Origin of the sequence: Spirosoma oryzae, from assembly GCF_003002825.1 — a bacterium.
Classification (GTDB): domain Bacteria; phylum Bacteroidota; class Bacteroidia; order Cytophagales; family Spirosomataceae; genus Spirosoma; species Spirosoma oryzae.
In genome coordinates this window covers 1-57671 of the sequence record NZ_PVTE01000028.1, presented here as the reverse complement: position 1 = coordinate 57671, position 57671 = coordinate 1, and the positions used below count along the sequence as shown (strand labels likewise).

General features: G+C 55.5%; 47 protein-coding genes and 2 tRNA genes. 31 read left to right on the top strand and 18 right to left on the bottom strand.

Going from position 1 to position 57671, the window contains the following annotated elements; translation table 11 throughout:
- The first annotated feature begins 391 nt into the window (after window positions 1-391).
- The 6 genes from CLV58_RS23445 to CLV58_RS23420 all read left to right on the top strand — a co-directional run bounded on the left by CLV58_RS23445 (window position 392) and on the right by CLV58_RS23420 (window position 7998).
- Complete coding sequence (locus CLV58_RS23445) at window positions 392-715, top strand: hypothetical protein (protein WP_106140270.1); 324 nt, start codon at window positions 392-394, stop codon at window positions 713-715.
- Window positions 716-806: 91 nt separating this feature from the next.
- Entirely contained in the window at window positions 807-1889 is a 1083-nt protein-coding gene (locus tag CLV58_RS23440; protein ID WP_106140269.1) for an efflux RND transporter periplasmic adaptor subunit, read from the top strand.
- A gap of 24 nt (window positions 1890-1913) precedes the next feature.
- On the top strand, window positions 1914-5078 hold the full coding sequence (locus tag CLV58_RS23435; protein ID WP_106140268.1) for an efflux RND transporter permease subunit: 3165 nt from the start codon (window positions 1914-1916) through the stop codon (window positions 5076-5078).
- Window positions 5071-6507 (top strand): TolC family protein, encoded by a 1437-nt coding sequence (locus CLV58_RS23430; RefSeq protein ID WP_106140267.1) that lies wholly within the window; start codon window positions 5071-5073, stop codon window positions 6505-6507. The genes CLV58_RS23435 and CLV58_RS23430 overlap by 8 nt, the downstream gene beginning before the upstream one ends.
- A gap of 109 nt (window positions 6508-6616) precedes the next feature.
- Complete coding sequence (locus tag CLV58_RS23425) at window positions 6617-7063, top strand: DUF6934 family protein (RefSeq protein ID WP_106140282.1); 447 nt, start codon at window positions 6617-6619, stop codon at window positions 7061-7063.
- Between the two features lie 401 nt (window positions 7064-7464).
- Window positions 7465-7998 carry a hypothetical protein gene (locus tag CLV58_RS23420; RefSeq protein ID WP_106140266.1) on the top strand — a complete coding sequence of 178 codons (534 nt, stop codon included), beginning with the start codon at window positions 7465-7467 and terminating at the stop codon, window positions 7996-7998.
- Window positions 7999-8120: 122 nt separating this feature from the next.
- Here the strand turns inward: CLV58_RS23420 and CLV58_RS23415 are convergent, their stop codons facing one another.
- From CLV58_RS23415 to CLV58_RS23405, 3 genes are read right to left on the bottom strand one after another with little or no spacing between them, the layout of a single operon-like run.
- Complete coding sequence (locus tag CLV58_RS23415) at window positions 8121-8306, bottom strand: hypothetical protein (protein ID WP_106140265.1); 186 nt, start codon at window positions 8304-8306, stop codon at window positions 8121-8123.
- A 42-nt stretch (window positions 8307-8348) separates the two neighbouring features.
- Entirely contained in the window at window positions 8349-8909 is a 561-nt protein-coding gene (locus CLV58_RS23410; RefSeq protein WP_106140264.1) for a GNAT family N-acetyltransferase, read from the bottom strand.
- 25 nt (window positions 8910-8934) lie between these two features.
- Window positions 8935-9303, bottom strand: a complete 369-nt coding sequence (locus CLV58_RS23405) for a DUF7674 family protein (RefSeq protein ID WP_106140263.1) — start codon at window positions 9301-9303, stop codon at window positions 8935-8937.
- 349 nt (window positions 9304-9652) lie between these two features.
- On the opposite strand from CLV58_RS23405, the gene CLV58_RS23400 reads away from it, so the two are divergent.
- A complete protein-coding gene (locus tag CLV58_RS23400) occupies window positions 9653-10699 on the top strand; it encodes a methyltransferase (RefSeq protein ID WP_106140281.1) in 1047 nt (348 codons plus the stop codon).
- Window positions 10700-10833: 134 nt separating this feature from the next.
- Here the strand turns inward: CLV58_RS23400 and CLV58_RS23395 are convergent, their stop codons facing one another.
- Window positions 10834-11241, bottom strand: coding sequence for a hypothetical protein (locus tag CLV58_RS23395; RefSeq protein ID WP_106140262.1), 408 nt, complete (start codon window positions 11239-11241; stop codon window positions 10834-10836).
- Window positions 11242-11802: 561 nt separating this feature from the next.
- Here CLV58_RS23395 and CLV58_RS23390 point away from each other — a divergent pair.
- Entirely contained in the window at window positions 11803-12204 is a 402-nt protein-coding gene (locus tag CLV58_RS23390; protein ID WP_106140261.1) for a hypothetical protein, read from the top strand.
- A gap of 108 nt (window positions 12205-12312) precedes the next feature.
- Window positions 12313-13077, top strand: coding sequence for a hypothetical protein (locus tag CLV58_RS23385; protein WP_106140260.1), 765 nt, complete (start codon window positions 12313-12315; stop codon window positions 13075-13077).
- Between the two features lie 242 nt (window positions 13078-13319).
- On the opposite strand, the gene CLV58_RS23380 is transcribed toward CLV58_RS23385, so the two are convergent.
- Window positions 13320-14171 carry a hypothetical protein gene (locus tag CLV58_RS23380; protein ID WP_106140259.1) on the bottom strand — a complete coding sequence of 284 codons (852 nt, stop codon included), beginning with the start codon at window positions 14169-14171 and terminating at the stop codon, window positions 13320-13322.
- Between the two features lie 248 nt (window positions 14172-14419).
- Between CLV58_RS23380 and CLV58_RS23375 the strand changes: the two genes are divergently transcribed.
- The 4 genes from CLV58_RS23375 (at window position 14420) to CLV58_RS23360 (ending at window position 20911) form a co-directional block, all read left to right on the top strand.
- Window positions 14420-14986: a Crp/Fnr family transcriptional regulator gene (locus tag CLV58_RS23375; protein ID WP_106140258.1), complete on the top strand. Its 567-nt coding sequence runs from the start codon at window positions 14420-14422 to the stop codon at window positions 14984-14986.
- 438 nt (window positions 14987-15424) lie between these two features.
- Window positions 15425-16486 carry an efflux RND transporter periplasmic adaptor subunit gene (locus tag CLV58_RS23370; RefSeq protein ID WP_106140257.1) on the top strand — a complete coding sequence of 354 codons (1062 nt, stop codon included), beginning with the start codon at window positions 15425-15427 and terminating at the stop codon, window positions 16484-16486.
- A complete protein-coding gene (locus CLV58_RS23365; protein WP_106140256.1) occupies window positions 16483-19578 on the top strand; it encodes an efflux RND transporter permease subunit in 3096 nt (1031 codons plus the stop codon). The genes CLV58_RS23370 and CLV58_RS23365 overlap by 4 nt, the downstream gene beginning before the upstream one ends.
- Before the next feature lie 10 nt (window positions 19579-19588).
- On the top strand, window positions 19589-20911 hold the full coding sequence (locus CLV58_RS23360) for a TolC family protein (protein WP_106140255.1): 1323 nt from the start codon (window positions 19589-19591) through the stop codon (window positions 20909-20911).
- 452 nt (window positions 20912-21363) lie between these two features.
- Here the strand turns inward: CLV58_RS23360 and CLV58_RS23355 are convergent, their stop codons facing one another.
- The 3 genes from CLV58_RS23355 to CLV58_RS23345 form a co-directional block, all read right to left on the bottom strand.
- Entirely contained in the window at window positions 21364-25224 is a 3861-nt protein-coding gene (locus CLV58_RS23355) for a hybrid sensor histidine kinase/response regulator transcription factor (protein WP_170108776.1), read from the bottom strand.
- A gap of 512 nt (window positions 25225-25736) precedes the next feature.
- Window positions 25737-26741: an alpha/beta hydrolase family protein gene (locus tag CLV58_RS23350; RefSeq protein ID WP_170108775.1), complete on the bottom strand. Its 1005-nt coding sequence runs from the start codon at window positions 26739-26741 to the stop codon at window positions 25737-25739.
- A gap of 536 nt (window positions 26742-27277) precedes the next feature.
- Window positions 27278-27359: transfer RNA gene (locus CLV58_RS23345), tRNA-Leu, on the bottom strand.
- 150 nt (window positions 27360-27509) lie between these two features.
- Here CLV58_RS23345 and CLV58_RS23340 point away from each other — a divergent pair.
- Window positions 27510-27935 (top strand): DUF3127 domain-containing protein, encoded by a 426-nt coding sequence (locus tag CLV58_RS23340; RefSeq protein WP_106140252.1) that lies wholly within the window; start codon window positions 27510-27512, stop codon window positions 27933-27935.
- Between the two features lie 45 nt (window positions 27936-27980).
- Here CLV58_RS23340 and CLV58_RS23335 read toward each other — a convergent pair.
- Window positions 27981-28053 (bottom strand) — tRNA-Lys (locus CLV58_RS23335).
- Between the two features lie 73 nt (window positions 28054-28126).
- Between CLV58_RS23335 and CLV58_RS23330 the strand changes: the two genes are divergently transcribed.
- A complete protein-coding gene (locus tag CLV58_RS23330) occupies window positions 28127-28852 on the top strand; it encodes a hypothetical protein (RefSeq protein ID WP_245882436.1) in 726 nt (241 codons plus the stop codon).
- Window positions 28853-28942: 90 nt separating this feature from the next.
- Here the strand turns inward: CLV58_RS23330 and CLV58_RS23325 are convergent, their stop codons facing one another.
- Entirely contained in the window at window positions 28943-29752 is an 810-nt protein-coding gene (locus CLV58_RS23325) for an SDR family oxidoreductase (protein WP_106140250.1), read from the bottom strand.
- A gap of 22 nt (window positions 29753-29774) precedes the next feature.
- Window positions 29775-32006, bottom strand: coding sequence for a T9SS type B sorting domain-containing protein (locus CLV58_RS23320; protein ID WP_106140280.1), 2232 nt, complete (start codon window positions 32004-32006; stop codon window positions 29775-29777).
- Between the two features lie 209 nt (window positions 32007-32215).
- Between CLV58_RS23320 and rlmD the strand changes: the two genes are divergently transcribed.
- Window positions 32216-33673, top strand: coding sequence for a 23S rRNA (uracil(1939)-C(5))-methyltransferase RlmD (gene rlmD, locus CLV58_RS23315; protein ID WP_106140249.1), 1458 nt, complete (start codon window positions 32216-32218; stop codon window positions 33671-33673).
- A gap of 85 nt (window positions 33674-33758) precedes the next feature.
- On the opposite strand, the gene CLV58_RS23310 is transcribed toward rlmD, so the two are convergent.
- The 3 genes from CLV58_RS23310 to dnaB form a co-directional block, all read right to left on the bottom strand.
- The gene (locus tag CLV58_RS23310; protein ID WP_106140248.1) at window positions 33759-34148 is read right to left on the bottom strand and encodes a type II toxin-antitoxin system VapC family toxin; all 390 of its coding nucleotides are present in this window, start codon (window positions 34146-34148) and stop codon (window positions 33759-33761) included.
- On the bottom strand, window positions 34133-34360 hold the full coding sequence (locus CLV58_RS28165; protein ID WP_146141518.1) for a hypothetical protein: 228 nt from the start codon (window positions 34358-34360) through the stop codon (window positions 34133-34135). The genes CLV58_RS23310 and CLV58_RS28165 overlap by 16 nt, the downstream gene beginning before the upstream one ends.
- Before the next feature lie 82 nt (window positions 34361-34442).
- Window positions 34443-36029, bottom strand: a complete 1587-nt coding sequence (dnaB, locus tag CLV58_RS23305; RefSeq protein WP_106140247.1) for a replicative DNA helicase — start codon at window positions 36027-36029, stop codon at window positions 34443-34445.
- Window positions 36030-36386: 357 nt separating this feature from the next.
- On the opposite strand from dnaB, the gene CLV58_RS23300 reads away from it, so the two are divergent.
- From CLV58_RS23300 to CLV58_RS23285, 4 genes are all read left to right on the top strand, one after another.
- Window positions 36387-37346, top strand: coding sequence for a PhoH family protein (locus CLV58_RS23300; protein WP_106140279.1), 960 nt, complete (start codon window positions 36387-36389; stop codon window positions 37344-37346).
- A complete protein-coding gene (locus CLV58_RS23295) occupies window positions 37327-38682 on the top strand; it encodes a M43 family zinc metalloprotease (protein ID WP_106140246.1) in 1356 nt (451 codons plus the stop codon). The genes CLV58_RS23300 and CLV58_RS23295 overlap by 20 nt, the downstream gene beginning before the upstream one ends.
- Before the next feature lie 155 nt (window positions 38683-38837).
- Window positions 38838-39290, top strand: coding sequence for a GNAT family N-acetyltransferase (locus CLV58_RS23290; RefSeq protein ID WP_106140245.1), 453 nt, complete (start codon window positions 38838-38840; stop codon window positions 39288-39290).
- On the top strand, window positions 39287-41389 hold the full coding sequence (locus CLV58_RS23285) for a ComEC/Rec2 family competence protein (RefSeq protein WP_106140244.1): 2103 nt from the start codon (window positions 39287-39289) through the stop codon (window positions 41387-41389). Before CLV58_RS23290 ends, CLV58_RS23285 begins: the two co-directional genes overlap by 4 nt.
- Window positions 41390-41502: 113 nt before the next feature.
- Here the strand turns inward: CLV58_RS23285 and CLV58_RS23280 are convergent, their stop codons facing one another.
- Window positions 41503-42051 (bottom strand): hypothetical protein, encoded by a 549-nt coding sequence (locus tag CLV58_RS23280; RefSeq protein ID WP_245882435.1) that lies wholly within the window; start codon window positions 42049-42051, stop codon window positions 41503-41505.
- Window positions 42052-42144: 93 nt separating this feature from the next.
- Window positions 42145-42708, bottom strand: a complete 564-nt coding sequence (locus CLV58_RS23275; protein WP_106140242.1) for a hypothetical protein — start codon at window positions 42706-42708, stop codon at window positions 42145-42147.
- Between the two features lie 144 nt (window positions 42709-42852).
- Between CLV58_RS23275 and CLV58_RS23270 the strand changes: the two genes are divergently transcribed.
- The 10 genes from CLV58_RS23270 to CLV58_RS23225 all read left to right on the top strand — a co-directional run bounded on the left by CLV58_RS23270 (window position 42853) and on the right by CLV58_RS23225 (window position 51537).
- Window positions 42853-43527, top strand: a complete 675-nt coding sequence (locus tag CLV58_RS23270) for a TetR family transcriptional regulator C-terminal domain-containing protein (protein WP_106140241.1) — start codon at window positions 42853-42855, stop codon at window positions 43525-43527.
- A gap of 77 nt (window positions 43528-43604) precedes the next feature.
- Window positions 43605-44942 (top strand): ABC1 kinase family protein, encoded by a 1338-nt coding sequence (locus tag CLV58_RS23265; protein ID WP_106140240.1) that lies wholly within the window; start codon window positions 43605-43607, stop codon window positions 44940-44942.
- Window positions 44943-45385: 443 nt separating this feature from the next.
- Window positions 45386-45907 carry a deoxycytidylate deaminase gene (locus tag CLV58_RS23260; protein ID WP_245882434.1) on the top strand — a complete coding sequence of 174 codons (522 nt, stop codon included), beginning with the start codon at window positions 45386-45388 and terminating at the stop codon, window positions 45905-45907.
- On the top strand, window positions 45904-46491 hold the full coding sequence (locus CLV58_RS23255; RefSeq protein ID WP_106140239.1) for an acyl carrier protein phosphodiesterase: 588 nt from the start codon (window positions 45904-45906) through the stop codon (window positions 46489-46491). Before CLV58_RS23260 ends, CLV58_RS23255 begins: the two co-directional genes overlap by 4 nt.
- A 34-nt stretch (window positions 46492-46525) precedes the next feature.
- Window positions 46526-47560, top strand: coding sequence for a DNA polymerase III subunit delta (holA, locus tag CLV58_RS23250; RefSeq protein WP_106140238.1), 1035 nt, complete (start codon window positions 46526-46528; stop codon window positions 47558-47560).
- A 178-nt stretch (window positions 47561-47738) separates the two neighbouring features.
- On the top strand, window positions 47739-48194 hold the full coding sequence (locus CLV58_RS23245; protein ID WP_106140237.1) for a hypothetical protein: 456 nt from the start codon (window positions 47739-47741) through the stop codon (window positions 48192-48194).
- A gap of 39 nt (window positions 48195-48233) precedes the next feature.
- A complete protein-coding gene (bla, locus tag CLV58_RS23240; RefSeq protein ID WP_106140236.1) occupies window positions 48234-48989 on the top strand; it encodes a subclass B1 metallo-beta-lactamase in 756 nt (251 codons plus the stop codon).
- A 33-nt stretch (window positions 48990-49022) separates the two neighbouring features.
- Window positions 49023-49421: an NUDIX hydrolase gene (locus tag CLV58_RS23235; protein ID WP_106140235.1), complete on the top strand. Its 399-nt coding sequence runs from the start codon at window positions 49023-49025 to the stop codon at window positions 49419-49421.
- 105 nt (window positions 49422-49526) lie between these two features.
- The gene (locus tag CLV58_RS23230; RefSeq protein WP_106140234.1) at window positions 49527-50384 is read left to right on the top strand and encodes an Rpn family recombination-promoting nuclease/putative transposase; all 858 of its coding nucleotides are present in this window, start codon (window positions 49527-49529) and stop codon (window positions 50382-50384) included.
- Between the two features lie 724 nt (window positions 50385-51108).
- On the top strand, window positions 51109-51537 hold the full coding sequence (locus tag CLV58_RS23225) for a hypothetical protein (protein WP_106140233.1): 429 nt from the start codon (window positions 51109-51111) through the stop codon (window positions 51535-51537).
- Window positions 51538-51570: 33 nt separating this feature from the next.
- On the opposite strand, the gene CLV58_RS23220 is transcribed toward CLV58_RS23225, so the two are convergent.
- Window positions 51571-54681, bottom strand: a complete 3111-nt coding sequence (locus tag CLV58_RS23220) for an ATP-binding response regulator (protein WP_245882433.1) — start codon at window positions 54679-54681, stop codon at window positions 51571-51573.
- A gap of 168 nt (window positions 54682-54849) precedes the next feature.
- The gene (locus tag CLV58_RS23215) at window positions 54850-56040 is read right to left on the bottom strand and encodes a hypothetical protein (RefSeq protein ID WP_106140232.1); all 1191 of its coding nucleotides are present in this window, start codon (window positions 56038-56040) and stop codon (window positions 54850-54852) included.
- Between the two features lie 162 nt (window positions 56041-56202).
- Between CLV58_RS23215 and CLV58_RS23210 the strand changes: the two genes are divergently transcribed.
- Window positions 56203-57237, top strand: a complete 1035-nt coding sequence (locus tag CLV58_RS23210; RefSeq protein ID WP_106140231.1) for a LacI family DNA-binding transcriptional regulator — start codon at window positions 56203-56205, stop codon at window positions 57235-57237.
- Window positions 57238-57671: the final 434 nt, after the last annotated feature.

Sequence of the window (57671 nt, the reverse complement as noted above, 5' to 3'; positions counted from 1 at the left end):
AAAACGGAACCACCAAAAGTAGCCATAGCGAGTGAGACAGCAGGCATCAATTTTGTTCCGTAGCTGATGACCAGCAGTACTGATTAACACCTTCATTAAAAAGGGCTTAATAGATCAGGGGCCGGGATTAACGCGTAACCCACAGAGAATAAGTTGGCTGCTGGGCATTAGTAGTTTTATAAAACTATAAAGTAGGATTTTAATCGGAAGACTGCTCAGGCGCTGGTCTGGTTCTGGCAACAAAGCCTGATCGTACGTCATCTGTGGGTCAAAAACGCGCAAAACGGCCAATCAGCGGCCGGGGCTCGTTCTAATATCTTCTAATTTCCTTCTCAAACCGTTTTAATATCCTGTTTATTCCTTTGTGTCAACTCAGCACCGATACAAGGTTATGCAACTCCGGAATGTCCCTGCCAAACGGCCCGACTCGATTTTGCTTTACGGCTTTGGACTGGCACTGGCCCTCTCGCTGGTGTTCAACGGATTTCTGCTGTATCAACAAAGCCACCTGCAACGTATGCGCGCATCGGAGTTAAGCAGCACCTACCAGCCGATCGATAGTCTGGTCTGGCAACAGGAACTCTCGGAATGCCGACGGTCCAATGAGCAGAAAGACAGTCTGATTCTGCGCATGGCACAGGCTCCCAACGCGCCACCGGGGCAGGTTTCATCCGGACGGACCATCGCTGTTCAGCAGCCACCGCCCAGCCGGTAGTAGTCAGCAAATCCTCAGTACCAATCCAGTCAGTCAACCAATATAATACCCTACAACCGTGGTAACGTCCACCTTTCAACATACAACCATTATGAAACGAAGTCTTGTGCTCATGAGCCTTGGCGCGGTGTTGTGCCTGGCCAGCTGCGCGAAGAAAGAAGAAGAAAAAGAGGAAGCCGTCGAATACCAGGTGAGCAGCCCGCTGTTGAAAGACACGACGATCACGAAAGAATACGTCGGTCAGGTGCGGGCAATTCGCCATATCGAGATGCGCGCCCAGCAACGGGGGTACATTCAGAACATCTACGTCGACGAAGGGCAGTACGTCAATCAGGGACAGGCGATGTTTCAGATCATGCCTAAACTCTACGAAGCGGAGCTGCAAAAAGCACAGGCTGAAGCCAACTACGCCGACATCGAGCGCCAGAACACCCAAAAACTCGCCGACAGCAAGATCGTAGCGCCGACGGAACTGGCCATGGCCAACGCCAAATTCAACAAGGCGAAAGCCGACGTGTCGCTGGCGGAAGTTCACCTGGGGTTCACCAAAATCAAAGCGCCGTTCAGCGGCATGATGGACCGGTTTCAGGTGCGGCTGGGTAGCCTGGTCGATGAAGGCGACCTGCTCACCACCCTGTCCGACAACAGTCAGATGTGGGTGTACTTCAACGTGCCGGAAGCGGAATATCTGAACTTGAAAGAAAAAACCAGCGAGGCTAACCTGAGCAATGTCGGCCTGAAGATGGCTAACAACAAACTGTTCCCGTATCCGGGTAAAGTGCAGACCATCGAAGCCGATTTCGATAATACGACGGGTAACATTCAGTTCCGGGCCACCTTCCCCAACCCGAAAGGGCTGTTGCGCCACGGCGAAACGGGTAACATCGAAATGAAAGTGCCGATTCGCAATGCCCTGCTGATTCCGCAGAAAGCCACCTTCGAGGTACTGGAGAAAAAATACGTCTACGTCATCGACAAAGACAATAAAGTACGGTCGCGGGAAATCAAGATAGCTGCCGAAATGCCCCACATTTTCGTGGTTAGCTCCGGGCTGAACAAAGACGACAAGATCCTGCTGGAAGGGCTGCGTCAGGTGAAAGAGAATGAGCCGATCAAATACAAATTCGAGAAGCCACAAAGCGTGATCTCGAACCTGGGTCTGTACGCCGAATAATCAGTCCGTCTAAAACCAGAAGACATGTTCACAAAATTCATCAAGAGACCCGTATTCGCGATTGTGATTTCGATCATGATTGTCTTTGTCGGGATACTGGCGATCAAGAAACTGCCCATTTCGCAGTTTCCGGACATCGCACCTACCACGGTCAATATCTTTATCGACTACCCCGGGTCGAGTGCTGACGTACTGGTCAAATCGACGCTGATTACGCTCGAACAGGCTCTCAACGGGGTGCAGGACATGCGCTACATCGCAACCGATGCGACGAGTGCTGGCGAAGCAACCCTCCGTATCATCTTCGAACCCGGTACCGACCCGAACGATGCGGTCGTTCGGGTAAAAACGCGTGTCGACCAGGTCATGCCGCTGCTGCCCGAACTGGTACAGCGGGAAGGGGTTATCATCACGCCGATTCAGCCCAGTATGCTGATGTACGTCAACCTCTATTCGACCGCGAAAGGGATTGACGAGAAGTTCCTCTTCAACTACGCGACGGTAAAGATGATCCCCGAAATCCAGCGGACGAAGGGTATCGCCCGGGCGCAGATTCTGGGTAGCCGCCGGTACGCCATGCGGGTGTGGCTGAACCCCGACCGCATGCGGGCCTACAACATTTCAGTAGAGGAAGTGATGAAGGCGATGGGTGAGCAGAGTATCATCGGTCGGCCGGGCCGACTCGGGCAAAGCTCCGGTATCGCTGCGCAGTCGCTTGAATACGTACTGACCTACAAGGGCCGCTACAGCGATCCGAAAGAATACGAAGGCATCATTATCCGGGCCAATTCGGCCGGGGAAAGCATCCACCTGCGCGACATTGCCCGCGTCGAACTGGGTAGCGAGTTCGTCAACATTTACTCGAACCTCGACGGCCATCCGTCGGCGGCTATCGTCCTGCGCCAGAACTACGGTAGTAACGCCAGCGACGTAATCGACGAGGTAAAGGAGAAGCTGGAAGTGATGAAGCAGTCGTTCCCGCCGGGTGTCGACTACAAAATCAGCTATGACGTATCAAAATTCCTCGACGCGTCGATCGAGCAGGTTATCGACACGCTGCGCGACGCCTTTATCCTGGTGGCCCTGGTGGTGTTCCTGTTCCTGGGCGACTGGCGGTCGACATTGATTCCGATTCTGGCGGTGCCGGTGTCGCTGATCGGGGCCTTCTTCGTGATTCAGGCATTCGGCTTGTCGATCAACCTGATTACGCTCTTCGCCCTTGTATTGGCTATCGGTATCGTGGTCGATGATGCCATTGTGGTGGTCGAGGCCGTGCACGCCAAGATGGAGGAAAAGCCGTACCTAACGCCGTTTGGGGCCGTCAAGCAGGTACTGGCCGAAATCAGCGGGGCCATCATCGCCATTACGCTCGTCATGGTGTCGGTATTCCTGCCGATCTCGTTCATGACCGGTCCGGTCGGTACGTTCTACCGACAGTTCTCAATCACGATGGCCAGTTCGATCGTCATCTCGGCGCTGATCGCCCTGACGCTGACGCCGGTACTCTGCGCCATGCTGCTGAAAAATCACCATGGTCACCCACCGAAGAAAAACGTGCTGACCCGCGCCATCGACAGCTTCAACCGGGGCTTCGACAAGATGACCGGTTGGTACGTAGGTATCCTGCGACTGATCGTCAACCGGCGCGTGCTGACGTTCCTGATTCTGGGTGCATTCTGCGCGGGTATCTTCTTTGAAAACCAGGTGCTGCCAGCGGGTTTCATCCCGAACGAAGACCAGAGCACGATCTACGCCATTATTCAGACCCCGCCGGGCTCGACGTTGGAACAAACCAACCAGGTATCACGGCGACTGCAGAAGATTTGTGAAGAAGTGCCGGGTATCGAATCGGTATCGTCACTGGCGGGTTACGAGATCATGACCGAAGGCCGGGGGTCGAACGCCGGTACCTGTCTGATTAACCTCAAGACGTGGTCGGAGCGGGACAAAAACGTGAAAGAGATCATGGAAGAGCTGGAAGGCAAAACCCGTAATCTCGGCGCGACCATCGAGTTCTTCGAGCCACCAGCGATTCCGGGCTTCGGTACATCGGGCGGTTTCTCGATGCGTCTGCTCGATAAAAACACCGACACCGACTACCGCGAGTTCGACAAGATCAACAAGGAGTTCATGGCGAACCTGGCCAAACGGCCTGAACTGACGGGTCTGTTCACCTTCTTCGCGGCCAACTATCCGCAATACGAACTGGAGATCGACAACCAGCTGGCCATGCAGAAAGGCGTGTCGATCGGTAAGGCGATGGACAACCTCAACATCCTGATCGGTAGTACGTACGAACAAGGGTTTATCAAGTACAACCAGTTCTTCAAGGTGTACGTCCAGTCGGACCCCAGCTTCCGCCGGTTGCCGTCTGACCTGCTGAACCTGTTCGTGAAAAACGACGAGGGTGAAATGGTACCGTATTCGGCCTTCATGAAACTGAAGAAAGGGCAGGGACCGAACGAGATTACCCGCTTCAACCTGTACAACTCGTCGGCTATTCAGGGGCTGCCCGCCAAAGGCTACACCACCGCCGATGCCATCGCGGCCATCCGGGAAGTAGCGGCCAAGACACTGCCGAAAGGCTATGACGTGGCGTTCGAAGGGCTTTCCTACGACGAATCGATCCGGGGTAACGAATCGCTGGTCGTGTTCCTGATCGTCATCGCCTTCGTATACATGGTGTTGGCGGCCCAGTACGAAAGCTTCATCATTCCGCTGGCGGTACTGTTCTCGCTGCCAGTCGGTATCTTCGGCTCGTTCTTTATGCTGAAGCTGATGGGGCTGGAAAACAACATCTATGCCCAGATCGGTCTGATCATGCTCATCGGTCTGCTCGGTAAAAACGCCGTACTGATTGTGGAGTTCGCCGTGCAGAAACGAGCGGAAGGCGCTACCATCCTGAATGCCGCCATCGAAGGCGCGAAAGTCCGGTTCCGACCGATTCTGATGACCTCGTTCGCCTTCGTCGCTGGTCTGATTCCGCTGATCATTGCCACGGGTGCCGGTGCTATCGGTAACCGGACCATCGGTGCATCAGCCCTGGGCGGTATGCTGTTCGGGACCATTTTCGGGGTCGTTATCATCCCCGGTCTGTACTACATCTTCGCGCATCTGGCCGATGGCCGGAAGCTGATCCGGGGTGAAGAGGAAATGCCATTAACTGAAGAAGTCGAGCACCATGTTTAAACGAATAGCCACGCTGAGTCTGGGGGTTGTTGGTCTGTCGGTTGCCTTCACGGCCTGCAAGACCCCGGCTTTAGTCGTCAAGAATGAAAACCGCGCCGTTCCGGTCAATTACAATACCCGTCAGGGCGAGGATACGCTGAATACCGGGCTGACGCAGTGGCAGCAGTTCTTCACCGATCCGAACCTCGACTCGCTGATTGCGCAGGCGCTGCGGAACAACCAGGAACTGAACATCACCACGCAGGAGATTTCGATTGCCCAGAACGAAGCCAACGCACGACGGGGGGAATACATGCCCTTCGTCGGGCTCCGTGGGGAAGCGGGTGTCGACCGGCCGGGTCGTTACACGCTACAGGGGGCAACCGAAGAAGCCCTGACTATCCGGGATCGCAAGATTCCCGATCCGCTGTCGAACTTCGTCATCGGTGGTTTTGCCAGCTGGGAAGTCGATATCTGGCGGAAGCTGCGCAACGCGCGGCAGTCGGCCATCCTGCGGTATCAGTCGAGCACCGAAGGCCGGAACTTCATGGTCACCAACCTAGTCGCTGAAATCGCGTCGTCGTACTATGAACTGCTGGCCTACGACAATCAGCTGGCGATTCTGAAGGACAACATCGACATTCAGACCAACGCGCTGCGGATCGTGCGGATTCAGAAAGATGCTGCCCGCGTCACCGAACTGGCTGTTCGCCGGTTTGAAGCGCAGGTGCTGAACACCCGCGAACGGCAGTACGCGGTGCAGCAGCGGATCGTGGAAGTCGAAAACCGGATCAACTTCCTGGTCGGGCGCTACCCGCAGCCGGTTGCCCGCACGACGCAGTCAATTGCCACGATGATGCCCGCTATCATGCACGCTGGTATCCCCTCGCAGCTGTTGGGCAACCGCCCTGACATCCGGCGGGCTGAGCTGGAACTGGCCGCTGCCAAACTCGACGTGCAGGTAGCCCGCGCCAACTTCTACCCCCGGCTCGACATTTCGGCGGGTGTCGGTTTCGAAGCGTTCAACCCGATGTTCCTGCTGTCGACACCCCAGTCGCTGCTGTATTCGCTGGCGGGTGGCCTGACGGCTCCGCTGGTCAACCGGATCGGTATCAAGTCGGCGTACCAGAGCGCCAATGCCCGGCAGACGCAGGCGGTTTACAACTACGAACGGACCATCCTGAACGCATACGTTGAAGTGGCTAACCAACTGGCTAACATCAGCAACCTGCAAAGCAGCTACGACCTGAAGACACAGGAAGTACAGGCCCTGACCCAATCGACCGACATTGCCAACACCCTGTTTGGTAACGCCCGCGCTGACTACATGGAGGTGCTGCTCACCCAGCGCGATGCCCTGGACGCCCGTTTCGATCTGGTCGAGACTAAGCAACAGCAGATGATGGCTGTCATCAACATCTACCGTGCCCTCGGTGGTGGCTGGCGATAAGCCTAGTGTAGCGTAAGTAAACAAACCGCCCCCTGCTCGTCGAGCAGGGGGCGGTTTTCGTTTGGGGCAGAATTATCATATGTCAGACCTACTTCTATATTTGCACGGTATGAATTTGGAGAGGTACCCATTAAAGGCAGAAGATAGTTTAACCGTTTTTGAGTTTATCAGTGAAGGTCCTAACGGTTTGGTCCACAAGCTCATTCAATTCCAGCCGGCTAGCTATTTCAAGGTTTATAATCTCGCTTTCGGTGATAAAAACGAGGCAACCGGCGAGATCGATGATTTGGCAGTGTCCAACAACCGTGATACAGAAAAAGTGTTGGCCACGGTGGTAACGGCCCTGTATGCCTTTTTTGATAAGCACCCCGATGCGTATGTATACGCTACTGGTAGCACCAGTGCCCGGACTCGCTTATATCGAATGGGGATTACCCGGTTCTACGAGGAGATTACCCGAGACTTCGAACTTTACGGACAAATTGGAGATGAATTTGTTGATTTTAGAGTTGGTGTAGAGTACGCAGGTTTCTTAGCCCTACGGAAGTTGAACTAATCTCAATGATAGCGATGCGAACTATTCAGAAACCCAACAGCCGCAACCGTTCAGATGTGCAGATCGACCCTACTCTGGAAGAATACCGCGATAAGATACTTTTTCCAGAAAAGTTGAAGAAAGCCAACGAGCTGCTTAAGAATACGAAACTGCCAAGCCGCAAACGTTCGAATTGACGTGTTTGACGTAATAGGTGAGCTAAGCACACTTGATGCTCACTGACTGGGGCTAAGGTTAGTCAGGAAAATAACATACGTAACCGCCCCCTGCTCGATGAGTAGGGGGCGGTTGGCGTTTAAAGACTAACAGACGAAGAATTCAGCAATAATCTGCGTTGATACCAAGCCACCTATGGCTACTTTTAGCCGGTAAGCGAAACGCTACACGAAACGATGTTGACCATGACTGTCGAACATGCCTTAAACGAATTCTATGACGAGTACGGCTATGGTGAGGAGGGCGGTATTTATAAAAAATGGGACATGATTAAGTTTGGCCCCATCGCACTGCCGCTGCCGAATCTGGAATCCCGCCGTACCAATATCTACCTGCACGATATCAGCCACCTGGTTACGGGCTATGACGTGTCGTGGCTGGGTGAAAGTTCGGTGTCGAGCTGGGAAGTCGCGACGGGTGGTTGGGGCCGCCTGTATTTCCCCTGGCTGTTGACCCTGTGGGCCATGGCCGTCGGCGTAATGCTGTATCCGCGTCAGAGCTACCGGGCTTTCCAATTGGGTTTGCGCATGAAAAACGCATTCATCGGCGGGTTAAGCAAACCGGCTATGTACCGCTTGAGCCTGGCCGAACTGCGACTCCGGTTGCAACGAATGGACAGCGAGTGGATACACCGTAGCTATGTTGTCTGGGCCGGATTGAGTCTGTTGGTCTGGTGGAGCCCGTTCATAATCGGTTTTCTCCTGTACCAGCTTCTATAACTCCACGCTCTAGACTGGTGACAGAACTTGACTAACATAGCGACAAGGCCCCCTGCTCATCGAACAGGGGGCCTTGTCGCTATAAACGCTTGAAAGAGGGAGAGTTACCGAATGGTCGACGGTTAGTCGGTATATCGTTTGACGAGCTTGAAGAACAGGCCAACGATCAGAATACCAATAAGTTTGCCCAATAGATTCCAGCCCGCCGGCCAGCCCGGTTTGGGGAGCCTGGCAAAGCCGGTAAAGAACACATACAGTACAGCGAGCAAGCAAACCATGCCCACCAACAATACCAGAAACCTGATCATGATCGTATCGACAGTTGGGTCCGGATGATTTTTAGAATGGTCTCAGGTACATTCCTCAGTAGGCAGTACCGCGCTCGCGAACAGCATGCCGGTGCAGAGACAGTATTTTCCCTCGGTGCGGGCCAGAATGTCGCAGTTTCGGCAGGTGGCGCACTGCTGCCAGAACTGTGGGTCGTGGGGGAGTTCGGAGAAAGCGACCGGTCGAAAGCCAAGCTCCCGGTTCAAATCCATGACGACCTGGCCGGTGGTGATGCTGAATAGCTTCGCATTCGGAAACAGTTGCCGACTCAACGTAAACAGGGCGTGCTTCAACCGACGGGCTACGCCCTGATGCCGGTAGGCGGGATCGACGATCAGCCCCGACTGGGATACGAACAAACCATTCTCCCATACGTCGAGGTAGGTAAATCCCACCCACTGGCCGTTGGGTAGCGTCGCGATGATGGCCGTGCCTGTCCGTATCTTCTGCCGGATATACTCGGGCGAGCGGCCCGCGATACCGGTGCCCCGATTTGCGGCACTGAGCTTCATCTGCTGACAGATGGCGTCGGCCTGGGCCAGGTGTTGGCCGGAAGCAATGTCAATGCGATAATCAGTACGCATGGTGATGCACTCGTTCGGTTGATGATTACGGAAGGCAGGTCGTTAGCTGACGACAGTATTCGGTCTTGATGGCCCTGGGCAGCATATAGCGAATCACGTCCGACCGGGAATCCCGTTTGTCGAGTAGCCGGCTCAACTGAACGATGTATACCGTACAAAGGGCGTTGCTGATCCGTGGTTCGGCATGCAACAGAATGTCCTCGGCTGCCAGTAAACAGTGTTTAACGGCCCGGAACCGATTCTGATGCGCCAGCACCGATGTCACTTCGTAGAGTTTGTGCAGCGTCGCGAAAACACTGGTACCACCTGGCAACGCGTTGAATGTGTTACCCGCTTCCGGAATCTGATCGGCTAGTACCTGCCGTAAATTGGTTTGATCAATCGTCGTATCCATGACCTATGTGGTTTGTGAAGCATGGTGTGCCAACGACAGACCAGTTTTAGGGCATCCGACTAATGTGCTGGCTGCTAATTGAATACGTGAGCCAGCTTTTCCGGTCGTCCGTGCAACGCTGCCATATTGGTGGAGTCCGTTTTCCATTTTGGTAGGGTGGGCGATGCTGACGGGGCAGAAAGTAAAGGTGGAAATCGCGCCTGTCCGGCAGGGTATAGGGCTTCAGTCGATTGCTTTGTTCGTCAAGACCCCGGTTCCGTCAGGGCTGTTTTTTACGCAACCAGCCAACTGCTTTATAGTACCTGAGTCATCGGTCAGGGAGCGCGCCGGCTACACAATCACGAAATCAATGACTACTCATCCTGATCTTGCTCCCATCACCCGCCAGTTACGGGCGATGTATGGGTCGCGGCTGCTGGTGGCTGCTGTACACCATATCCCCGTCTTCGATACCTTAAGCAACGGCCCGCTGTCGATTCGGCAGCTACAAGACCAGTTGCAGCTTGGCGAACGGCCGGCCAGCGTACTGTTTCCGGCTTTGTGCGCGATGAATCTGCTGGCGTATGCGCCTGACGGGAAATTGTATATCACGGAACTTGGCCAATATCTGACGCAGCATCGGGCAACGAATCTGAGGGGGTACGTTGGTCTGGAAAAAGACGATGCGGGTGTGGTCGAAATGGCCGCTCGCCTGCGCAACGACGGACCGCTGGACACGCCGGATGGCATTTCGTTCGTCAAAGAGGGCGATGAGCCGTCGCCAATGGATGATCCGCTGTTATCCCGGCAGTTCACAATGGGGCTGGCCGGACGCGCCCGACAACTGGCTCCGTTGGTAGCGGCCCGGCTTCCCCGGCGGGCGGGGCATCTACTGGACGTAGCGGCCGGTACAGGTCTCTACGCATACGAGTGGCTGCTGGTCAATCCAGCTGCAACGGCGACCATACTGGACCGTCCGGCCGTGCTAGCCGTTGCGGAAGAACTGCTCGATGAATTTAGCCGGAGTGATCGGCCGGGGGCGGAGCAGATTCGGGAGCGCGTAACCTTCCGGGCGGGCGATATGCTGACCGATGCGTTGCCCGAAGCAGATATCCTGCTGGCCGCCAGCCTGTTCCACGACTGGCCAACGCCGACCTGTCAATGTCTGGCGAACCGATTTGCTACGGCCCTGCGCCCCGGTGGCGAACTCTGGGTGCATGATGCGTTTCTAAACGACACGCTGGACGGGCCGCTGGCGGTTACTGACTATTCCGCTGCGCTGTTCTGGGGAACCAAGGGGCGCTGTTACAGCCGGGCCGAGTACCGAAGCTGGCTGGTGCAGGCCGGTCTGGAGCCGGTGGCCGAAACGTGGCCTACCCAACTGGACTACAGCCTGATCTATGCCCGAAAACGCTAGGGAACAGATTGCCTGTCTTGATAGAAAACGCCGAAGGCCCGGTTACTCGCGCGAGTAACCGGGCCTTCGGCGTTTTCTACAATTGGCTGATTAACAAACCTAAAAGGTTTTTTGGAGACCTTTTAGGTTTAACGCTAGTTCAGCGCGATCTGTCGGCTTGTCGTTGCATCGGCTGGCATCGCCGATGCGCTGTGAAGTGACACCTGGTGGGTCGTCGTTTTTTCACCGTTGGATACTTCGATGGTGTAGTCACCGTCCGGCAACTGGCTCAGGTCGAAGCGAACCTGCGCGCTGGTTTGGCGCTTGGCGACCTGTTGCGTCAGCAGGGTCGTGCCATTGGCTTTGTTGACGCGAACCGTCAGGTAGTTGCCCGCCTGTTTTTCCATCGACAGCACAAGACGACCGTCGGTAGCGGTGTACAGGCTGGTTGCGTACGTTACGGCCTGCTTGCCGGGGCGGGTGATGGGATTCGCCTGCGACAGGGTAGACAGCGATGAAACAAGCGTAAAAGCGATCAGCAGTGCGTTGAAGGTAGTTTTCATGGTATTGATTTGATTCGAGTAAGAAGACAGATTCAGGGGGCGTTGTTGCCGTTTGTTGAATCAAAACTAGTGGGGCAAACTGGCCGCAAACAGGGATTTCGGATGAACTGGGGGAAAAACGCGACAAAAGCCCGGTTTTGCGGGATGAAAGGTGGTTGCCTTATATTATTTCGAAAATTGGCTTTGTGGTATGTTTATTTAGAATAATATTTTGCTAGAGATGTTTGTTGTCCCGCTTTTATAAGGTCCAGTCAGGATTGTCGACCGCTCATCCTGCCTTGTATACCGTTTACTCAATTGTTGATTCGGTTTGACCACGTAATTCGACAAATAGAAGGCTACTGCCAATTAATTGCCGGTAGAAACACGATTGGTATCGGTCGAAAGCTATCGATACAGGCCCGATTTGTACGGGAACGGACTCCGCGCTGTACGGGAGTGGACAATCAAGTACATGCTTATAATTATAGGTTGCTGGTAGTCAGTAGGTTATCTGTGGTGGTATGGTAGTTGGCATAAAGTGGTCGAACCAATCGATCACACAGTACACCCAATTTCGCTATGACTACCCTGCTTGCTACCGTCTTTGCCAAACCCATCATCATCCTGCACTTACTGATGGCGTCGCCCGTGCCAGCGCTTGTTGAGCAACCTGCCAGTGAAGCTACGTTTGCTGCCAGCGCCTATGTAACCAGATCCAACAAAATCCGCGTGTCCATCGATAAACCGAATCGCGAACCGATGACGATCAGTCTGCGGCCGGTGGGGCAGCAGCACGTCGTTTTCACCGAACACGTCCACCGGAAAACAACGAAAACAACGCTGCTGCTGGACGTCGATCAACTCGCCGACGGCGTGTACGAACTGGAACTGAAAACCAGCAGTGGTCAGCTAATTAAACAGATCGACCTGCGTACACCCGCCAAAGTCGATACGGTTCAACGTCAACTAACGCTCGAATAAATTACCCCGTCAGGCATGCGGCAGTTTGTCTTGCCGAGTAATTCCAGCACCTGTTTTTTTCCACCCGTCGCAGATGGGTACTACAACAAAACCCAGTAAACAAGCACCATGAAAACGCATATGCAATACATCTCGGCCGGTAGTCAGGCTGCAACTGGTCGACTGATACACCCACTGACTGGGCTAAACCAGAAACGAACTATGCCCGCATGGCTGTGGTGGAGCCTGCTTGCTATCTGCCTGTTGCAGGCGCAGTTGGGCCTGGCTCAGGTCGGTGAGTCAGCTGGTAATCAGCTACAGCGCGTATCGGTAGACCGGGGCTATTGGCGGCTGAATACGCTGGCCAGTACCCAGACAACGCAGGTGCAGTTCTTTAGTCCTGCCCATCAACTGCTTTACGAAGAACGGATGCCTGGCCGTTGGGTTAACCTGACGCGGAAGAACCAGAAGCAGTTCGATCAGTTGCTCGACCAACTGGTTAGCAATCAGTTACTGGCGACGCGCATCAAAACCACGCCACTTCCCGAGTCGACTGATGAGCTGATACCGGCCGATCCGGTGCCGGTGGCTACCGCACAGTCCATTCGCGCGACCACTAATTCCAGGGGTGAACTGTTCCTGGCCATCGACAATCCAGCGTACGCGGCCATCAACGTATCGGTAATGGACCGTGACCAGGCCTTGTACGAGGAATCGGCCAGTAAAGGGCAATACCGGCGGAAGCTGGATGTGTCGGCGGTCGACGGTGACGCCTGCCGGCTGCTCGTACGCCTGAATAACCAGCTGGTTGTTTACCGGATAAGTCGCCCCGCTACGCCATCGGCTTATCGGCTGTTGACGCCTGTCGGCCAAACGGGCAGTGCCAACCTGTGATAAGTTGGTGAGGAAGGTTGCCGGTCTCATCAACTTTTTCTGCAATCGACGCTGTTGCTCGACACGTAGAATCGCTGGTATGGCTTCCTCGACAACTGACAGGCTAACTATCAGGTAGAAGGCACCCGCCGTTATTCCGCCGGGGGGCATCTCCCGCGCCCTGTGGATCTTGCCCGGCTCTGAAACGGACAAAGCCCCAGCTGATAGGCCGGGGCTTTGTCCGTTCTGTATTACGAATCGGCTTAGAACGACTCGTAGTCGTAGCTGAGGACGGCCCCCTTGGCTACGTCTTTTTTGGTGCGCGGCAACCCCTGTTCGGTATAGGTGTATTCGGTTTTGTACACCGTTCCCTGGTCGACCTGGGCGCTGACGATGTTGTTACGGCTGCTGTACAGGACCGGGTCGAACGTATAACTCCATTTGTTGAACGGGTTGACCTTGTCGTCGTACTGGTAGTTTATGGTGAATTCAGTCCGGTCGTTGGCGTTCAGATAGGCCGCCTTGACGATGTTGCCATTCTCATACGTGTAGACGTAGCGTGCGCGGGTAGGAAACCCGTACCGGATGATATTTTCCTGCTGCCACTCCGTAACCTGACCCTGTGTATTCAGGCGGTAAATATTTCGCTCATTTAGTTGATCGGGCAGCGGTTGCCCATTGGCCTGAAAGCGCGTGGTCGTCTGCTCGATAAAGCCGTCGCCGAATGTATACGTAGTCAATTCGCCCACACTGCCGTCGCTGTTGGCCTGACCATACCGCACGCGGTAGCTGGTGAGTCGACCCTGTTCGTCGTAGGTACACTCATTCGTTAGCTCGGTCGCGTTCGGCGCGGTTGGAGGAACGATGACCTGCGAAAGAAGACGCCCCTGTTTGTAGGAGAAGCGGGTGTTTATAAAATAAGGACCTAGCCCTCCGTTGTCGCCCTGTACCGTCATTTGCTTCAGCCGCAAGTTAGCCGTAGTCGCAGGGGTAGTCGCCGTTGATGAATTAATCGATGTCGTTGCGGTAACAGCCGGGGCAATGGCATCTGTGCCTTGCTGGCAACCCATCGCAAATAAGGATAGCAGACCTAGAATAACTTGATAGCAGTTCATAGATAGGCGAATTTTTAGTGAATAACCTGTTTTTAATCAGAAAGTTACGCTTTTTTGTTCGGTTTCGGTACCGGTGCTCCGGACGACCGGTCCGAGTCCTGTTAACGCGCCAGTCAGGCCTATAGACACGAATAAAACGGCTGGCGATTGCCGGTGTATTGCCTGCGGTTAATGCATATCCGCGCATTCATCCCATATCTTAGCGCGCTCATGGCTTTCATAACGCAGTCGTAACTGGTACAGATTATATGGAGTTGATTACGTTCCTGAAACAGCGGATTACCCTCACCGGCGACATGGAACAGATACTGGAAAACGCCATTGTCCGGGAAACGTTCGGCAAACACCATAAATTACTGCCGATCAACAATCGGTCGCAGACGATCTTCTTCTTCGAAAGTGGTCTGGCCCGGACCTTTTACCTGCGGGAGGATGGCAAAGACGTTACGCACAGCTTTCACAAGGAAAACGCATTTACGGCCCCGATCGAGAATATCTTTTACAAAGGTCCGTCGCCGTTTGGGATCGAACTGATTCAGCCCAGCGTCGTCCGGTCGATTGATTACCGGGAGATGGAGCGCTTTATCGATCAGTACAGCGAGCTGGAACGGCTCATCCGGTTTCTGCTGATCGACATCATCAAAGGGTTTTCGGACCGGCTGTACGCGCTGCAATTTCAGTCGGCACAGGAACGCTATCGCTCGCTGATGGAGGAGCACCCCGACATTCTGCAACAGGCTCCGTTGGGCCAGATTGCTTCTTACCTGGGTATTACGCAACAGACACTCAGCGTGATCCGCTCGCAGCGTATGTAGGGGATTTGTAAGGTTGTTTTTACCCCTAAATCTCCTGAAGAGCAGGGCTGTTAAGTTCTAGCCTGTTTACCCCCCAGCCCCCTAAAGGGGGAGTAATTTCTTCGCGGAACGCTCCCCCTTTAGGGGGCTGGGGGGTAGATGAACCGAAGGAAATTTAGCTTCTAGTAGTATCAAATCAAGAACTTAACAGCACTGCCCTTCAGCAGATTCAGAGGTATTTGTACTATTCCCGTTTACCGGACTAATCCCCTCGATTGGCCCGGTAAACGGGAATTTTTCATGTCCCGCCGTATCACCGAAAGGCGGGGATGAGCCTGAAAAGTGCCCCGTGTCGCCCGCTGGCCGCTAGCCGGGTGCATTGTCGCATTTTTTAAGATAGATGAAAAGAAAGCCGCAGCCGGCCGGTGAATTTTGCCCCGTCATATTCTCACCACAATCATGGTACGTAAACCAATACTCCTCCCCGTCCTGATTAGCCTGCTGGCAAGCTGTCAGTCGGGGGCAGACAAAAACCAAAATCCGACGTCGGCGCAGCCCTCACCCCCGGCCGCTATTCCGGTGGTGGTCAGCCGTGTCAGCGACGTGCAGACCGGCGGGCAGCTGACTCTGAGCGGCTCGACCGAAGCCGAAACGACCGTTAACCTCGGCTTTATGGTCGGCGGTAAACTGAACCGGGTTACCATTCAGGAAGGGCAGACCGTGCGGGCGGGGCAGCTGATTGCCGCTATCGAACCGACCGATTACCAGATCGGCGTCACCATTGCCGATGCCAACGTGGCTCGCGTGCAGGACGAATACAACCGGCTGACTATCCTGAAAGAGCGCGGTAGTCTGACGCCCAGCGACTACGAAAAAGCCGTGACGGGCCTGGCCGAAGTGAAAGCCCGGCGACAACTGGCGGTCAAGAACCTGAACGAAACGAAACTGATTGCCCCCATCAGCGGTATCGTGGCCCGCAAAGGCGCTAACGTCGGCGAGATCGTTCCCCAGGGGCAACCGCTGTTTCAGATCGCTGACATCCAGCCCATCAAAGTGCGGGTGTCGGTACCCGAATCGGAAGTGGGGCAACTCCGGCTGGGGCAGTCGGCGCAGGTGTCGATTCCGGCACTGGGCCAGACGCTGACGGGTAAGATCTCGCTTATCGGGGCCGTGGCCGACCCGGCTTCACGGGCTTACTCGGTCAAGATCGACCTGCCTAACCCAGCCCTCAAGATTCGACCCGGCATGATTGCCGACGCGCAACTGGCGTCGGCCCGCAAAACGGCCATGCTGACGCTGCCGGGCAGTGCCGTCCTGCACGACAACGACGGCTCGACCTATGTCTACGTAGTCGACAATGCGAAAAAGCTGGCGTTCCGGCGCAAAGTGACGCTGGGACAGATCATCGCCAACGACATTCAGATTACCTCGGGCCTGACCGCCGGTGAGCAGGTCGTGACCGGTGGGGCGCAGAAACTCCAGGACGGTAGCCCGGTTCAACTTAACGCATCGGCCCAATGAACCCTATCAAATCATCGCTTAAATACCCCCAGATCACGCTGAGTCTGGTGTTTCTGGCCGTGGCGGTGGGTGTCTACTCGCTGCTGACCATGCCCCGCCGGGAAGACCCCAAGATCACCATTCGTACGGGGCTGGTGGTGGCGCTTTTTCCCGGTGCCAACTCCGCGCAGGTCGAAGATCAGGTAACCCGTAAAGTAGAGCAGTACCTCTTCGGCTACGCGGAAGTCAACAAGGAAAAAACGTACTCGACCAGCCGCGACGGGGCGGTAGTGGTCAACGTCGAGCTGAACGAAAACGTCAAAAACCCGGATGTGTTCTGGTCGAAACTACGGCACGATCTCAACCAGGCAAAGGCGCTGGACTTGCCGCAGGGCGTGCAGGGGCCGATTGTCAACACCAACTTCGGCGACACGGTTGCCATGCTGATCGGGGTCGAGTCGGATTCGCTGTCGTACGCAGAACTGAGCGATTATCTCAAGCGAATCGAGGATGGGCTGCGCACCATCAAGGCGGTGTCCAAGATTCAGCGGTACGGTGAACAGAAAGAACAGCTTACCATCACGGCCCGCTCCGAGCAACTGGCGCAGTACGGTATCCGGTGGGATCAGGCGGTGCGGGTATTGCAGGCGCAGAACGCGATCAAAGCCACCGGGGCCGTCAAAACCGACGCCAGTCAGGTACCGCTCTACGCGCAGGGCTACTACAACACCGAAGGCGAAGTCGCCAACCAGGTTATCGGCTCGACACCGACCGGGGCGGTGATTCGCCTGGGCGACGTGGCGACGATCAAACGCGAGCAGACCGAGCCCACGTCGCTCATCAGCGTCAACGGACATCGGGCGCTGATGCTGTCGGTCGAGATGCAGGAAGGCAACAACATCGTTCGGTTTGGGGAGCAGGTCGCCACCAAACTGGCTGAGCTACAGCAGCACCTGCCCAGTTCGGTCAAGCTGACGACCATTGTCGACCAGCCGAAAGTAGTGCAGCACAGCGTCAGCGATTTCATCCGCGAATTTTTCCTGGCCATTATTTCGGTCGTCGTCGTTACCATCGTGCTGTTGCCGTTCCGGATAGCCGCCGTGGCCGCAATGGCCATTCCCGTCACGGTGGCGGTCACCTTCGCCGTGCTGCACACCTTCGGCATCGAACTGCACCAGGTGTCGCTGGCCGCGCTGATCGTGGTGCTGGGCATGGTCGTCGATGATGCCATTGTCATTGCCGACAACTACGTAGAATTGCTCGATGAGGGCGTCGACCGGTGGACGGCGGCCTGGCGCAGCGCCAGCGACCTGGTCGTGCCGGTACTGACGGCTACAGCCACGATTATCGCGTCGTTCATGCCAATGGTGATTCTGACGGGGTCGGTGGGCGAGTTCATCGTATCGCTGCCCATTACCGTGTCCATCGCGCTGGCGTCGTCGTTTGTGGTGGCCATGCTACTGACGCCCTATCTGTGCTACGTCTTCATCAAGAAAGGGCTGCACCAGGTAGTCGGTACGGAAACCGCCGAACGTCGTCCCCGCAAAAAATCACTGCTCGATTACATGCAGGATGGCTACGATCGGGCCATCGGCTGGTGCGTCGACCACCGGGGCGCGACCATCGTGCTGGCTGTGGTGTCGATTGCCGCGTCGGGCCTGCTGTTTAAAGCTATCCGGCAGAAGTTTTTCCCGGCTGCCGAGCGTAACCAGTTCGTCGTGGAAGTGTGGATGCCCACAGCGACCAAGCTGGAAAAGACCAACGAGGCCGTAGCGAAACTGGCCGGGCTGATCAAAAACGACGAACGGGTGGCGAGTTACGCGTCGTTCGTCGGGGCCAGCGCCCCCCGATTCTATTACAACTTCTCGCCCGAACCGCCCGTCAGCAACTTTGGTCAAATCCTGATAAACACGCATACCGCCGAAGAAGCCGAAACGATGGCGGAGGAACTGACGGATCGGGTGGCGGCTACTGTGCCGGAAGGGACACCCCGCGTGCGGCTGATGCAGCAAGGCGCGCTGGCTATCGCGCCCGTCGAAGTGCGCATCATCGGCGACGACCTGACCGAACTCCGGCGCATCGGTGAGCAGGTGACGGCTATCGTGAAGAAGACGCCGGGCAGCACACTCGTCCGCCCTGATTTCCGGGAAGATTACTACGGTGTCGGCATTCAGCTGAAAGAAGAAGCCAACCGGCTCGGCTTTACCACCACGGGTGTGGCCACGTCGATCTACACCGGTTTTTCGGGGGCACCCGTATCGGTGCTGTACGAAGGCGACCAGCCTATCAACCTGGTGCTGCGGCTCGACGAAGCCAGCCGCCGGAATTTCACCAACCTGGAAAACACGTACCTCAGTTCACCCGCCACGGGCAGTAACGTGCCCCTTCGTCAGATCGCCGACCTGAAACCCGAATGGCAGATTGGTCGGATCATGCACCGCAACGGGGTTCGTACGCTGACGATCCTGAGTGAAACCGCCGGCAACACGCTGCCGTCCGAAGTGCTGAAAGCTATCCAGCCGCAGATTGCCAACATCAAATTGCCGGTTGGGTACCGCATCGAGTACGGTGGCGAAGACGAAAACCGGAAAGCAACGTTCAGCCAGATGGTCGGGGCACTGGGTATCAGCCTGGTTCTGATCTTCCTGATCCTGCTGTTCCAGTTCCGCAACCTCAAAGAGTCGATGGTCGTGATGGCGTCCATTCCGCTTAGCCTGTTCGGGGCGCTGCTGGGGCTGGTGCTCACCCACAACCCGTTCGGCTTCACCGCCTTCATGGGCCTTATCAGCCTGTCGGGGATTGTGGTGCGGAACGCGATTATTCTGGTCGACTATGCCAACGAGCTGATTCGCAAGGGTATGGACGTACGCACGGCCGCTATCGAATCGGGCAAGCGACGACTCCGACCCATCTTCCTGACTACGATGGCGGCCGCCATTGGCGTCGTGCCGATGATCGTGTCCGGTTCTCCGCTCTGGAGTCCGCTGGCGTCGGTGCTGGCTGTCGGAGTGGTGGTGTCGATGGTGATGACACTGCTGGTTATACCGGTGCTGTTTGTGCTGGCTGTCAAACCCGAAGAAAAAAAGGAACTGGCTGCCGAAGCCACCTACTAACATTCAAGTCATGAAACGTATCCTTCTATGCCTCGCCCTGTTGCTGGCGGGGAGCCACGTCGGAATGGCGCAGGAGCTAACCCTGGCGCAGGCGCAGCAGCAGGCCGTCGCGCAGAATCGACGCCTGAAAATTGCCCGCCACAAAGTCGACGAATCCACCTATAAAATTACCGATGCCAAGAGCCGGCTGTACCCGCTGGTGCAGGCCAGCGCCCTCTATGCCTACAACGGCGTGGCCAACGACCTGACGCTGCCCGCCGGGGCGCTGGGGGTTATTCCGGGAAACACACCAGTCCTGCTGCCCCAGAAAGAACTAACGCTGTTCGACGCCAAACACAACCTGTTTACGGGGGGCGTACTGGCGTTCCAGCCGATCTCACAGTTAGGTAAAATCAAGGACGGCGTCCGGGCGGCACAGGCTGACGTGGAACTGGCGCAAACCGACGTCAGTCAGGCTGAGCAGGCGATCCGGCACGGGGTCGAGCAGGTTTATTTCGGGTTGCTGATCGCTCAGAAACAGCAGGAGCAGGCCCAGACAGCCATCGAACTGACGCGGGCGAAACTCTATGATCTGGAAAGCGCCCTGCTGGCGGGCAAAACCGACCCGGTCAACAAAGTGGGCTTGCAGGCCGATCTGGCCAATCAGCAGCAGCAGCTTCGCCAGCTACAGAATCAGGTCGAGGATTACACCGCCGATCTGAACGAACTGCTCGGCCAGCCCGCCGAAACGCCCCTGACGGTTAGCGCCCCCGCCGATGCCCCGCTGGCGTTGCAGCCGGTCGACACGTACCTGACGGCTGCTCAGTCGGGCAACCTCGACGTACGCAAGGCCGATCAGCTCAGTCGGAAAGCAAGCATTGGCGTGCAGGCGGCCCGCAAAGACTACCTGCCCATGGTGGGTGCGCTGGGCGGCTACAACTACCAGAATGTGATCTCGGAGTTACCTGCCAACAACTTTTTCCTAGGTCTGCAACTCAGCTACAACCTGTTCGATTTTGGCCGTCGCCGGTCGGCAGTAAACCAGCGACTATCGCAGCAGCAGCAGGCCGATGAGAACCGGCAGTATACACTGGAACACCTACAAACCGAGGTCGGCAAAGCCCACCGAAAAGCCCGGCAGGCCCAGTCACTGATCCCCATCGCGACCCAGGCTGTGCAGTACCGGCGCGACGAGCTGAAGTTGAAACAGGACCGGCTGGCGGCAGGCCTGACGCTCAAACGCGACGTGCTGGAAACGCAGCAGGCTCTCCAGAAAGCGGAAGTCGACTTGTATTCGGCGCAGATAGGTTACCGCCTGGCCTTATCCGAACTTCAGCGACTCGGCGGGCAGTAGGCTGGTGGCTTCACCCACCCGGCTGCATTGAGTAGCGGAGGTTGTGTGGCCTGAGCGGTTGTTTGGGAGAATACGACACAAAAAAGCCGAGCCGCTTTGCCAGACACGAACGGAAGCGTCAGGTGGCTTCGGCGTCAAGGTAAGCGGCTCGTCAAAGGGGGGATGGTACAACCTGCGTCAACGTTAACCGCTAAGTAGCAGGTGCCTGTACCGAGTACAGAAAGGGTGGTAGTAGAAGCGAAAAGCGGTCGATGTGCACAACAGGGCACGCTGTTTTCTATCAACAAAAATCGGCTGATTCGCTGAGTAGGGCTATAACAGATGGTGCGAAAGCTATAACTGTGGTTGCATACCCAACAGATAGTCACTGCTTTATCGTTTAGCAAGTTATTCCGCCCAACTGGTGTCAGCGTACGATGAGTGTAGTCCGGACAGGGTATCAGGCTGTCGGCTCAGTTGTTCCAGTTCGAAGGCTGAGTCTGCTGCCGGGCGTAGTCAAGGGGCGTCATGCCGTATTGTTCCCTGAAGACTTTGGAGAAATAAGCCGGACTGTCGAAGCCCACGGCATAAGCCGCCTGCGAACTGGTCGAGCCCTGTGCCAGCCATTGGGTAGCCCGTCGTAACCGGTAACTGCGAATCAGTTCGGTGACGGACAGGCCGGTGAGTGCCTTGACGCGCCGATGCACGCTCGACCGGCTCAGGTGCAACTGCTCTGCTACCTGATCGACTGTCAGCGTCGTATCGTCCAGGCGGGTCTCGATCAGTTCGTACAAGCGTTGTAATAACGGGTCGCTGACGGGGGCGACCGGATCGGCTGACGAACCATCCGCAATAAGTTCGTTTCGCAGGCGCTCCCGGAGCAGCGCCTGACGCTGGAGCAGATTCCGGACGCGCAACAGCAGTTCCTCCGGGTTAAACGGTTTGGTGAGGTAGTCGTCAGCCCCCGTCGACAAGCCTGCGATGCGACTGTCGACCGATGCCTTCGCCGTAAGCATGATAACCGGAATGTGGCTTGTCCGCTCGTCGGTTTTGAGTCGGTCGACCAGGGTCAGACCATCCATCACAGGCATCATTACGTCGGTGATGATCAAATCGGGCAAGTCGTCAATGGCTAGCTGAAGGCCAGCCGCGCCATTAGCCGCGCGCTGGAACTGGTAATGGGGCTGGAGGAGAAGGCCGACAAAGTCCGCTACTTCGTCGTTGTCTTCGACCAGCAGTAGCGTTGCCGACTCGGTTCCGGTTTGGTTATCGGTCAGCGTCATTGGCTGAGTAATGTCCTCATCGTCGACGTTACTTGGTGGCGCTACCTCGTAGGGCAGTGCTACGCGAAAGGTCGTCCCGGTACCGACCTCACTTTGCACAGTGATCTGGCCGCCGTGGAGCAGAACCAGTTCATGCACAAGCGACAAACCCAACCCGCTGCCCGCTGGGCCGGTCGAGTCTGAATCAGCAACCGGTACCTGGTAGAAGCGGTCAAAAATAAACGCGAGCTGGTCGGCCGCGATACCCGCGCCGGTGTCCGCAACGATTAGTTCGATGCCGACTGTCGCGGGCAGGAGTTCTACCCTGATCTGACCCGTCGGTGGGGTGTACCGGATTGCATTGGCCAACAGGTTGGTCAGAATTCGCTCAAGCTTCTCGGCATCGTACCAGTAGTTGGCTGTCAGCGCCGTCTGATACCGAATGATCGCCTGGTTGGGGAGCGCTGACGCCGTAAACGCGTTCACGATGTCGGCAACGAATCGATCTGGCCTGCCCTGACGTAGCCGAAGCGGAAGTTGCTGGGCTTCCAGTCGGGCAAAGTCCAGCAACTGATTGATCAAGTTAAGGAGCTGTTGCGCGTTCCGCTGTATGGTGCCTAGTAATTTCGCGTGGGGCGTCGCGGATAAGTCGTTGAGCAGCATACTGACGGGGGCCAGTATCAGCGTCAGGGGTGTCCGTAGCTCGTGCGTGATGTTGGTGAAAAAGCGCGTTTTCAACTGCTCAACCTCCTGCATTTGTTCCAGTTTCTGCCGGTCCAGTTCCTGCTGCTGCTGCCGGTGCAGCCGATGGCTATACAGCCGAACGCCAAGCCAGACCAGCCCTGCCAGTGCGATGACGTACACCATATACGCCCAGCCCGTTGCCCACCAGGGAGCCTGGATGACAAAGCGATAACTAGCCGGCTCAGTACTCCAGACGCCGTCGCTGTTAACGGCTTTTACGTCGAAGCGGTACGTGCCGGGGGGCAGGTTGGTATAGTTGGCAAATCGGCGATTGCCCACTATAACCCAGTCGTCGTCAAGGTCGGATAGCCGATACGCGTAGCGGTCGCCATCGGGTGAGCGCTGCGTAAGGGCGACGAAGTCAAACGAGATCGTATTCTGGTCGTGCGAAAGCTGTAATAACTCCTTCTGTAACGGATACGGTTTGTTGTTGACCGAAACGCCGGTGATGTATACCGGAAACGCATTGCTTTTTCGCGTAAGCAAGTTGGGGTCGACCGTTACGATTCCGTTTACCGTACCGAAAATGAGTTTGTCGTGATGGCGGATAACCGCAGTCGGCAGAAACTCGTTGCTGGGCAGTCCGTCCCGCGTATCGAACAGGCAGGTCCCCTTCGTTGCCGGTTCAAAGCGACACAAACCCCGGTCGGTACCCAGCCACAACCGGCCCCTTGTATCGGCGGCAATGCTGACAATGCGATTGGTGGGCAGGCCTTCGCGGGTCGTAAACGATTGAAACTGGTTTGTCTTTGGGTCGTACCGTTGCAGGCCACTTTGGTTTGTACCGGCCCACAGCAGCCCCTGCTCATCTTCGTAGAGGGCCAGCACGTCATCGGCCAGCTGCCCACGGAAGGTTTGGTATTGCCCTGTCGCTGGCGTAAAGTGGATCAGACCGTATCCCAGCAAGGCCAGCCAGATGTCGCCCGTCCGGCTGGCCAGCAGCGTTTGTACCGGGTGTTGCGCCAGTCCATTCTTTTGGCTCAGAAGCCAGTTATAATCGGTATACCGGTGGGTGCGGGGATCGAACGACGCGAATCCGTCTTCACCGCCCAGCCATATCAGGCCGGACGGCCCCAAGCTGGTGTGGTCCAGAATGATCGGGCACGGATAAAATGTGTACCGATCAGACGGCTGGTCGTAGTGGTACAGGCCCTGACTTGAGTTGATCCATAGGCCACTGGCCTTGTCATCCAGTAACGCGCTGATGTAATTGACTTGCTGATCGGTTGACCCGAGCGTTTTGGCCGGGATCGTTGTCAGCCGGTTTGTCTTTCGGTTGAGCCGATACAGCACAATGGAGTTTGTAAACCAGAGGTTATCCTGCTCATCGGTCAGCAGCGCGGGGGCCTTATTCTCAAAAAAATTGGTGAACTGGCTGGCCGGCGTAACCTGGTAGGTGCTGAAGAGGGCGGTCGTTGCTGTCTGTCTGTCAAGGCCGTTATTCGTACCCAGCCACAGCGCCCCACTGCGATCAATGAAAATTACCTGTACGTATACGCTACTCAGCCCATCCCGTTGATTGGGATTGGGCCGGTAGGTGACCAACTGACGGCTCGCCAGGTCGATCTGTTGCAACCCGTCCGATGACCCAACCAGAAGCTGCCCCTGCTGATTTCGTAGCAGGGCATACATAAACAGAAAGGGGTTGAGCGGCCCCTGCCGGGTAATGTACGGCTGAAGTACCAGCGAAGGCGCATCCAGTCGAAGCTGAAACAAGCCCCTGCCCACGCTGCTAATCCATAGCTGGTTCGGGTCCTGCGGATCTATGTAAAGATAGTCCAGGTTGGGATGTGGCTTATCGTTTTCCTGCTCGGGTACCCGGGAATAGTGGCAGGTCGCAGGGTCGAACTGGTAAAGTCCGTCGTTGGTCACCAGCCACATTCGGTGTTGTCGGTCTTCGACAATTTGTTTGACGACGAAGCGCGGTATCGGTGATGCGTACAGCGTAAAATGCCGCTGGTCGGGCTCATAGCGAACCAGCCCCCCCCACGTGCCCACCCAGAGATGCCCCCGCTCGTCCTGGTAGGTCGAGAGTTGGTTGTTACGCTGCCCCGCGTCCGCCCCCGGAATATAATGCGCAGTGACCTGCCCCGTCATGGGATCGATCTGGTGCAGGCCACCGCCTGCCGTTGTAGCCCAGAGTACGCCCTGCCGATCTTCGTAGACCGACATGACGCGGTTGTCGCGAAAGCTGGTTGTGGGATGAGCGGGGTCTGGCCGGAAAATAGTGAAGGTGTGGCCGTCGTAGCGATTTAAGCCATCGTTGGTAGCAAACCACATGAACCCCCGCTTGTCCTGAATGATGCAGTTGATGGTTGCGTTGGACAACCCGTTCTCAACGGACAGATGGGTAAGGGACAGCTTTGGGGACTGGGCATTGACTAGCGCAGGTAACAGTAATAGTACTGCGAACCACCGGTTTGCACCGGATAGGGCATATCGTCGTATGCTATACCTGACCCAAAACGTCACCTCATTGACAATACTCATTCGCAGATATGGGCTAGCGGCCTGTCTTATCTGGTCGTATTGCTCCAGTAAGGCAATAGTGCTACTTAGTATCGGCGAAGATAAAGCCTGCCTCTTGATTTATACCAAACCAGCGATACTGGTTGTGCACAGCAACCAGGCATGGCCCGAGTGATTACCTCATTCGTATGGTAGCCGGAACTGTCTCTCAGTACCTTACGGAAATAAGTTGCGAACGGGAAGGCTGGTAAAAACGAAAAGCGATTGAGTCGGAGTGATTCAATCGCTTTTCTAGATTGTTGATAGCTACTCAGCTCCCCAGCTCTAGCTAGGTAGATTGAGCTTGTACAACACAGCTTCCAATGAGCGGGTTACTTGATTTGATACGGTGTCGACACGACTGCCCCTTGAGCGTCAGTTGCGTTGATGAACCAAATCGTCGCATTGGTCGGTACGGTTGCCGTGATCGTTTCACCGCTCAGTACCGCGTTAACCGTCTGCCAACTCCGGGACGAATAGGGCAGGGTCGTGTCGGTGGTGTAGGAGATCGTCGCTTTCTGAATGGCCGCTGGACCTTTGACGGTTGCTTTCGCCGTTTGACCAGACATGCTCAGATCACTAATCTGAGCCAGGCCCTTGCCGCCTTGGAAGATTTTATCCAAAAACAGTCGTATCTCATTGGGGTTGGCCCCGTCCGCCTGCGAATGGCTCATCACCATGCGCAGACTGTACTGTGATTGGCCCGCTACGATCTGATGAGTTGGCCGCTGGGTTGCGGGGGTGAAGTACGGATCGGTGGCACCGCTTATCCACAGCATCTGAGCCTTGGCATTGCCGAGGTAATTAGCCGGATCGTATTTGGCAACCCACTGGCTTTTCTGGGCCGCGCTCATCTGGGCAAAATACTTGTCGAATATGCCGCCCTGTTCCTGAAGGTAGGCACTGCCGTAGGTTACAGATGCGGCATCGATGCGTGGGTCAAGCCCTGCTGCCATCGTAGCCAGAAAGCCGCCCCAGCTCACACCGACGACGGCCGTCTTTGTGGAATCGACACCGGGTAGTGAGCGAATCAGCGCGTGAGCAGCTAGTACGTTCGATACGGCGTGGTAAATCCACTGTTTGTCCTGCGTGTCGCTAATGCTGGTGAACTTACGGGTGTCTCCCTGCTCGGGCCCGGCTTTGGCTAATCGGGCTCCATCGGCACCGGCACCGCCTAAGTCCATAGCGATGGCGTGATAGCCACGCGAAGCCCACATCTGCACCCATTCTTTGTAAGCTTGCCCGCCACCGCCGTGAATCAGCACGATAGCGGGGTTGTTACCTGTTGCTCCGTTTGTCGGTTTGCTATAATAAGCAAATACTTCTGTACTAGACAAAGAGCCGTAGGCAGGCCCGTCATAAACGAGTTGACGTAACGTCTCAGTATTCGCGTTTAGCCAGCGGTAACTTGGGGCGGTAGCCAGTTGCTTGGGATTCCATGGTCCTACTTGGCTGGAAAGTGTTGGTTCTGATACAGTGGTTGAGGGCGACTCGTCAGGGTTGAGGAGGTCGACCCTTGGCTTGGAACAAGCATTCAATAAGAGTGTAAGCCCAAGAAGGGCGACTTGAATTCGCATGGAGTAGGAGAGAAAGTGTCTTTAACTCCCTCTACAAAAATTAGCCCAAACGGTCTAGTCGACAGACAGATCAGGTGTACGTTGTAGAGCGTGGAACGCAGAAGTTGATTTGCTGAAACCACTTTATTCTCCTTAAGCAATGGATTGTTGGAATGTAACACTTATTTCGTGTGAGCTGCTGCGTCGCATTGAAGTCGAGACATAGCATAAAAAGAAGAACTCACTGCTTCTTCTTTTTCTTGCACAGAAAAGCCCTGTAATAGCTTGTATTACAGGGCTTTGTTACTTGTAATCTGTGACCACGAGTGGACTCGAACCACCATGCCTTGCAGCACCACCCCCTCAAGATGGCGTGTCTACCAATTTCACCACGTGGCCAGTTGGTTATTGTGGTGCAAACATAGTGAATTGTGGCTCTGTTGTCAAATAAAGGCCGTTTTCTTTTTTGATTTTTGCCAAAAGACGGCCGAAATGCGGGCAAAAATTCGTACTTTTATCTTCTTAATTACCTATTTAACACACAGTCAGATGGCACTGGAATTAGTCGGAAAACTCATCAAAGTATTGCCCGAAGTGTCGGGTCAAAGCCAGAAAGGACCCTGGATGAAGCAGGAGTTCGTGCTCGAAACGCTGGATAGCCAATACCCCAAAAAGGTGTGCATGACGGCCTGGGGCGAGAAGGTGAATGATCTGAAACAGTTTGCGACCGGCGATACGCTGAAGGCTACTTTTAGTGCCGAATCACGGGAATACAACGAGCGCTGGTACACCGAGCTGCGGGCGTTCCGGATCGAAATTGCCGAAGGAGAAGAAACGGCTGCGTCGGCACCCGCTGCCGGTGGTTATGCGTCGCGTCCGGCTCAGTCTGCGCCAGCGTCGGCACCAAGCAAGCCGGCTGCGGCATCGTTCAACAGCGCGTTTGATGACGACGAAAGCAACGATCTGCCATTCTAAGCAGAACCAAACAAAAAAGCCGCTTTTGAAGCGGCTTTTTTCGTGTGATCCGGCTGGGATTCGAACCCAGGACCCATACATTAAAAGTGTATTGCTCTACCAGCTGAGCTACCAGATCAGAAGGTCGGCGACTTATATGATGAAAGGCGTCTCCCTGATTGTGGTGCAAAAGTATGCCCTTATTTGGTTCAATGCAAGCCTTTGCTCTTAAAATAAGCCTATTTTTTTGGTTTCTGACCGCGTCAGCTACCTGGGCCGCCGACCGGGCCGATACCTTACGGCGGGCCGATTCGCTCTTTGCCGCTGACGCTCAGCCGGATGCGGCCCGACTGTACGAAGCCGTGCTGGCGCGGGGCTTTACACCGACGGATGCGATGTTGTTGAAATTAGCCAGTGCCTACGAACGACAAAATGACGTTCCACACTTGCTGTACTACTTACAGGTGTATTTCGAGCGTCATCCCAGCGATGCCGTGTTGCGTCGAATGAACGATATTGCCCGGACAAACAACCTGAGCGGCTACGAAACCGACGACCTCAATTACTTCTATCTGTTCTACAAACGGTTCGGCGTCTACTTTCTGCTGTTCCTGCTGGTGCTGGCGCTGTATGCCTTCGGGGTGCTGCTGACTAAAGCGCTGCGGCAGCAGCCCATTCCCGCCCGACAGAAATGGGTGGTGCTCGTTTACCTGATCGGCTTACTGCTGTTCGTAAACCTACCGCGCGGAGTTCGGTCGGGTATCACTAACCACGATCGCGTGCTGCTCCGCACCGACCCGTCTGCAGCCGCACCCGTCGCGGAAGTCATCAGCCGGGGTAACAAACTCAATATTCTCGGTAGCCGCGACATCTACCTGCGCGTTCGCTGGCACAACCAATGGTACTACGTCCGCCAGGATCAGGTGTGGGTAATTTGACTGGTTGACGGGGCCGCCCGCGCGGTGATAGAATGATTGAATAAGCTGGTGCACGAACCCATTCAATCATTCTATCACTCAACCAGTCAATCACTTCTTCAACGGTGAGTCCTTTTCCTTGGCCAGCGTGTTGTAGACCATCTTGTCCATGAAGCTGGGAAGGAGTTTGTTGAGGAAGACGGTGAGCTTTCCCTGACCAGTCAGAATTAGTTCGCGTTTGCGGGATTTGACGGCGCGGAGAATATGGTCGGCGCATTCTTCGGCACTCATCATACTTTCTTCGTCGCGCATGGTTTCACCTTTGGCCTGCCCGTGTGCATCGAGGGCGGCCACGCGAATGTTCGATGCCGTAAAGCCGGGACAGGCAGTCAGGACGTGGACGCCGGTGTGAAGCAGTTCCGTGCGCACGGCTTCCAGAAAGCCGTTCATGGCGAATTTGGACGCTGAATAGCCGGCCCGGACGGGGAGGCCCCGGAACCCGGCGATGGACGAAATACCAACGATCGATCCTTTGCTTTGGGTGATGTAGGGCAGAGCGTAGCGTGTAGCGTACACCGTCCCCATGAAGTTAATGTCCATCACTTTCTGAATCACGGCCGGGTCGGTGTCGATCAGCATGGAGCGCATCGAAATACCGGCGTTATTGATCAAAATGTCGAGTCGGCCGAAATGGGCAATGGTTTGGTCGATTAGTTGCTTTACGTCGGCTTCGACGCTGACGTCGGCGGTGAGAGCTAGGACGGTGATGCCTGCCTGTTCGAGTTCGGCCCGGACAGCGTCGAGGGCGGCTGCCTTACGGGCACAGATGACAATGCGGGCACCCGCGCGGCCAAAGGCAAAAGCGAGTGCTTTCCCGATGCCCGACGATGCGCCGGTAATGAGTACAATCTTATCGTTCATGTTGGGCGAAGATACGCGATGGTCAGCGAATGAGCGTGACCGGACCTTTAAAGGTGCGTTTTGTCGTTTGCAGCAGATAATAGTAGGTGCCAGTCGGCATATCGGCCCCGTCCCAGGCAAATTTGGGATCTTTCGAGGTAAACACCACCCGGCCGTAGCGGTTGCTGATTTCGATGGCTTTGAACTGCTCGGCACAGGCGTTCGCCGGTAGATTCTTAACCGTGAAGACATCGTTCATGCCGTCGCCATTTGGCGTGAAGACGTTTGGAACGGTAATCTCAGCGTCGACGGATTCATCTTTGAGGACGAACGTAACGGTCGTAGCCGCCGTGTGCTGCGGCTGACAGGAGCGGTCGTCAACGGCGAAATCAACGACGAATGTGGCTTCCGACTTGCCCGCCAGCAGCTCGCAGGTGGGTTTCCAGTCGAAGGGGGATGTTAACGCAGCCCGGCCGGTCTTGCCTGTAAAGCTCATGCCAATGGCTTTCATGTCGAACCCCCGGCCGGTGCCTGTCATCCGCAGTGTGTCGCGGTCGGGGTCATCGCCCGTCACCACGAATGAGCTGCTACCGGCCTGCGGGTCGGTACTGACAACCAGGGTGACCGTCGACTGGGCCAGTGAGGTCAGGATGCTGGGGGGCTGGCTGGGTAAGCCCACGGCCCCCAGGTTGACCGTGACGGTATCGCGCAGATTACCGTTGCAGCGATTATCGATCACGATAAAATCAACGAGGTATTCCGACCGGGTTGCGTCGGTGCAGGTAGGTTTCCAGACAAACGGGCTCGATACTTTTCCCACGCCCGATGCGGAGCCGAACGACATGCCCGCCTGCGTCAGCGTAAAGCCCCGGCCAACGGCCTGAATGCTGATGTTATCGTTGTCGAGGTCGGTACCGAAAGCGGTGAAGCTGAGCGACGTACCGACCGTTGTCCGCCCACGGTTATCGGGCAGGTTAGTCGTCGCTTTCGGCTTGTTGTTGGCGGAGCCGGTGAGTTGCAGGCGGACCGTCAGCGTGTCGCTCAGCCCCTGTGGACACCCTTCGTCGGTAGCCCGAATCATCAGAGTGATCGGGCCCCCGTTACCCACGCAGCGCCCGAAGCAGAACGTTGTGTGCAGCGTGTCGGTCGTGGTTCGGGTCTGGAGAACGCCGGGTGTCAGCGTCAATCCCGGTAAAGAGCCGCTCATGTTCGTAATCGTAATGCGCTGGTTGGCCTGCGCATCGGTTACATACAGATTTAGACAGTTAGTATCTTTTTCCGCCAACGTTATCACCGTGCCTTCTTTATAAAAACCGGATTGGCCATTCGCTTTGAGCAGTAACTGAGGTGGGTCGTTTTTGGGGCAGTCGATCACTTTCAGCTGAAAATCGCGCCGAACCCGCCCGATGCGGACACCCCGGCGGTACTCATCGACTTCCACCGAAAAGACGAATAGCCCGACCCGGTCGGCGGTGACGCTGAGCAGGCCCGTCCGGGGGTTGACCTGCAGCGGAGCTGTGCCAGGAATTTCGTTGGCGGTCGAAATGCCATTTACCCAGCGGATTTCGGGGTAGGGGGCTGGATGAGTAATGGGCGCGTCGGGCTGTCCTGTTAGGGTCTTTGTGCTGTAGCCATTATAAGGCGTGACGAGTTTATAGGTCAGGCTGTCACCGTCGGGGTCTTTCGCGCCAAAATCAAACGTGAATGGCCGGCCGACGCAGCTATAGTCGCCTTTTGCTACACCAAATACGGGCGACGAATTGACATAAGGCGTGGTGCCGACGTATGGCGCTGGAAATTCCAGGTAAAAGGCCATGCCCGCGCCACCGGGGTCGACGATGTTACTAATCGCTCCGTTACGACAGCATCGTTCCCAACTCATATAGTAGCCGCCTGGGTCGTTAAGCGTCTGCGAAAACGTGACGTCGGTACTGTAGCGGATCAGTAGCGTTTGCAGATCAGCGCGGGCGCAGGTCGAATTGGTATACACGACGTTCTGCGTAGTAAGCCGAGGTACGGTAACGTTGCCCATTAACACATTATCACGCTTTCGGTAGACGAAAATCATAACGAATGAGTCATTGGCATCCCGGTTGCCGTTGACAGCGTCGAAATACAGGTTGAGACTGATGCGGTGCGTGGCTGAACTGCCCGTCAGTCGCTGTAGTTCCAGTTCACCGCCCACAATATGCGTCGCTCGTGCCGCCCCACTACCAACCAGCCACAGGCCGATCAGCATACTTATCCACCCTACGAACCGGTACATGTTGTGCATAGAAAAGGGTTTGGTTGTTATCGTATTCGGTTTACGGTATACTGTTTCCGGTTTATTGCTGACGGTGATCACACGTCTACTGGCTGCGTAGAACCAGCCTGTTAAATACCCATCACACGATGATCGCTATCCGCTGATAACCGTAAACCGAAAACTGTATACGGACAACCGTAAAAGGCTATGTAAATTAGCGGTTTTTTGAGACAAGTATGCGGAGAAAAAATCATAAAGCCCCCGAACGACTATACGCGGTAACGGTCGCTGATGTGGCGGCCGAAGGCAAGTGTATCGTGCGGACCGAGGAGGGCGTCATTTTTGTGGAAAATCCCACGGGCGGGCCGGGTGTTGCCCCCGGCGACGTGGTCGACCTGCGGGTTACGAACAGGAAAAAACAGTACCGCGAAGCCGTAGCGGAGCGGGTAATCGAGCGGTCGGCGTTACGGACCGATCCGTTCTGCGAGCACTTCGGTACCTGCGGGGGCTGTAAGTGGCAGCACATTCAATACGACGAGCAACTGCGCTTCAAGCAGCAGCAGGTCGTCGATCACCTGACCCGGATTGGGAAGGTTGCGTTGCCGACGATTCGTCCGATTCTGGCGGCTCATCCAACAGAGTACTATCGCAATAAGCTGGAGTTTACCTGCGCGGATGGCCGGTGGCTGACGCAGGCCGAAGCCGCCACCGATTTACCGATGGACCCGCGTGCCGTGGGCTTTCACGTGCCGGGCCGGTTCGACAAGGTGCTGCCGATTCACCACTGCTACCTGCAGCCCGATCCGTCGAACGCCATCCGGCAGGCGGTTACGGACTATGTGTTTGCCAACGACATGAGTCTGTACAACCTGAAACAGCACGTGGGTTTTCTGCGGACGCTGATTATCCGTACGGCGGGTGGGCTCAACGGCGCACCGGGACAGGTGATGGTCACAGTGCAGGTAGCGCAGGACAATCCCGAACTACTGGATGGACTGATGAGTTTTCTACAATGTGAATTCCCCCAGATTACGTCGCTCAACTACATCTTGAATACCAAGAAGAACGACAGCTATCAGGATCAGACGGTAATCAACTGGGCGGGTAAGGCGTACATCGAAGAGTTTATGGACGACGGTAGCGGGACACCCCTGACGTTTCGGGTTGGGCCTAAATCGTTTTACCAGACCAACGCGCAGCAGGCCTATAATCTGTACAAGGTCGCCCGCGACTGGGCCGGCCTGACTGGTAACGAGCGCGTCTACGACCTCTACACCGGCACCGGTACGATTGCCCTGTTCGTTGCCCGGCGAGTGCGCGAAGTCGTTGGGGTCGAGTATGTCGAAGCGTCCGTTGCTGATGCCCGCATCAACGCGCAGGTCAATGGAATCAGCAACGCCAGCTTCTACGCGGGCGATATGCGTGACGTACTGACCGACGCGTTCTTCGATCAGCACGGCCGTCCTGACGTCGTGATTACTGACCCGCCCCGCGCCGGTATGGATGAAGCTGTAACGCGCCAGTTGCTCAAAGCCGCGCCCGAACGTATCGTGTACGTGAGCTGCAACACGGCTACACAGGCCCGCGATCTGGGTATTCTGGACGAAGCCTACGCCGTTACCGACGTCCAGCCCGTCGATATGTTTCCGCACACGCACCATGTCGAAAACGTGGTATTGCTGACAAAGCGGTAACCGTAAAAATAGAAAAGGGGCCAGTGTCAAAACTGGCCCCTTTTTACTGAATGATAGATGAATAGACTACTGGCATCCATCAAGACTAATCGATAAGTGCCAGTTCTTTAATCCGCTCAAAATGCTTCTTGTTGAGTGTAGCACAAGACAGATTGTTCGCAATGGCAGTGGCCGCGATGAAAAGATCGGCGATATCAATGAGATTTCGACTCTTCTTCAACGAACGGGTAAGATCAACGGCAACTTTAGCTGTCGCTTTGTCGAATGGTAAAACTGTCGTTCGGTCAAGAAAACTATTCCAAAAATCAATCTGATCCGGAGTAGCACCTGTATAAATCTCGTACTCTGTAACGGCAGATATACAATAAGTGTACCCTCTTCTCACGAGCGAAATCAGTACGGAGTTCGATTTATCAGTCTTTCGAAAGAAGTCAATCAATATAGACGTGTCAATGAGTATCAGGTTGTTCGCCATTGGTTGATATGCCTTCTGGTTTGATCAATCTCCTGAATTTGTTCGTCGGTAAACGTGGGAGCTGTCAATAAAAAAGCTTCAAGGTCTGACGGCTGATTTGGCGCCGTATAAGTTGTATCGACGGCTGATTTCAGCCTTACCCATTGCGTCGGTGTTAATCCTTTCGCTAGTTGCACCAACTGATCGAAGCTTATGTCTACCTGTATCTGCATAGCTGTGCTGAGAAGAAACACAATGTAAGTAATAAAGACTAAACGCGTGTCGGAAAACGATCAGTTCGGCGATCCATCCTGATCAGAACGGTGTCTCCTTGCTGGGATCGGCGTTGCCGAAGTTGGAGAGGTCGTTGGCTTTGCTGCGGAAGACGTTGCCACCGGCTGGGGGGGCGTCGAAGCTGCTTAGTCCATTCACCTCGGGGCTGAACCCTTGTGTCGCAACTGGCTCGAAGTATGAATCGAGGTCGCAGAACTTGGTGAACTTACCGACGAAGCGAAGCTGTACCGTATCCAGTGATCCACTCCGGTTTTTGGCAATGATGACTTCGCCGACGCCTACGGTCGAGTTGCCGTTTTCATCCTGCGTAATGTTGTAGTATTCAGGACGATACAGGAAGCAAACCATGTCGGCGTCCTGCTCGATCGATCCCGATTCGCGAAGGTCAGAGAGCTGTGGTTTCTTGTCACCTCCGCGCGTTTCAACGGCCCGACTCAACTGCGACAGGGCAATGACCGGTACGTTCAGTTCTTTGGCAAGGTTTTTCAAGGCCCGCGAAATCGACGCGATTTCCTGTTCGCGGTTTCCACCGGCCCGACCGCTTGAATCGCCTGACATCAGCTGAAGGTAGTCGATAACGACCATCTGAATGTCGTGCTGCGCTTTCAGACGGCGGCACTTGGCCCGCAGTTCCAGAATGGAAAGGGCAGGGGTATCATCGATAAAAATGGGCGCTTCGGTCAGCCGTTGAATCTTGTGGTGAAGCTGCGTCCACTCGTGTGGGGCCAGCGTTCCTTTCCGGATTTTCTCCGAATCGATCTCCGCTTCGGCCGAAATCAACCGGTTGACCAACTGCACCGACGACATCTCCAAGGAGAAAATAGCGACGGGTTTGCCGTGGTCGACAGCCGCATTCCGCAGGGCTGACACGACGAACGCCGTCTTTCCCATGGCTGGTCTAGCGGCTAAGATGATTAATTCGGTTGGTTGCCAGCCGGAGGTAACGCGGTCGAGGTTGGTGAAGCCGGAAGGTACCCCGGTCAGGCCTTCCTGATTTTTTTTGGTTTCGAGCTCGTTCAGCGCCTGCCGCACAATCGTACTCATGTCGGCATAGTTCTTCTTGATGTTCGATTCCGAAATCTTGAAGAGCGACTGTTCCGTACGGTCGAGTAGTTCGAACACGTCGGTCGTATCCTCGTAGGCGTCGCGCAGGATGGTCGACGACATGGCGATCAGCGCCCGTTTCAGCGCCTGCTCCGACACGACGCGGGCGTGGTACTCGATATTAGCCGCCGAGTTGACCCGGAACGTCAGTTCCGACACGAAGCCACCTCCGCCGACCAGTTCGATCTCGCCCGTTTTGCGCAGTTGCTGCGTCACGGTCAGCAAATCGATCGGATCGGAGTTGCCGAACAGCGTTAGGATGGCATTGTAAATGCGCTGGTGCGCGTCTTTGTAGAAGGTGTCCGGTTTGAGAATGTCGACTACGGACGAGAGCGCATCCTTTTCGATCATGAGGGCACCCAGTACGGCCTCTTCCAGATCGAGCGCCTGCGGGGGTAATTTTCCTAGCCCGGTATCGAGCCATTGATTACCAGCCTGTTGGCGATTGCCAGCAAAGCCTTGCTGCTTGCGAAAGTGCTGATTGGGGCGTGGGTTGTTCTCCATGATCTACTGCAAGTTTACAAAATTCAGGCCCGCAGGACAAGCCTTATTCCGCAAACACAGGTGGTAATCGACGTACTAGATGGACGTAACATTCTGGTAATGTTACGACTATCGCGTCAAAAAAAAGAGCGCTACCCGCAACGGCCGGCGGGTGTTTCGTCGTATCAGCTGGCGGGTGCAAAGCAGGTTGCTGTCTGTCAGGGTACTAACCCCATTGACTAGCTAAGGCGTGTAGTTTCCCGGAATCAGTTCGGGTTAAACAAAACGGCGGGTAGTGAATAAATTTCCGGTAAGTCGTGTTATATGCGTAGCGAAATCGCTTACTTTTCGGAATCACCTTTAAACGCAACGTATCGTTTGGTCGAAAAAGTCATCACCCTCGACAACATCTCGCTCATCGACTTTCTGGGCGTAGAGAATACGAATATCAAGGAAGTAGCTGCGGCCTTCCCCATGAGTAAAATTATTTCGCGCGGCAACGAAATCCGCATCAAAGGCACGACGCCCGAGATTGCCCGGATCAGCGACATTCTGGAGTCGTTGCTGGAGCACTACCAGCGGTACGGCAAGATTACGCACGACAACGTGCAAAGCTATCTAAGTCAGGGCGGAGCCGCGTCGACCGGCACGGTGCCACCGGTGCCGCCCAACGATGAGGAGGTGCTGGTGTACGGCAACCGGGGCGTGGTCGTCCGGGCGAAAACGGAAAACCAGAAAAAACTGGTCGAAGCGGCTGAGAAGTACGATCTGGTGTTTGCCACCGGCCCGGCAGGTACGGGTAAGACCTATACTGCCGTGGCGATTGCCGTGCGGGCGCTGAAGAATAAAGAAGTCAAAAAGATCATCATTACCCGACCGGCCGTCGAAGCAGGGGAGAACCTGGGTTTTCTGCCGGGCGATTTGAAGGAGAAAATCGATCCGTATCTGCGGCCGATCTATGATGCGCTGGACGACATGATCCCGGCCGAGAAGCTGAAGTTGTATCAGGAGAACCGGATTATCGAGATTGCCCCGCTGGCGTATATGCGCGGCCGAACGCTCAACAACGCGTTTATCTTGCTCGATGAAGCGCAGAATACGACGCCGATGCAGATGAAGATGTTTCTGACTCGTATGGGACCGTCGTCGAAAGCCATTATCACCGGCGACAAGTCGCAGATCGACTTGCCAAATAAGCAGAAGTCGGGTCTGGTCGAGTCGATCGACATCCTGAAGCCGATAAAGGGCATAGCATTTGTAGAACTGGATGGTAGTGACGTCGTTCGTCACCGACTCGTGCGTGAAATTATTACGGCTTATGAAAAAGCGGGGCAATAGCCTGAGCCATGTATTACCGAAAACCGGCTGGTCTGTACTGGCCGGTTTTTGCGTGTCTTTTTTTACCGCTACGGGCCTGTTGGCGCAGTCGGCCGAACCGTATCAGCAGCGCTGCGGTAGCGCAGAATACGAAAAGAGGGTACTTCAACTGCGCGATCCGAACCGACAGCGGAACATACAACTGTTGAATCAGCAACTTGATCAGGTACAGACGCAGCAGAAGTTTCTACGCCAATCCGCCAATCAAACCATTTACCGTATTCCGGTGGTGGTGCACGTCATTCACAGCAATGCCTCGGGAACGATCGGTGGGGCCAACAACGGCAACATCTCCGACGAGCAGGTAGCCTCGCAGATTCAGGTCTTGAACGAAGACTACCGGCGGCAGGCGGGTACGCCCGGCGAGAACACGACCGCCCTCAGTGCCGATGCCGGGATCGAGTTTTTCCTCGCCACGCGCGATCCTAACGGAAACGCCACCTCGGGCATCACCCGCCATTACTACAACCAGAAATCGTCGTTCAACGTTAATAATGACGACCTGCTGTTGTCGAGCATCGCCTATTGGCCCAGCAACCGCTACCTGAACATCTGGGTCACGACGCTCGACAACAACTATCTGGGCTATGGTCAGTTTCCCACGGGGGCCGATACTCTTCAGGGATTACCAACTAGCCAGAACGAACGTATCGATGGGGTGATGGTCGACCACAAGTTTTTCGGGCGACAGACGGGTACGGCAACGAGCAGTCTATATGGCTATGGCCGAACCGTGACCCACGAGATTGGGCATTGGCTGGGCCTGATTCATACGTGGGGTGACAACGATGGCTGTGCGGAAGATTATGTTTACGACACACCGCCGACCAAAGGGTCGAACCAGACGACACAATGCCGTACGACGTACTCAACCTGCTTTAACAATGTCCGTACGCGCGATCTGACCGAAGACTACATGGATTACTCGCCGGACCGCTGCATGAACCTGTTTACCGTGGGGCAGGTGGCCCGGATGCGGGCGGTTCTGCAACTGAGTCCCCGGCGGGTACAACTGATTAACTCCGTCGTTGTGCTGCCGGAAGCCGAGCGCCTGACAATCAATGTGTACCCGAATCCGGCCGCCAGCGACCCAACTGTCGACGTGCAACTGAAAGGGTCGCAATCATTTACGGTCATGTTGTACGACATGGCGGGGCGGGCCGTTCGGCAATACGCATACGCGAACTCGCCCAGCACGCGGGTAACCCTAACGACGACCGGCTTATCGGCGGGTATATACATCGTTCGCGTGAAGACCGACAGTGAAGCCGTCAGCAGCCGATTGGTGGTGAACTAGCTGTTTTCGGTCGTACAGTAGTCGGTTTACAGGGTCAGTTTATTATTTTGCGGTTTTCCCGAACGGATTTTCGGTGCGGTAGGTAAGGCAGGTGTCAGGTGATAGCTTGTCGTAAACTGTACAACCGAAAACCGCACACCCTATAGCCTGAACGTATGATCACTGTTTTTCCCGTTACCGATTCGGCAGATCTGGATGCCGCTTACGCCATTCGTCGGCGCGTATTTGTCGAGGAGCAAAACGTGTCGGCCGAGGACGAATACGACGAGTTCGAAACGACAAGCCAACACTTTCTGGCCCGTGTGGATGGGGTACCGGCCGGTACCGCCCGCTGGCGTCGCACGTCGAACGGTGTCAAGATGGAGCGGTTTGCCGTGCTGAGTGCGTTTCGGGGCGCAGGTGTTGGCAAGGCGCTGGTTCGTACCGTGCTCGATGCCGTATTTAGCCAGCTACCCGAACCAATCGAAAGTATTTACCTGCATGCCCAGCTGACGGCGATGCCCCTCTACGCCGGCTTTGGCTTCCTACCAATCGGCCCGCAGTTCGATGAATGCGGTATCATGCACGCCAAGATGATTCTCCCTGCGTCGGCCTATCCCAAACAATGACCGTACTGCCGTTCGTGCGCGCCGTCGCCGGGCTGGCGGCTGGTATTCTGCTCTACATCTGGTTACCCGATCAGTACTGGCTACCCGCTGTGCTGGCCGTGGTCGGGAGCGTTCTCATTGGTTGGCTGTTGGTGCGAAACGCGTTCCGGCAGGCGGGCGTCGTACTTGGCGTTGCGCTGACCGGGCTACTAATGGCGCTGGGTTGGGGAGTAACCTGGCTGCATACGGCCCGCAACGATGCCGACAACCTGATTCACCTGAGCGATACACTGCGGGCGTACGAGGGTGTCGTGACGGCGCAGCCCGAAGAACGCGCCAAAACGTACCGCGTCGAACTGGCCGTGACCCAGGGACGGTGGGGGCCTACTGCCGACTGGCAACCGCTGAGCGGCCGGGTGATCGTGTACCTGGACAAAACCGCCGGTATCTTGCCGCGTTACGGCGAAGTATGGCTGGTCAACGGAGCGCCCCGCCTGATCGATCCGCCGTTCAACCCCGGCGAATTCGATTACAAGACGTACCTGAGCCGCCGGAACATCTATCATCAGCAGTACCTGCGCCCCTGGCAGCGCCGGGTGCTCGGTGTTGACCCGCCCAATCGATTGACCGCGACCGCAATACGCGTCAATCAGTGGGCTGATAGCGTGCTGACCCGGCAGATCGGTACGCGGGCCGAGTACGGCATCGTCAACGCCATGATCCTGGGCGTGCGCGACGATCTCGACTCGGACCAATACCGGGCCTATGCCACGGCCGGTGCCGTCCATATTCTATCCGTATCGGGCTTGCACGTGGGTATCCTGTTTTTCGTGCTTACGTGGCTGATCGGTATTACGGCCGGCAAGCGCGACGACCGCGTCTGGCTGATCGCACTGCAACTGGCCGTGCTCTGGTTTTATGCGCTGATGACAGGCTTCTCGCTGCCGGTGCTGCGGTCGGCGGCTATGTTCTCCATGCTGCTGCTGGCGAAGGCGCTGCAACGCCGGGCACCGACGGGGCATTCGCTGAGCGTGGCTTTGTTTTTTATGCTGCTCTACGACCCATACGCCCTATTTTCGGCGGGATTGCAACTGTCGTCGCTGGCGGTGCTGGGCATCGGCATGTGGCAGTCGCCCCTGTATCAGTCGCTGACGTTTCGGTACGGGTGGGCCAACAAGCTCTGGCAGATTACGGCGGTGGCGCTGGTGGCACAGCTCGTTACGTTTCCGCTGGGCGTTTATTATTTTCATCAGTTCCCGACCTACTTCCTGCTGGCCAACCCGGTGGTGATGGTCCTGTCAATGGCGTTGCTGCCGCTGGCTATGGCGACGCTGGCCTTTAGTTGGATGCCGTACCTGAACGATGCACTCGGTTGGGGTGTGCAGAAAACGGCCTGGTTACTCAACGAAGCCGTCAGCTGGACGGGGCAGTTGCCAGGTGCTGCCTGGGATAACCTGTGGCTGTCGCCGGTCGAGTTAGTGCTGATTTACGCCGTCATCCTGCTGGGCGCTACGCTGCTATTGAGTCGTAACCAGAACTGGCTGTGGCCGCTGAGCGCTACGACGCTCGTGCTGGTGGTCCTGATGCTAGTAAGCGACACCGATCAGTTAGGCCAACGTCGGCTGGCCGTTCATTTTCTGCCCCACCGCACGGCCGTTAGCGTCACCACGGGTAAGCGTAGTCGATTGCTCACCGATCTTGATACGACTGATCAGCGCTCTTACGACTTTTACCTGAAAAATACATTCGGTAGCTGGGGTATTGCGAACCCGGAGTGGGTCGACATCCGGCACGCGTCGCTGAACAGCGCTGACAAACCTGCTGTCGTTTATCGTCGTGATTACAGCCTGCTGGTCTGGCAGGGACGGTCAGTGCTGCTTGTCAACCGGCTGTCGGATTACCACCGCTGGCGATTACCCGCCGTAGTCGACTACCTGATTATTCGTCGGAATGCCCTGCGCGACTGGAATCAGCTGGCCAATCGTGTGGTTGCCCGGCATATCATTTTCGACGATTCCAGTCGTACCCCACTGACGGATCAATTACTGGCGGACGCAAAAAAGCGCCACATTGCCTGCCACTCGGTTCGGCAAATGGGCGCTTATGTTAGTGAGTTTTAGGTTTTCGGTATACGGTATACAGTTTACAATTTATGGTGGTTTTCGGACGATGCCTGTCTTATAAAGCTGGGCTGCGTTACCCCACCGTAAACTGAAAACCGTATGCCGAAAACTTACTGTCCTGCCTTACCTGTCGAATCGGGACCTGTCTTTTTGGGTGCGGGTGGGCGGTAGCCGCCGATCTCCTTCTGCATGACTTCCTTCTTCGACTGGTACTGTTCCCACTGTTCGGGTGTCAGAATCGTCTTCAACTTGTCTTCCTTTTCTTCGTTGAACATCAGCATCGACTCCTTGATCTGCTTGATCGTTTCGGGCGAGGGGCGACCGCTGGTGTTGGTGCCGACGATGTCTTTGATGGCGTCCTGCTGAACTTTCGCGTATTCGTTGTTCAGGCTCTTTACCTCTTTCGCCTGGTCTTTTGTCAGCGACAGATTTTCCTTGAGCCACTTGGTTTCCTTGTTGGCCATATCGCCGGCAATGTTGGGTATGCTGGCACGGGGGCTGCTTGGTTGCCCCATCTGGCTGCCCATACCACCCATCCGGCCCCCATAGCCGCCGTAACCACCCCCATAGCCGCCATACTGACCAAAGCTCTGGCGGGTAACAAATACACACAGCGTCAGGCTGAGCGCACACATAAACGTATGCATGTACAAAGTCATAGTCGAAAACGATTACCGATTTAACGCCCCAAGTTCGGTAAAAGTTAGCTTTTCCAGTGTATTCAGTTGTTTTCCGCGTCGGAGATGATTGTTTTAGAAGCGGTACGCACCCGTCAGGCCAACGGTAGCCAGATTGATGTTTGCCATGACCGTGTAGGTCGGCGACGAGTCAGGATAGCCGTACTGTGCTTCGACTGCCAGGCCCGGAATCGTTTCCAGGTTGACATACCATCGACTGTTGAAGTTGTATTGCACCCCCAGCACGTAGCCGATGCCGATGCGGGGTGTAACCAGGGTATACTGATCGATCGTGTTAGCGTTACCAACGGCAATAACCGACAGTGACGCGTTGACTTCAGGGCCATGAATAAATTGCAGCCGGTCGTCGAGGTCTTTCCGAAACTCGGTACCGATGGCCGCACCCGCCGTATACTGACTTAGGGTCGCCGGACTTTTGATGTTTACCGTTGCGTCGACAAAGCCCAGCCGGTAACGCCGATAGCGGTTTTCGGCCAGTTGCTTTTTGTAGATGAAACCCGCGTTGAGGGGGTTGCCGAGACTGGATCGCAGACCGATTTCCCGCTTCATGGGTGTCTGTGCGTGAACAGTACCGTAGGTGGCAATCAACAGGAGGGGGAGTAGATAGAACAGGCGCATCGGTATGGTCGTTTAGTTGCGTTGTAACCCACGAAAAACTGGATTGCCGGGTATGCTGCCGACATCGATTTAAGCATAATTAACAAGCTTATTTTGCCCCGACCAGGACAAACTTTTCGCGCAGACAGACCGTTCCCTTACTGTATGGAGACAGCCGAAAAAATACGTAAAGCTTACGTCGATTATGTGCTGGAAACGGGGCAGCAGCCCACCACCGTTTTTCAGTTCGCCAAAAAGCTGAAACTGGCAGAAGCCGACTTTTATAATGACTACGCATCGTTCGACGCCATCGAAGCTGACGTCTGGCTGGGTTTGTTCGAGCAGGCCCGCAAGACAGTCGATGCCGACGAAACCTATCAGGGCTATTCGGTTCGCGAGAAGTTGCTGGCCTTCTACTATACCTGGATCGAGTTGCTGAAAGCGCAGCGCAGCTTCGTCGTCTACAGCTACGGGCGGCTCAAAGGCGATACGGCCGGGGCGACACCCATGCAGAAAGCGCGGGCTCGCAACAAGGCTATGCGTAATCAGGTGCTGCACCCATTCAAGGACGCCTTCTACGATTACGCCCGCGATCTGCTGGCCGAAGGACGCGAAAGCAAAGAAGTGGAGCCCCGCCCGTTCGTGACTGATCGCTATCCTGACGCGCTTTGGGCGCAAACCCTGTTCGTACTCGATTTCTGGGTGCGCGACGTCAGCAAAGGGTTTGAAAAAACCGACAGTGCCATCGAGAAAGCCGTCAATACCGCATTCGATCTGATCGGTCGCTCCCCCCTCGATACCCTGTTCGACTTCGCCAAGTTCGTGTACCAAAATAAATGAGCAGATGAGTGAATGAGTGAATTAGCGAATACCAAGCATTCACTCATTCGCTCATTCGCTAAATCACTCATTGCTTTATGAAAACGCAGACCTCCGTTCCGACGACCAAAGTTGCCCGTGCCAGCCAGTTTGTGAAAGCAGGGATGAAGGTCGGCGGGAATTATATCAAGCATTACAGCAAGAAACTGCTCGACCCCGATCTGTCGAAGGAAGAGTTGCATAAAGACAATGCCGCCGACATTTATGATGCACTGAGCGAACTGAAGGGTTCGGCCCTGAAGATGGCGCAGATGCTGAGTATGGACCGGGGGCTGCTGCCGGTTGCGTATACCGACAAGTTTACGATGGCGCAGTACTCGGCACCCCCGCTGTCGGGCCCGCTGGTTGTCAAGACGTTTCGCACTTACTTTGGCAAAAGTCCGTCGGAGCTGTTCGATAAATTCGGGATGGACGCCGTCAATGCCGCCAGCATCGGGCAGGTGCATCAGGCGTGGAAAGATGGAAAGAAGCTGGCGGTAAAAGTGCAGTACCCCGGTGTGGCCGACGCGGTCAGTTCCGACCTGAAAATTGCCAAACCGCTGGCCGTTCGCTTGCTGAACCTCAACGAGCGCGACATTGACCGGTACATGGGCGAGGTGGAGTCGAAGCTGCTGGAAGAAACCGATTACGGCCTTGAGCTTCGGCGGAGCATCGAAATCTCGGAAGCCTGTGCCCACATTCCCAACCTGGTCTTTCCGAAATACTACCCCGACCTGTCGTCAAAGCGAATCCTGACGATGGACTGGCTCGACGGGCTGCACCTGAAAGAATTCCTGAAGACGAACCCGTCGCAGGAAGTGCGCGATCGTATCGGGCAGGCCCTGTGGGATTTCTATGATTTTCAGATCCACACCCTACGGCAGGTACATGCCGACCCGCACCCCGGTAACTTTCTGATGCGGGCCGACGGTACGATGGGCGTCATCGACTTCGGCTGCGTGAAGGTCATTCCCGATTTCTACTACGATAATTACTTCCGGCTGATCAACCCCGATACGATCGAGGACGACGTGCTGACGGAGCAGATTTTCGATAACCTGGAGTTTTTGACCCCGCAGGACTCGCCAAAAGACCGGGCGTTCTTCTCCGACCTGTTCAAGCAGATGATCCGGATGCTGGGAGAGCCGTTCGCCGTCGATCATTTCGATTTCGGCGACGATGAGTACTTCAACAAAGTGTACGCCTTCGCCGAGGGGCTGGCCCACGTTGAGGAATTGAAAAGCTCAAAAGTGGCGCGTGGCTCGCAGGACGGTCTGTATGTCAACCGCACGTACTACGGCCTGTACGCCATGCTGAACGAGTTGAAAGCCCGCGTCGTGACCAACAAGCCCGAGTGGCTCCGCTCGAAGAAGACCGCTGATTGTCCTGAACTGTGATTTGTATGATTGAGATGATTTCACTGATTTAATAAAGAAAATCACAGCCCATCAGCGTAATCCTACAAATCACAGTTCAGAACAATCTTTAACTGTGATTCGTCTAATGTCTATGATTGTCCTGATTTTCTAGGAATCAATGTGATCAGCGTAATCAGACGAATCACAGTTCAGACAATCTTAAACTGTGATTTTTATGATTACGCTGATTGGCTATGATTGGTCTGAGTTGTGATCTTTGCGGGTGAATTGAGTTTCCTGATTTTCTAGATAATCATAGTCAATCAAAGCGATCAGACGAATCGCAGTTCGGACAATCTTTAACTGTGATTCGTCTGATCGTTTTGATTGCGTTGATTTCAAAAATCACAGCCTATCAGCGTAATCAAATAAATCACAGTTCAAGACACAGTTCAGGACCACCGTAAACTACACATTGACACATGGCTCGTCCCCGGTTCGACGATATTTTTATGAATTTGGCGGTTGACCTGGCCAAACGATCGCATTGCATCAAAGCGCAGGTCGGCGCGGTGCTGGCGCGGGACACGCGTATCATCTCGATTGGCTACAACGGTCCGCCCGCCGGTACACACAACTGCGACGAAGAATTTCCCGGTGTGGGCTGTCCGCGCGACTCGAAAGGGTCATGTTCGCTGGCGTTGCATGCCGAACAGAACGCCATTCTGTATGCCGCTAAAAACGGCGCTGCCATCGAAGGCGCAACCATTTACGTCACGCTGTCGCCCTGTATTGCCTGCGCCCGGATCATTTACAGCATGAAAATCGCGCGGGTCGTTTACCTGAATTCCTATGCCGCTTACAAAGGTATCGGCGTCGATGAAGGCGTCGAATTCCTGCGCCGGTTCGGTGTGACGGTCGAGCGATACGCAGCGGCCGATCAGCCGGCACTGGCCGAAGAAGGGAACCCCGGTCAGCCTGACGTCGTTCGTCAGGGGGCATGAACATTCTCGCACACGCGTACCTGTCGAATCGCAACGACGACTGGCTGATCGGCAACTTTATCGGTGATTTTATCAAAGGTGACCCGGCCAGCCCACGGCACGGACTGCGACCGGCTGAGGTCGAGGGGGTTCGTATTCACCGGACTATCGACGCGTTCACCGATAGCCACCCGGCCGTTGCGGTTGTGCGCGACCTGTTGCGCCCGCGCTGCCACAAGTATGCGGGTGTTGCCGTCGACGTCTTCTTCGATCACATGCTGGCGACCCAGTTTTCGGCACTGACCGGCGAACCACTCTCGCCATTTACGACGTATTTTTACACGACACTGCGCCGACATGGTGACCGGCTACCACCGTCGGCCCGCCGGATGTTCGACGCCATGGTTCGCTACGACTGGGTCGCGAGTTACCAGACCACGACGGGAATCGATCAGGCGCTCAACGGTATTGCCCGCCGGACGCCCTACGTGTCGGGTCTGGATACGGCCGTCGACGATCTGATTCGGTTTTACGAACCGATCCGGGCGCAGTTCAATCGGTTCTGGCCCGAACTCGTTGCCCACGTAGCTGCCTTCCGGGCCTGAACCGACCACTAAAAACCGCAAACCGACTACCGAATTGATTGCCGCCGTTGACACCCTGCTGAAAGATATCCGGAACAAACGCATTGCCCCCGTTTACCTCATACACGGCGACGAACCGTACTACCTGGACCGTGTTGCTGATGAACTCGAAAAAGTGGCCGTTCCGGTTGCGGAGCGCGGATTCAACCAGTTTGTGCTGTTCGGGAAAGATGCTGATGTTGGGGCTGTGATCAACTACGCCCGGCGCTACCCGTTCATGGCCGAGCGGCAGTTGGTACTCGTCAAGGAAGCCCAGCAACTGGCTGGTATCAACGATAAATCGGCGCAGACGTTGTTGGAAGATTACGCGCTGAACCCGCTGTCCAGCACGATTCTGATGCTGTGTTACACGAAAGAAGACGGCAAGCCCGGTCTTGACGAGCGCAAGGCCTGGGTGAAAGCGTTCGGCAACAAAGGCAAGCTGCTGGGCATCAAAAAACTGTACGACAACAAGATTCCCGATTGGGTCGGCGAATATTGCCGCGAACAGGGGACGAAAGTAAGCCCCAAAGCCTGTCAGCTCCTAGCCGACCATATTGGTAATGACCTGAAACGGCTGGCCAGCGAAATCGATAAGATCATGATCAACCTGCACGTCGGCGAAGAGATTTCGGCGGCAACCGTCGAGCGGCTGGTTGGTATCAGCAAAGAATACAACGTGTTTGAATTGCAGAAAGCGCTGGTGGGGCGCGATGTGGTGAAGTCCAATCAGATCGTTGATTATCTGGGCAAAAATGCCAAAGACAACCCGCTGGTAGTGGTGCTGGCGCAACTGTTTGCGTATTTCAGCAAGGTGATTCTGGTGCAGGCCAGCAAAGATCAGTCGGAGAAGGCGCTGGCGGGCGTGCTGGGGGTTAACCCGTTTTTTGTGAAAGATTATCTGTCGGCGGCCCGCACGTTTCCGCTGCCGAAAGTGGCCGCGATCATTCACGCCATCCGCCGGGCCGACGCGCTAAGTAAAGGCATCGACGCGCCTACTATGAACGAAACCGACATCCTCCGCGAGCTGGTATTCGATATATTGCACTAAAAGATGGCGCTATTCGCCAAGTCCCTGTGTCATGCCGCGACGAGCCGATCGATTATCCGGCAGGGTGTCGGTGTGAACACCGTGTAAGTTACGCTGGCGGAAAACTGGTGTGCGATCCTTATCGAAAGCAGTGGCGCAATCCCGCATTGGGGTAGGACGCAGGTAGTAACAGATTTGTATGTCGGAAGCAATCGGTGTATTGAAAGATATCGTATGGGGGATGGCTATCTTTATCGGTGGACTGGTCGGTTTGCTGGCTGTCGTAGTTATTTACCTTGACCTAACCAGGCTCCCGGACCCCGACATACAGCTTGGACGGGTCGACCGTGATACTACGTTCTACATCGGTAAATCAGAAAGCGATCCCGGAAGCGGTGTCACCATATCCCTGTTGGCCACCGGGTTGCTGGATACATCGGGCGCTTCGGTATTGATCGAGTACACGAGACCACCGGCTACGGCTACCGATTGTAAGTTGCCTACCGGTCCGGTCGACCAGATTTATGGCAGTGATTTCTACGATAACCGAGCCAAAGTGACGTACCGGCACGGGGCCGTGCAACATGGGCATCTGCGCCTGCGGTTCGTCTTTGCCTATCCGCCCAAAGAATGGGGCAAGCACCCTATGAAGTGATAGGTCTGCGGTTTGATTGGCTTTACTTAACCACATATCATGCGAAAATTAATCTGTATCTGTCTGGGTTTACTGATTGCCCATGCATCAACGGCGCAATCTGCATCGAAGCCGAAACTGCGGGTTACGCCACTGACAGATGGCGTGTATGTACATACCACCTACGGTATGTATCAGGGCGAACCCGTGCCGTCGAACGGGCTGATTGTCAATACCAGCGACGGCGTCGTGCTGATCGACACGGGCTGGGATACCAAAGACAGTACCGACAACACCTGGCAACTACTTCGCTGGGTGGCCGACAGCTTACGACAACCCGTCCGGCTATGCATCGTCACCCATTCGCACGACGACAAAGTGGGTGGCATTGGCGAGTTGCGGAAAGCAGGCATACGGGTCGTCAGTACGGCCTTGACGGCGCAGAAAACCGTGGCGTCCGGCTACGAATCGCCGGAGGACATCCTCCCCGCCGACACTACCTTTACCATCGGCAACGTGCCCATTCGGACGTACTTCCCCGGTGCCGGGCACACGAGCGACAACATCGTGGTCTGGTTACCCAGGCAGCAGATTCTGCACGGTGGCTGCTTCGTGAAAAGCGTGGCTGCTTTCGGACTGGGCTATATTGGCGAGGCCAACCTGTCGGAATGGAGCAAGTCGGTTCGGCGGGTGATGGATCGGTTTGGTAAGGCGAAATGGGTCATCCCCGGCCACGACGAGTGGACGGACACCAAAGCACTCGAACACACCTTACAGCTGCTCTCGAAACACGCAGCTGCGCAACCCCACCGATAACGTATACGCAACCAGTCTACTCCTTTGCTACCGATGAAACAGATCGACAAACTTGCCTGGGTCGAGTTGAACGACAAAACCATTCTGCTAACAAAAAGCTACGGGAAAGATGTCTTTTATATTCCCGGTGGTAAACGGGATGCTGGCGAAACCGACGAGCAGGCGCTACTCCGGGAAGTATGCGAAGAGCTGACCGTATCACTTGATGAAAAGACATTACAATACATTGGCACGTTCGAAGCACAGGCGCATGGTCAGCCGGAAGGCGTTACCGTGAAAATGACCTGCTACTCGGGTAAGTACCACGGACAGCTACAAGCAAGTTCGGAAATTGAAGAAATCGCGTGGTTTACCCACGCCGACAAAGACAAAGTCGCAGGCGTCGATAAATTGATTTTCGACTATTTGTATGAAAAGGGATTCTTGGGGTAATAGAAAGGTGGTGTAAGGGAAGCTGTGTCTTCTTAAGAACACTCTATATAGATAGTCAAGCCACGTCTGATAGGTCCTCTTCAAGGTTTCGGGTAATTTTGCTACATGGAGACAGGCGTTTACATTCCTATTATTTCAGATTACGGCTTCAAAGCTACTTTCGGTAACGAAGCTGACAGTTTGTTCCTTCGTACAGCGTTGCAGGCCCTTATCAAATCAGATACACCCATCCGAGAAGTACATTTCGATAAGAATGCTTTCGAAGCTCTGACTATCGACAGCCGGAGTGGCATTTTTGATTTAGCTTGTACAGACGAAAACGGTAGTCAGTTCATTGTCGAAATGCAATTAGGTTTAGCCCCACATTTTGTGCAACGCATGAAGTTTTACGCCCTGCACAAGTTCAATACCGTTGTGGAGCGGGGCGAGTTCGATTATGCAAACTTGCCTAAAATCTACGCCATTGCCATTCTAGCCAAGAATATTTTGCCAATGACCCATTTTCACACCGTTGCTAACCTGCGAAGTGAGGAAGGTGAAATCATTGACAACCAGATGACGTTTATTACCGTAGAATTGGCTAAGTTTCACAAGCAAGTGGCTGAGATTCAGACTGACTTAGAAAAACTGGTTTATACTATGAAGACGCTCCATACAACCGAACCTACGCAGTACCCCGCTTTCTGGAATGAGGAATGGCTTAAGCGGGCTATTAATGAGTTAGACACTCGAAAAATGACTCCGGAGGAGCGGGCTTATTTTGCCCGTGTGACAGCGGCTAATGCTGAAGCGGTCAATGCTGAGAAGCAGAAAATTCAAGAAGCAAAGTTGGAAGTTCAGATGAATGCTGTAGCAAACCTATTAGGTTTAAACACTTTAACTGTTGAGCAGATAGCCAATGCTATTGGTGTTTCGATTGACTTTGTACTTGAGGTACAAAAGATGAACACTGATAAATTTTAATTTTTCCATTTCGTCTCTCTAGCGACAGGCAGCATGTTCCTTGGCGAAATTGGCACCCAGCTGGCCATATGTGTAAAGGCTTTCTACGGTCGCCATTAGCGCATGGTGGCGTTGGAGCGTTCAAGCATAGAGGCTTATGTGCCAGTATCTTGGTCACTGTCCGCGTTTGATGTATAAGGCTCAGTCAAGCGACAGGCTAGCCGCTCAGGTTGGGACAACCTAACAAGCGGGTCATATTATAGTCAGCAGAATAACAAGCTGTTTTTAAAGGGCCTAGGTTAGGTTTTTATAGCATCGTGAACGTGAGAGGTCGGCAAGAAATAGTTCGGGACTTGGTTTTGTTCCAGCAGGGGTTGTCTGTCTTGGTTACCGAGTTAAGTTATTATCCCTGGGATTGCCCAACAGCCTTATATATAATAGACCAGCAGGATTTATCCTCGGTAATTCATCGCTGCCTAGTAGATGAAGTCACTTTTCAAGACTTAGCGGATTGGGCCAACACCATTGAATGTCGTGACGACGTAGCATACCGGAATTTGAACCTGGAACAGATCATATTAGAGTTAGCTAATCCAATAGTCTTTGGCCCACTTTCTAAAGCAAACCTATTGGTTATTTATAAACGGTTACTTCGCTGATTTCTGAATGTTGACTGTGTGGAAAGTAGTGCTGTGCTGCATCTACAAACGGCGGGTCTATCTAAACCGCGCAAACCACACAGTTCATGAAAAAACAACTAGCCTTTCTTGGGGGATTCGTATTGCTACTGAGTGCCTGTTCCAGTTCGAAATCGCCGGTCAACCGCACGGATGGGAAGGCGGTTGGGACGGCGGGGCAGACGAACGCGGTGAATGGCGTCTGGCGCTTCGTGCGGAACGTTGGTGGGGCTGCTACCTCGCCAGACAGGAAAATAAAGCTTATACGCGATAAACACTGGATGTTCTCCCAGTGCGACCCGGCAACCAATATCACGTTGTATCATCACGGCGGCACCTATCTGCTGGATGGAAATTCGTATGCCGAGACAATCGACTACGCCAACGAAACAACCGGTGGCCTGATTGGACAGACGTACCGGTACAACATCAACGTCGTCGGAGACACCATGACCTTGACCGGGCCGTTCAACGAAGTCTGGGCGCGCGTTAAGTAAGACCGCCCGGCGGTCGCCGAAGTACCTTGGCCGTCAGTCAGGTACCGCCGTGGTTGGCTGGGTGGGGAGGTAGACGCTGAACGTCGCTCCCTGATCGGGTTGGCTGCGGGCCGTGATAAAGCCCCCGTGGTTAATGGCTATGCGCTGACAGATCGCCAACCCAATGCCGGTTCCCTCATATTCACCTTTGGTGTGCAAGCGCTGGAACACCTGAAAGATACGGGACTGGTATTTTTCGTCGAACCCAATACCATTGTCGATAACGTCCACGCGGTAGTAGCTATCAACCAGTTGGGGCGGGCGTTCACTGGGCGGAATCGTATCCGACGGCACCGCTGTACAGCGAATCTGAATATGTACCGCCTGACCGGGATGCCGGAACTTCAGCGCATTACTCAACAGGTTCTGGAACAACTGACTCAACTGGAAATAATGACCCCATACGGTGGGTAGTGGGTCGATGTCCAGGTGTGCATCGGCTTCGCTCAGCGAGATTTCCAGCGCGTCGCAGGCCGTCGACACCGATTCCGTCAGCGCAACGGCCTGGCGTTCGGGTTCGGCGTTGTCGAGTTGCGAGTAGGTCAGCAGCGCCCGGATCAGCGTCGACATACGCGCTGCGGCTACCTGTATCCGCGTCAGAAAATTGACTTCCTGTTCACCAGTTACCTCCGTCAGTCGCCCCTGAAGCAGATCGCTGAACTGCTGAATTTTGCGCAACGGCTCCTGCAAATCGTGGCTGGCCACGTAGGCAAACTGTTGCAGGTATTCGTTGGAGCGCTGTAGGCGAATAACCAGCGTTTCCAGCTCAGCGGTCCGTTGCCGGACTTGTTCATCCAGCTCTTCCGCCAGCTGACGGTAGCGGGCTTCGCTGGCAGCCACCGCCTGCGACGACGACCGACGCAGGGCTTCGAGACTGATCTGCGCCCTTACTTTGGTCAGCAGTTCAGCGGCCGAGAACGGCTTGACCAGGTAATCGTCCGCGCCGGCTTCCAATCCGTCGATGCGCGCTTCCTGACCAGCTCTAGCCGATAGAAAGATCAACGGAATGAGTGCGGTAGCGGGATTCTGCCGGAGTTGCCGTATCAGTTCTTTCCCGTCCATGACGGGCATCATCACGTCGCTCAGAATCAACTGGGGTGTCAACGTGCGGAGCTGATTCAGCGCATCGGCACCGTGGACGGCGGTATGCACCGTGAAATAGGGCGACAGCAAGCGGGCCAGGTATGCCCGCATATCGGCGTTATCGTCGACGATCAGCACATGCCCGTCCGTTTTCGTCAAAGCCGCGTCGTCGTCGGCATCACCAGCAGCGGCTGGCGCGACTTCGTCCAGCATGGACGTGGCTTCCTGTAAGAACGAATCGGCCAGTGTGCTCAGCGATCCTTCCGCCAGATCGTCGCTGACCTGCGCGGCCGGTAGATGCGCGCGACCCAGCGGAATCTGCACGGTGAAGGTACTGCCGACCCTCTCCACGCTGCTGACACGGATCGTACCCCCGTGCAGATGCACCAGTTCCTGCACCAGCGACAGGCCGATACCGCTGCCTTCAAACGATCGGCCACCCGCGTTCTCGACCCGGTGGAAGCGCTCGAACATATGTGGTAACTCGGCCGCCGGAATGCCCACGCCGGTATCGGTGACGGCTAATACGGCCTGCTCATTTTCGGCCGTCAGACTAACCCGGATGGACCCCTGAAGCGTGAACTTAAAGGCGTTGGACAGCAGGTTGAGTACGATTTTCTCCCACATCTCCCGGTCCACGTAAGCCGTCGACGGGAGCGGCTGACAATCGACAAATAGCTGCAAACCGGCCCGTTCCAGCAGGGAGCGAAAATTACTCGCCAGTTCCTGCGTCAGGCCCGCCAGTTCGACCGGCTGAAAATGTGAACGGGTTCGTCCGGCTTCGATACGGCTGAAATCGAGCAGGTTGTTGACCAGCTTCAGCAGGCGTAGCGCGTTGCGGTGAGCCGCTATCACGGGGGCCTGAATGCTGGCGGGTTGCTGTTCCAACTGCTGCCGAAGTTCGTCGAGCGGCCCCAGCATCAGCGTCAGTGGAGTACGAAATTCGTGGCTGACGTTGCTGAAAAACGCCGTCTTGGCCCGGTCGATGGCGGCCAGTGCTTCGGCCCGCTGCTGTTCCTGCTGGTAGGCGTGTACGTTGGAAAACGCCGTGTTAAATGTGTTGCACAGCAGATCGTAGAACGTCTGGTAATCTGCGTCCAGTGCACGTCGGGAACTGACCCCCGCCAGTACGAAACCGACCGGCTGGTCTTGTGACGGCAGCGTTATGGGTAGTCGGACGGCCGTGTGGGGTGTCTCGGGGTAGGGTCCGGCCGGAACATAACTGAGCTGATCGCTCAAGTCCGTGATGACCCGTACCTCGTCAAGATTGGCCAGCCACGGCGTTGATTTGACGGCGAGTTCGGTCAGATCTGTAGGTAGTACCTCGTCCGGCAGGAGGCCGCAACGGCACACCAACGTAGCTTGTTGCCCGTCAGGACTCAGTTCGTAGAAAAGCAGAAAGGGCAGATCGAGATTAAACAGCGATTGCGCATCCAGCATACTATCGTAGATCGCCTGCTGGGACTTGGCCTGCGCCGTACGGGTCGCCACGTCGCGCAGTACCTGCGTGCGCCGGGCACTGAGCATCTTATCGGTGGTCTCGGTGATGGGGTGGAAAATGCCCCCGACCTGCCCCGACTCATCCCGGATCGGCGCGAACGAAAACGTCATAAACGATTCTTCCAGGTAGCCATACCGGTCGAGAAACATGCGCTGATCCTGGATATACGTCCCCTGGCCCTGCTGCCCCCGCGTGAACGCATCGCCCACCACCGGCAGGGCGGTTTCCCAGCAGATCCGGAAATTCTGCCCCATCGATTCCGGGTGCTTGGCTCCGCAGATGGGACGGTAGCTGTCGTTGTACAGCTGAATGGTCTCCGGCCCCCAGGCAATCAGAATCGGAAAGGTCGAGGAAAGGCACAGACTGACCGAGGTGCGCAGGCTTTGTGGCCAGGTCTCGATGGGCCCAAGGGGGGTAGTCGCCCAGTCTTTCGAGCGAATCAACTGTCCCATCTCGCCACCCCCGGCAAGAAACGATTCGGAGGAGTCTGAAATCTCGGTACTGACCATACGCGTATTCATGATTCACTAACTGCCCGCAAGGCGGCATCCCCAAACCACAATATTAAGCCGGTTTCGGGACTTAAAACACAGTGAGAATCGATCATATAAGGGTACTGCCCCGTTTTGTTATCTACGGGCGTGGTTGCCGGCCAGCGTATTGATATCAAAAGTGTGTAGTAAATAAAGCTACTCGTCGCGGCTGTATCGGGTACGAATCCGATGGGCAGCAGAGTAGGCTAGTTCATCGACCAGCTCGTCGTACAACTGCCAGCGGGAGGGGACAAGCAGACTGGCGGTGGCCAGCGAGTGACCGTTGAGGGCGCGGGTGTCGCCGGAGAACGTTTCCCAGACGGTTTCCCAGCGACGCGTTTCGTCGACCGGATTGTTCCAAAGTACCTGACCACTACCAACGTCGATACCCTGCACGCGCATGATCATACCGGCACTGATGTGTCGCCTGAACGTCGTCAGTGTGCCTTTTACTTTCTCCAGGATGTCGACTTTCGTAGAGTCATTGATCTTTTTCTCGCCGACCTTATACGCCTTATCACTGTAAACGGTTGTGCTGGACGAGGTCGTAACGTCGTTGTAGGGCGTGTAATCGACGACCTGCATCCGTACCGCCTGATGAATCGGAAAGCCCTCGGCTAGTGGCGCTCCGTCGACAATACTGGCCTGCACCTGCTCCGGTGCGTACAGCCGGACAAAGGTCGACGGCGGGGTGTTGATCGATAGCTTACGCAGGATGAGCCGCTGGATGGCCAGATTATCGCCGGCACTGACCTCCCGGCTCGGACTAACCGGTTCGATGGCAACCCGCAGCAGCGCATAGGGGAACGCATCGTCGGCGCGGGCGCGGGACTGCTGATAATCAGGTACCCAGTCGGCCGCTTTCTGGTAGTTTACAAAGGCGTCCTTTGCGGCCAGTCGATCGGTCAGGCGGAAAGCGTAGGCCTGCTCAGCCCGTTCGTAGCGATCGGCAGCGGCCAACTGGCGGGTTTCCAGCAGACGATCCTGGTACGAGGCCGGGTAGGGAGCCAGCCAGTCGGCACAGGCGGAGCAGGTCCGGGCGTCGTCGGTCAGTTTTTGCAGGGCGTTGTAACTACTCAGAACGGCTTCCCAGCGAAACGGCTGACTGGTATTGGTCGCCAGCCGACGAATCGTGGTCTGGTGCTGCTCGTAGGCGAGCACGAAGGCCTGCCGGAGTACGTCGGACGCCAACCCGTGTCCGCGCTTGCTCAGGCCCGGCTTCTGCTGAAGGCGCTGCGACGCTCGTTTGACGGCTACATCAAAATGACCGTGACGAAGGGCTGTCCGGCCACTGCTGCATCCGGTCAGCAGGGCAATCAGGAGAAGGAGGGGGGCGTAGCGAGACATGGTTAAACGAGGGGGTGGTTCCGTGCATTGGACCGCATACCGTAGGGAAGGGTTTATCGCCGGTTGTAAAAAACAGGCCGGGATAGCATCAGATTCGGACGATTGCGCGTACTTCGATTCTGAAAACTACCGACTCGCCCGTTCCTACTGTACTGCCCTCTGATGACTCCTGCGCCCCCCATAACCATCAAGGATATTGCCCGGCAATTCAACTGCTCACCCTCGACGGTATCGCGGGCGCTGAACGACCATTATGCCATCAGCGAAGATACGCGACGGAGCATTCAGCAATACGCGCAGCAGGCCGGGTATCAGCGTAACCTGGTGTCGCTCAGTCTGCTCAACAAACTGTCGGGCGTGCTGGGGATTATTGTGCCGACGATCAGCGATAGCTATGAATCGTCGGTGATCGAAGGGCTGCATACGGTGTTGCAACCACTGGGGTACTCATTGACGATCTGCGTAACGGGCGAATCGCGGGCGCTGGAAGCCGAGCACGTGCTGCGGCTGCTGGCCAACCGGGTCGAGGGTATCTTTCTGTCGGTCGCGCAGGAAACCTACGATTCCGCCCGCTACGATCATCTGACGATGGTGCTGCAACGGCAGATCCCGCTCGTGCTGATCGACCGCGACTACGCCGGACTCCCCGTGAGCCGGGTTACGGCCGACGACTACCACGGTGCCTGGGCCGTAGTTGAGCACCTGATTCAGATGGGGTGCCGACGCATCGCCCACCTGCGTGGACCCGCCGGCCTGACCGTGTCGGAGCAGCGATTTGCCGGTTATGTCGACTGCCTGACACATTACGGTCTGCCCCGCTGCGATGAACTGATTCTGCCTACCAACTTCCAGATCGACAGCGCCATCGAACCGACCCGGCACCTCCTCGACCGGGCTGAGCGCCCCGACGCCATCTTCGGGGTCAACGATCAGGTGGCTATCGGCGCGATGCGCGTACTCACCGAGCGGGGCTTACGCATCCCCGACGACGTAGCGGTTGCCGGTTTCGACAATGCGCCCGTGGCAGCCTATACCAATCCGTCGCTGACGACAGTAGCCCGGCCGGGACGGGAAATCAGCAGCGAAGCCGCCCGGCTGTTTCTGCGTCACAAGCAAACGCCCGATCAGGCCCCGGTCGAAAGCGTCGTGCTCCCCGCCCAACTGATCGTACGCGAGTCGTCGCGCCGGGTGGTGTAGTGGACGAACGTGGCAGCCCGGCTATCGTGGCCCATTACCTACCGCGAAGCATTTCATACTAGGGATACTGCGCTATCGTTTGCTCTACCCCCCCAGCCCTGCCCTAAAGGGCAGAGCTGGGGGGGCTTAATTTAACGCTGATTGTGGCCAAATTTCCTTCGGTCGAAATACCCCCCGGCCCCCTAAAGGGGGAGCAGTTCATGCGCTAGTTTCTCCCCCTTTAGGGCAGGGCTGTTAAGTTCTTGATTTGCTACTACTAGAAGCCAAATTTCCTTCGGTCCATTTATTCCCCAGCCCCCTAAAGGGGGAGCGTTCCACGAAGAAACAACTCCCCCTTTAGGCTAATCTTGTAGGGGTTTTAATTCGGATTGAGTCCATAACCTAGTTTGATGAAATAAAAACGCTCCACTGCCTGACTCAACACCCTGAGACCA

Coding starts and splice junctions, on each gene's coding strand:
- CLV58_RS23445 (WP_106140270.1), top strand. CDS start 392: ATGCAACTCCGGAATGTCCCTGCCAAACGGCCCGACTCGATTTTGCTT.
- CLV58_RS23440 (WP_106140269.1), top strand. CDS start 807: ATGAAACGAAGTCTTGTGCTCATGAGCCTTGGCGCGGTGTTGTGCCTG.
- CLV58_RS23435 (WP_106140268.1), top strand. CDS start 1,914: ATGTTCACAAAATTCATCAAGAGACCCGTATTCGCGATTGTGATTTCG.
- CLV58_RS23430 (WP_106140267.1), top strand. CDS start 5,071: ATGTTTAAACGAATAGCCACGCTGAGTCTGGGGGTTGTTGGTCTGTCG.
- CLV58_RS23425 (WP_106140282.1), top strand. CDS start 6,617: ATGAATTTGGAGAGGTACCCATTAAAGGCAGAAGATAGTTTAACCGTT.
- CLV58_RS23420 (WP_106140266.1), top strand. CDS start 7,465: ATGACTGTCGAACATGCCTTAAACGAATTCTATGACGAGTACGGCTAT.
- CLV58_RS23415 (WP_106140265.1), bottom strand. CDS start 8,306: ATGATCAGGTTTCTGGTATTGTTGGTGGGCATGGTTTGCTTGCTCGCT.
- CLV58_RS23410 (WP_106140264.1), bottom strand. CDS start 8,909: ATGCGTACTGATTATCGCATTGACATTGCTTCCGGCCAACACCTGGCC.
- CLV58_RS23405 (WP_106140263.1), bottom strand. CDS start 9,303: ATGGATACGACGATTGATCAAACCAATTTACGGCAGGTACTAGCCGAT.
- CLV58_RS23400 (WP_106140281.1), top strand. CDS start 9,653: ATGACTACTCATCCTGATCTTGCTCCCATCACCCGCCAGTTACGGGCG.
- CLV58_RS23395 (WP_106140262.1), bottom strand. CDS start 11,241: ATGAAAACTACCTTCAACGCACTGCTGATCGCTTTTACGCTTGTTTCA.
- CLV58_RS23390 (WP_106140261.1), top strand. CDS start 11,803: ATGACTACCCTGCTTGCTACCGTCTTTGCCAAACCCATCATCATCCTG.
- CLV58_RS23385 (WP_106140260.1), top strand. CDS start 12,313: ATGAAAACGCATATGCAATACATCTCGGCCGGTAGTCAGGCTGCAACT.
- CLV58_RS23380 (WP_106140259.1), bottom strand. CDS start 14,171: ATGAACTGCTATCAAGTTATTCTAGGTCTGCTATCCTTATTTGCGATG.
- CLV58_RS23375 (WP_106140258.1), top strand. CDS start 14,420: ATGGAGTTGATTACGTTCCTGAAACAGCGGATTACCCTCACCGGCGAC.
- CLV58_RS23370 (WP_106140257.1), top strand. CDS start 15,425: ATGGTACGTAAACCAATACTCCTCCCCGTCCTGATTAGCCTGCTGGCA.
- CLV58_RS23365 (WP_106140256.1), top strand. CDS start 16,483: ATGAACCCTATCAAATCATCGCTTAAATACCCCCAGATCACGCTGAGT.
- CLV58_RS23360 (WP_106140255.1), top strand. CDS start 19,589: ATGAAACGTATCCTTCTATGCCTCGCCCTGTTGCTGGCGGGGAGCCAC.
- CLV58_RS23340 (WP_106140252.1), top strand. CDS start 27,510: ATGGCACTGGAATTAGTCGGAAAACTCATCAAAGTATTGCCCGAAGTG.
- CLV58_RS23330 (WP_245882436.1), top strand. CDS start 28,127: ATGCAAGCCTTTGCTCTTAAAATAAGCCTATTTTTTTGGTTTCTGACC.
- CLV58_RS23325 (WP_106140250.1), bottom strand. CDS start 29,752: ATGAACGATAAGATTGTACTCATTACCGGCGCATCGTCGGGCATCGGG.
- CLV58_RS23320 (WP_106140280.1), bottom strand. CDS start 32,006: ATGCACAACATGTACCGGTTCGTAGGGTGGATAAGTATGCTGATCGGC.
- rlmD (WP_106140249.1), top strand. CDS start 32,216: ATGCGGAGAAAAAATCATAAAGCCCCCGAACGACTATACGCGGTAACG.
- CLV58_RS23310 (WP_106140248.1), bottom strand. CDS start 34,148: ATGGCGAACAACCTGATACTCATTGACACGTCTATATTGATTGACTTC.
- CLV58_RS28165 (WP_146141518.1), bottom strand. CDS start 34,360: ATGCAGATACAGGTAGACATAAGCTTCGATCAGTTGGTGCAACTAGCG.
- dnaB (WP_106140247.1), bottom strand. CDS start 36,029: ATGGAGAACAACCCACGCCCCAATCAGCACTTTCGCAAGCAGCAAGGC.
- CLV58_RS23295 (WP_106140246.1), top strand. CDS start 37,327: ATGAAAAAGCGGGGCAATAGCCTGAGCCATGTATTACCGAAAACCGGC.
- CLV58_RS23290 (WP_106140245.1), top strand. CDS start 38,838: ATGATCACTGTTTTTCCCGTTACCGATTCGGCAGATCTGGATGCCGCT.
- CLV58_RS23285 (WP_106140244.1), top strand. CDS start 39,287: ATGACCGTACTGCCGTTCGTGCGCGCCGTCGCCGGGCTGGCGGCTGGT.
- CLV58_RS23280 (WP_245882435.1), bottom strand. CDS start 42,051: ATGACTTTGTACATGCATACGTTTATGTGTGCGCTCAGCCTGACGCTG.
- CLV58_RS23275 (WP_106140242.1), bottom strand. CDS start 42,708: ATGCGCCTGTTCTATCTACTCCCCCTCCTGTTGATTGCCACCTACGGT.
- CLV58_RS23270 (WP_106140241.1), top strand. CDS start 42,853: ATGGAGACAGCCGAAAAAATACGTAAAGCTTACGTCGATTATGTGCTG.
- CLV58_RS23265 (WP_106140240.1), top strand. CDS start 43,605: ATGAAAACGCAGACCTCCGTTCCGACGACCAAAGTTGCCCGTGCCAGC.
- CLV58_RS23260 (WP_245882434.1), top strand. CDS start 45,386: ATGGCTCGTCCCCGGTTCGACGATATTTTTATGAATTTGGCGGTTGAC.
- CLV58_RS23255 (WP_106140239.1), top strand. CDS start 45,904: ATGAACATTCTCGCACACGCGTACCTGTCGAATCGCAACGACGACTGG.
- CLV58_RS23245 (WP_106140237.1), top strand. CDS start 47,739: ATGTCGGAAGCAATCGGTGTATTGAAAGATATCGTATGGGGGATGGCT.
- bla (WP_106140236.1), top strand. CDS start 48,234: ATGCGAAAATTAATCTGTATCTGTCTGGGTTTACTGATTGCCCATGCA.
- CLV58_RS23235 (WP_106140235.1), top strand. CDS start 49,023: ATGAAACAGATCGACAAACTTGCCTGGGTCGAGTTGAACGACAAAACC.
- CLV58_RS23230 (WP_106140234.1), top strand. CDS start 49,527: ATGGAGACAGGCGTTTACATTCCTATTATTTCAGATTACGGCTTCAAA.
- CLV58_RS23225 (WP_106140233.1), top strand. CDS start 51,109: ATGAAAAAACAACTAGCCTTTCTTGGGGGATTCGTATTGCTACTGAGT.
- CLV58_RS23220 (WP_245882433.1), bottom strand. CDS start 54,681: ATGAATACGCGTATGGTCAGTACCGAGATTTCAGACTCCTCCGAATCG.
- CLV58_RS23215 (WP_106140232.1), bottom strand. CDS start 56,040: ATGTCTCGCTACGCCCCCCTCCTTCTCCTGATTGCCCTGCTGACCGGA.
- CLV58_RS23210 (WP_106140231.1), top strand. CDS start 56,203: ATGACTCCTGCGCCCCCCATAACCATCAAGGATATTGCCCGGCAATTC.